51 protein-coding genes and 1 tRNA gene (2 of these 52 cut by a window edge) are annotated in these 56,096 nt (G+C 73.6%); 34 read left to right on the top strand and 18 right to left on the bottom strand.

Translation table 11 applies throughout. The annotated features are described in order from the left end of the window. Positions 1–1,326, bottom strand: the 5' portion of a protein-coding gene (locus tag V6D49_RS16910; protein ID WP_340560725.1) for an IS1182 family transposase. It extends 279 nt beyond the left edge of the window; 1,326 of the gene's 1,605 nt are visible here — the first part of the coding sequence; the start codon lies at positions 1,324–1,326; the stop codon falls past the left edge of the window. Positions 1,327–1,440: 114 nt separating this feature from the next. On the opposite strand from V6D49_RS16910, the gene V6D49_RS16905 reads away from it, so the two are divergent. The 3 genes from V6D49_RS16905 to V6D49_RS16895 all read left to right on the top strand — a co-directional run bounded on the left by V6D49_RS16905 (position 1,441) and on the right by V6D49_RS16895 (position 3,628). After that, positions 1,441–1,923: an RICIN domain-containing protein gene (locus tag V6D49_RS16905; protein ID WP_340560723.1), complete on the top strand. Its 483-nt coding sequence runs from the start codon at positions 1,441–1,443 to the stop codon at positions 1,921–1,923. Between the two features lie 476 nt (positions 1,924–2,399). Next, entirely contained in the window at positions 2,400–2,834 is a 435-nt protein-coding gene (locus V6D49_RS16900) for a cytidine deaminase family protein (protein WP_340560722.1), read from the top strand. Positions 2,835–3,205: 371 nt separating this feature from the next. Next, complete coding sequence (locus tag V6D49_RS16895; RefSeq protein ID WP_340560720.1) at positions 3,206–3,628, top strand: SHOCT domain-containing protein; 423 nt, start codon at positions 3,206–3,208, stop codon at positions 3,626–3,628. 19 nt (positions 3,629–3,647) lie between these two features. Here V6D49_RS16895 and V6D49_RS16890 read toward each other — a convergent pair whose 3' ends face one another. Further along, entirely contained in the window at positions 3,648–4,259 is a 612-nt protein-coding gene (locus tag V6D49_RS16890) for a potassium channel family protein (protein ID WP_340560719.1), read from the bottom strand. A gap of 307 nt (positions 4,260–4,566) precedes the next feature. Between V6D49_RS16890 and V6D49_RS16885 the strand changes: the two genes are divergently transcribed. The 3 genes from V6D49_RS16885 (at position 4,567) to V6D49_RS16875 (ending at position 9,118) form a co-directional block, all read left to right on the top strand. Beyond that, positions 4,567–6,759 (top strand): serine/threonine-protein kinase, encoded by a 2,193-nt coding sequence (locus V6D49_RS16885; RefSeq protein ID WP_340560717.1) that lies wholly within the window; start codon positions 4,567–4,569, stop codon positions 6,757–6,759. 131 nt (positions 6,760–6,890) lie between these two features. Further along, on the top strand, positions 6,891–8,096 hold the full coding sequence (locus V6D49_RS16880; protein WP_340560715.1) for an NAD(P)/FAD-dependent oxidoreductase: 1,206 nt from the start codon (positions 6,891–6,893) through the stop codon (positions 8,094–8,096). Positions 8,097–8,212: 116 nt separating this feature from the next. Beyond that, the gene (locus V6D49_RS16875) at positions 8,213–9,118 is read left to right on the top strand and encodes an RNA polymerase sigma-70 factor (RefSeq protein WP_340560713.1); all 906 of its coding nucleotides are present in this window, start codon (positions 8,213–8,215) and stop codon (positions 9,116–9,118) included. 93 nt (positions 9,119–9,211) lie between these two features. On the opposite strand, the gene V6D49_RS16870 is transcribed toward V6D49_RS16875, so the two are convergent. Then, a complete protein-coding gene (locus V6D49_RS16870; protein ID WP_340560711.1) occupies positions 9,212–9,574 on the bottom strand; it encodes a cupin domain-containing protein in 363 nt (120 codons plus the stop codon). A 166-nt stretch (positions 9,575–9,740) separates the two neighbouring features. On the opposite strand from V6D49_RS16870, the gene recQ reads away from it, so the two are divergent. Continuing rightward, on the top strand, positions 9,741–11,618 hold the full coding sequence (gene recQ, locus V6D49_RS16865) for a DNA helicase RecQ (protein ID WP_340560710.1): 1,878 nt from the start codon (positions 9,741–9,743) through the stop codon (positions 11,616–11,618). A gap of 39 nt (positions 11,619–11,657) precedes the next feature. Here the strand turns inward: recQ and V6D49_RS16860 are convergent, their stop codons facing one another. The 5 genes from V6D49_RS16860 to V6D49_RS16840 all read right to left on the bottom strand — a co-directional run bounded on the left by V6D49_RS16860 (position 11,658) and on the right by V6D49_RS16840 (position 16,598). After that, the gene (locus V6D49_RS16860) at positions 11,658–12,284 is read right to left on the bottom strand and encodes a hypothetical protein (RefSeq protein WP_340560708.1); all 627 of its coding nucleotides are present in this window, start codon (positions 12,282–12,284) and stop codon (positions 11,658–11,660) included. Continuing rightward, the gene (locus V6D49_RS16855) at positions 12,281–13,483 is read right to left on the bottom strand and encodes an MAB_1171c family putative transporter (RefSeq protein ID WP_340560707.1); all 1,203 of its coding nucleotides are present in this window, start codon (positions 13,481–13,483) and stop codon (positions 12,281–12,283) included. Before V6D49_RS16855 ends, V6D49_RS16860 begins: the two co-directional genes overlap by 4 nt. A gap of 7 nt (positions 13,484–13,490) precedes the next feature. Then, a complete protein-coding gene (locus tag V6D49_RS16850; protein ID WP_340560706.1) occupies positions 13,491–14,048 on the bottom strand; it encodes a hypothetical protein in 558 nt (185 codons plus the stop codon). A 196-nt stretch (positions 14,049–14,244) separates the two neighbouring features. Next, a complete protein-coding gene (locus V6D49_RS16845; RefSeq protein WP_340560705.1) occupies positions 14,245–14,736 on the bottom strand; it encodes a helix-turn-helix domain-containing protein in 492 nt (163 codons plus the stop codon). A 296-nt stretch (positions 14,737–15,032) separates the two neighbouring features. Then, positions 15,033–16,598, bottom strand: coding sequence for an MFS transporter (locus V6D49_RS16840; protein WP_340560703.1), 1,566 nt, complete (start codon positions 16,596–16,598; stop codon positions 15,033–15,035). Between the two features lie 277 nt (positions 16,599–16,875). Here V6D49_RS16840 and V6D49_RS16835 point away from each other — a divergent pair. Next, positions 16,876–16,946: transfer RNA gene (locus tag V6D49_RS16835), tRNA-Cys, on the top strand. Positions 16,947–17,009: 63 nt separating this feature from the next. On the opposite strand, the gene V6D49_RS16830 is transcribed toward V6D49_RS16835, so the two are convergent. Beyond that, a complete protein-coding gene (locus tag V6D49_RS16830; RefSeq protein WP_340560701.1) occupies positions 17,010–17,975 on the bottom strand; it encodes a LysR family transcriptional regulator in 966 nt (321 codons plus the stop codon). Beyond that, positions 17,972–18,883 (bottom strand): LysR family transcriptional regulator, encoded by a 912-nt coding sequence (locus tag V6D49_RS16825; RefSeq protein ID WP_340560699.1) that lies wholly within the window; start codon positions 18,881–18,883, stop codon positions 17,972–17,974. Before V6D49_RS16825 ends, V6D49_RS16830 begins: the two co-directional genes overlap by 4 nt. A 263-nt stretch (positions 18,884–19,146) precedes the next feature. Between V6D49_RS16825 and V6D49_RS16820 the strand changes: the two genes are divergently transcribed. From V6D49_RS16820 to V6D49_RS16785, 8 genes are all read left to right on the top strand, one after another. Next, entirely contained in the window at positions 19,147–19,887 is a 741-nt protein-coding gene (locus V6D49_RS16820; RefSeq protein ID WP_340560697.1) for a tRNA-dependent cyclodipeptide synthase, read from the top strand. After that, positions 19,874–21,277 carry a purine-cytosine permease family protein gene (locus V6D49_RS16815; protein WP_340560695.1) on the top strand — a complete coding sequence of 468 codons (1,404 nt, stop codon included), beginning with the start codon at positions 19,874–19,876 and terminating at the stop codon, positions 21,275–21,277. Before V6D49_RS16820 ends, V6D49_RS16815 begins: the two co-directional genes overlap by 14 nt. Further along, positions 21,274–21,648, top strand: coding sequence for a rhodanese-like domain-containing protein (locus tag V6D49_RS16810; RefSeq protein ID WP_340560693.1), 375 nt, complete (start codon positions 21,274–21,276; stop codon positions 21,646–21,648). The genes V6D49_RS16815 and V6D49_RS16810 overlap by 4 nt, the downstream gene beginning before the upstream one ends. Positions 21,649–21,717: 69 nt before the next feature. Then, positions 21,718–22,167, top strand: a complete 450-nt coding sequence (locus tag V6D49_RS16805; RefSeq protein WP_340560692.1) for a thioredoxin family protein — start codon at positions 21,718–21,720, stop codon at positions 22,165–22,167. A 128-nt stretch (positions 22,168–22,295) separates the two neighbouring features. Continuing rightward, positions 22,296–23,594, top strand: coding sequence for a S8 family peptidase (locus V6D49_RS16800; RefSeq protein ID WP_340560691.1), 1,299 nt, complete (start codon positions 22,296–22,298; stop codon positions 23,592–23,594). Next, entirely contained in the window at positions 23,591–24,562 is a 972-nt protein-coding gene (gene trxB / locus V6D49_RS16795; RefSeq protein WP_340560689.1) for a thioredoxin-disulfide reductase, read from the top strand. The genes V6D49_RS16800 and trxB overlap by 4 nt, the downstream gene beginning before the upstream one ends. A gap of 126 nt (positions 24,563–24,688) precedes the next feature. Next, positions 24,689–24,982: an ArsR/SmtB family transcription factor gene (locus tag V6D49_RS16790; protein ID WP_340560687.1), complete on the top strand. Its 294-nt coding sequence runs from the start codon at positions 24,689–24,691 to the stop codon at positions 24,980–24,982. Further along, positions 24,979–25,365, top strand: a complete 387-nt coding sequence (locus tag V6D49_RS16785; protein WP_340560685.1) for a VOC family protein — start codon at positions 24,979–24,981, stop codon at positions 25,363–25,365. The genes V6D49_RS16790 and V6D49_RS16785 overlap by 4 nt, the downstream gene beginning before the upstream one ends. A gap of 166 nt (positions 25,366–25,531) precedes the next feature. Here the strand turns inward: V6D49_RS16785 and V6D49_RS16780 are convergent, their stop codons facing one another. The 3 genes from V6D49_RS16780 to V6D49_RS16770 form a co-directional block, all read right to left on the bottom strand. After that, positions 25,532–25,738, bottom strand: coding sequence for a DUF397 domain-containing protein (locus V6D49_RS16780; protein ID WP_340560683.1), 207 nt, complete (start codon positions 25,736–25,738; stop codon positions 25,532–25,534). A gap of 259 nt (positions 25,739–25,997) precedes the next feature. Further along, on the bottom strand, positions 25,998–26,861 hold the full coding sequence (locus V6D49_RS16775) for a helix-turn-helix domain-containing protein (protein WP_340560682.1): 864 nt from the start codon (positions 26,859–26,861) through the stop codon (positions 25,998–26,000). 206 nt (positions 26,862–27,067) lie between these two features. After that, positions 27,068–27,820 carry a GOLPH3/VPS74 family protein gene (locus V6D49_RS16770; protein ID WP_340560681.1) on the bottom strand — a complete coding sequence of 251 codons (753 nt, stop codon included), beginning with the start codon at positions 27,818–27,820 and terminating at the stop codon, positions 27,068–27,070. Positions 27,821–28,004: 184 nt separating this feature from the next. On the opposite strand from V6D49_RS16770, the gene V6D49_RS16765 reads away from it, so the two are divergent. The 13 genes from V6D49_RS16765 (at position 28,005) to V6D49_RS16705 (ending at position 44,911) form a co-directional block, all read left to right on the top strand. Then, positions 28,005–30,188: a D-alanyl-D-alanine carboxypeptidase gene (locus V6D49_RS16765; RefSeq protein ID WP_340560679.1), complete on the top strand. Its 2,184-nt coding sequence runs from the start codon at positions 28,005–28,007 to the stop codon at positions 30,186–30,188. Between the two features lie 87 nt (positions 30,189–30,275). Next, entirely contained in the window at positions 30,276–32,870 is a 2,595-nt protein-coding gene (locus V6D49_RS16760) for a bifunctional FO biosynthesis protein CofGH (protein WP_340560677.1), read from the top strand. A gap of 113 nt (positions 32,871–32,983) precedes the next feature. Then, the gene (locus tag V6D49_RS16755) at positions 32,984–33,406 is read left to right on the top strand and encodes a hypothetical protein (protein WP_340560675.1); all 423 of its coding nucleotides are present in this window, start codon (positions 32,984–32,986) and stop codon (positions 33,404–33,406) included. Positions 33,407–33,490: 84 nt separating this feature from the next. Next, positions 33,491–34,612, top strand: coding sequence for an ADP-ribosylglycohydrolase family protein (locus V6D49_RS16750; RefSeq protein ID WP_340560672.1), 1,122 nt, complete (start codon positions 33,491–33,493; stop codon positions 34,610–34,612). A 198-nt stretch (positions 34,613–34,810) separates the two neighbouring features. After that, positions 34,811–37,687, top strand: a complete 2,877-nt coding sequence (locus V6D49_RS16745) for a Na+/H+ antiporter subunit A (protein WP_340560671.1) — start codon at positions 34,811–34,813, stop codon at positions 37,685–37,687. Beyond that, a complete protein-coding gene (locus V6D49_RS16740; RefSeq protein WP_340560670.1) occupies positions 37,684–38,121 on the top strand; it encodes a Na(+)/H(+) antiporter subunit C in 438 nt (145 codons plus the stop codon). The genes V6D49_RS16745 and V6D49_RS16740 overlap by 4 nt, the downstream gene beginning before the upstream one ends. Continuing rightward, complete coding sequence (locus V6D49_RS16735) at positions 38,118–39,647, top strand: Na+/H+ antiporter subunit D (RefSeq protein ID WP_340560668.1); 1,530 nt, start codon at positions 38,118–38,120, stop codon at positions 39,645–39,647. The genes V6D49_RS16740 and V6D49_RS16735 overlap by 4 nt, the downstream gene beginning before the upstream one ends. Positions 39,648–39,661: 14 nt before the next feature. Continuing rightward, positions 39,662–40,237: a Na+/H+ antiporter subunit E gene (locus V6D49_RS16730; RefSeq protein ID WP_340560667.1), complete on the top strand. Its 576-nt coding sequence runs from the start codon at positions 39,662–39,664 to the stop codon at positions 40,235–40,237. Continuing rightward, the gene (locus V6D49_RS16725; RefSeq protein WP_340560666.1) at positions 40,234–40,500 is read left to right on the top strand and encodes a monovalent cation/H+ antiporter complex subunit F; all 267 of its coding nucleotides are present in this window, start codon (positions 40,234–40,236) and stop codon (positions 40,498–40,500) included. The genes V6D49_RS16730 and V6D49_RS16725 overlap by 4 nt, the downstream gene beginning before the upstream one ends. Beyond that, complete coding sequence (gene mnhG / locus V6D49_RS16720) at positions 40,497–40,859, top strand: monovalent cation/H(+) antiporter subunit G (protein ID WP_340560665.1); 363 nt, start codon at positions 40,497–40,499, stop codon at positions 40,857–40,859. The genes V6D49_RS16725 and mnhG overlap by 4 nt, the downstream gene beginning before the upstream one ends. A gap of 262 nt (positions 40,860–41,121) precedes the next feature. Then, complete coding sequence (locus V6D49_RS16715) at positions 41,122–44,025, top strand: AfsR/SARP family transcriptional regulator (protein WP_340560664.1); 2,904 nt, start codon at positions 41,122–41,124, stop codon at positions 44,023–44,025. A gap of 200 nt (positions 44,026–44,225) precedes the next feature. Beyond that, positions 44,226–44,381 (top strand): hypothetical protein, encoded by a 156-nt coding sequence (locus V6D49_RS16710; protein WP_340560663.1) that lies wholly within the window; start codon positions 44,226–44,228, stop codon positions 44,379–44,381. Positions 44,382–44,566: 185 nt separating this feature from the next. Beyond that, a complete protein-coding gene (locus V6D49_RS16705) occupies positions 44,567–44,911 on the top strand; it encodes a hypothetical protein (RefSeq protein ID WP_340560662.1) in 345 nt (114 codons plus the stop codon). A 202-nt stretch (positions 44,912–45,113) separates the two neighbouring features. On the opposite strand, the gene V6D49_RS16700 is transcribed toward V6D49_RS16705, so the two are convergent. Together V6D49_RS16700 and V6D49_RS16695 are read right to left on the bottom strand one after the other, a co-directional pair. Further along, positions 45,114–47,558 carry an outer membrane protein assembly factor BamB family protein gene (locus tag V6D49_RS16700; RefSeq protein WP_340560661.1) on the bottom strand — a complete coding sequence of 815 codons (2,445 nt, stop codon included), beginning with the start codon at positions 47,556–47,558 and terminating at the stop codon, positions 45,114–45,116. A gap of 218 nt (positions 47,559–47,776) precedes the next feature. After that, positions 47,777–48,706 (bottom strand): VOC family protein, encoded by a 930-nt coding sequence (locus V6D49_RS16695; protein ID WP_340560660.1) that lies wholly within the window; start codon positions 48,704–48,706, stop codon positions 47,777–47,779. 355 nt (positions 48,707–49,061) lie between these two features. Between V6D49_RS16695 and V6D49_RS16690 the strand changes: the two genes are divergently transcribed. Then, positions 49,062–49,709, top strand: coding sequence for a TetR family transcriptional regulator (locus V6D49_RS16690; RefSeq protein WP_340560659.1), 648 nt, complete (start codon positions 49,062–49,064; stop codon positions 49,707–49,709). 116 nt (positions 49,710–49,825) lie between these two features. Here the strand turns inward: V6D49_RS16690 and V6D49_RS16685 are convergent, their stop codons facing one another. Next, complete coding sequence (locus V6D49_RS16685; protein ID WP_340560658.1) at positions 49,826–51,016, bottom strand: S8 family peptidase; 1,191 nt, start codon at positions 51,014–51,016, stop codon at positions 49,826–49,828. Between the two features lie 226 nt (positions 51,017–51,242). On the opposite strand from V6D49_RS16685, the gene V6D49_RS16680 reads away from it, so the two are divergent. Beyond that, positions 51,243–52,391, top strand: a complete 1,149-nt coding sequence (locus tag V6D49_RS16680; protein WP_445330537.1) for a flavin-containing monooxygenase — start codon at positions 51,243–51,245, stop codon at positions 52,389–52,391. A gap of 224 nt (positions 52,392–52,615) precedes the next feature. Here the strand turns inward: V6D49_RS16680 and V6D49_RS16675 are convergent, their stop codons facing one another. After that, positions 52,616–53,161, bottom strand: a complete 546-nt coding sequence (locus V6D49_RS16675; RefSeq protein ID WP_340560656.1) for an ATP-binding protein — start codon at positions 53,159–53,161, stop codon at positions 52,616–52,618. Between the two features lie 366 nt (positions 53,162–53,527). Between V6D49_RS16675 and V6D49_RS16670 the strand changes: the two genes are divergently transcribed. Next, complete coding sequence (locus V6D49_RS16670; protein ID WP_340560655.1) at positions 53,528–53,995, top strand: hypothetical protein; 468 nt, start codon at positions 53,528–53,530, stop codon at positions 53,993–53,995. Positions 53,996–54,037: 42 nt separating this feature from the next. Here V6D49_RS16670 and V6D49_RS16665 read toward each other — a convergent pair whose 3' ends face one another. After that, positions 54,038–54,397: an STAS domain-containing protein gene (locus V6D49_RS16665; protein ID WP_340560654.1), complete on the bottom strand. Its 360-nt coding sequence runs from the start codon at positions 54,395–54,397 to the stop codon at positions 54,038–54,040. Positions 54,398–54,756: 359 nt separating this feature from the next. On the opposite strand from V6D49_RS16665, the gene V6D49_RS16660 reads away from it, so the two are divergent. Both V6D49_RS16660 and V6D49_RS16655 read left to right on the top strand, forming a co-directional pair. Then, entirely contained in the window at positions 54,757–55,335 is a 579-nt protein-coding gene (locus V6D49_RS16660) for an RNA polymerase sigma factor (RefSeq protein WP_340560652.1), read from the top strand. Further along, positions 55,332–56,096, top strand: the 5' portion of a protein-coding gene (locus tag V6D49_RS16655; RefSeq protein ID WP_340560651.1) for a zf-HC2 domain-containing protein. 531 nt of this gene lie beyond the right edge of the window; 765 of the gene's 1,296 nt are visible here — the first part of the coding sequence; its start codon is at positions 55,332–55,334; its stop codon lies off the right edge, out of view. Before V6D49_RS16660 ends, V6D49_RS16655 begins: the two co-directional genes overlap by 4 nt.

Raw genomic sequence — 56,096 nt, 5'->3', positions numbered from 1 at the left:
GTCTGTGCGGTTTCGAGCCTGGAGCTCGTGGAGGGGTCGGGGGAGGAAGTTCACGGTGCGGGCGGCGGTGCCACGGGTGCAGGCAGACCGGTCGGGGCACGGGTCGCACTGGTGTGGGCGGAACCGGGCCACGGTGTAGGGCGCCATGGCCGGTGGTTCGATCCAGATGTGGCTGGTTTTGCCGTTGGGGCAGGTGACCTGGCGCTGGTCGAAGTCGATAGAGAACTCGTCCCGGGTGAAGCCGGTCTGTTCCTTGCTCTGCCATGCTCCGCTGGCTTTGACGGGTCCGACGAGTTCGACCTCGTGGTCGCGGAGGGAGCGGTGCAGCAGCGAAACGGAGAGGTAGCCGCCGTCGAGAAGGTGCTGCCGGGGCAGCAGTCGGCGGTCACGGAGGCGGGTGTGGATGCCGGGGAGGGCCTCGGTGTCCCGGGTCGGCCTGGTGGTGGCGATGTCCGTGATCAGGTTGGTCCGGGCGCCGGTCTCGCAGGTCTCGGTGATGTGGACCAGATAGCCGCTCCAGCGGGTATTGCCCCGGATGGCCCGGCGGGCTTCGCAGTCGTAGGGCGAGACGATCCGCACAGCTCCTTTGGGCTGTCCGTCCTTCTGGGTGCGAGGACGTAACCCGCCACGGGCGTCGAGGAGGAAGTTCTGCACGATGATCCTCCGTAGCGCTTCCGCGCGAGGACCGCGCTGGTGGGGCGTCAAGCGTTCCAGGAGTTGGCGGGCGTCCGCTCCCGCCTGCTTGAGCCGGGTGACAGGGTGACTCGGCTGACTGGGAAGGCGCACCGGACGCCCGTAGCGGGTGGCCCAATCGCTGTCCACCAGCCCGTCCAGGACCTCAGGTGCCCGCTGAGCGGCTTCCTCCAAGGCCGCGCGTACCGCTTCGAGGACCAGCTCTAGGCGGGTGAGGTCCCGCGCGGCAGCGAGGACCTGAGTGGAGTCGCTGCGCTGCCTCCCGCGCTCGGTGACCATGCCGGCCTCCCGCATCCGCTCCAGCGACAACGAGAGCAGCTGGTCCGCGCGATCGTCCTCGCACAGACGATCACGGAAGTCGGTCAGCACGCTGTGGTGGAATCCCGGGTCGTCCAGCTCCAGGGCCAGGGCGTACTTGAAGTCGATCCGGCACCGGACCGCCTCGGCCGCCTGCCGGTCGGAGAGGTTGAGCAGGAACTGCAGCACACAGACCGTGGCGAGTTGGGCCGGCGAGAGCCCGGGGCGGCCGTCGCGCGGGTACCAGGAGGCGAAGTCCCTGTCGCTCCAGAGTCCGTCGAGGTGATCACGTGCCCACATCGCCGTGGTGCCGCGGGGGTTGCTGGCCCGCGCCATCTGGGCCGTGAGCTTGGGAACTACTGCACCGGACCGGGGACGAACGGACACTGATCACCTCAGGAGGACGGAACTGCGCAGGACTGTCCGAAGCGTTCCAAGCACCGACAGCCCTTGTCCCGAGAACTCCAAGATCCCCGACAGAGTCGCTCCCTGAGTCACATCGGCTGGAGCGTCGAGACGCCCCTCGTCGTCAAGAGCACGCACATGGCGCTCGATATCGAGAACGCCTCGAAGAAGAACGGGGCGTTGGCCGTCCAGTCGGCATGGACCGGGCAGGACAACCAGTTCTGGCGCCTGGAAGCAGTGGGAGAAGGAACCCTCCGCGTGGTGTCCCTGCTCAGTGGAAAGGTGCTCGACGTCAGGGCTGCCTCCAAGGACGAGGGAGCGGCGGTCGTCCAATGGGACTGGAACGGCGCGGACTACCAGCGCTGGTCCCTCGACATCCTGGAGAACGGAGCGCTGCGCCTGACGGCGAAGCACAGCGGGCAGGCGCTCTCCGTTCGCGACGGTTCTCCGCTGCGGGGAGCCCCCGTGGTCCAACAGAGCTGGAAAGACCAGAGCTATCAACTCTGGAACTGGCAGTACCTCCAGTGACGCAGGTCGGAGATCGGGTGGCGGGCCTTCTCACTCGGTCCGGCACCACACCCGGTCGCCCACCAAGGCGCACCGCCTCCAGGAAGACGCGCAGGTCAGATGTGTTGTCAGGATTGAGCGGACCCAACTTGGCCGACGCGGGGGGGATCGGGGAAGACGAGACGGTGGACACGGGAACCCTCTTGTTCGCTTGGCTCAGACACCTGAATGATCACGGATCCCGTGTCCGCTCTGTCATCCACCCCAACCTCCGGCATCTCAGGTCAGTGGGCGATCCCGGGGACTTGCGCAGGCCCTGACTGCGGAATCGGCCACTGTCCGTATCCGGGGCGCACACAGGACGAACCAGGTGATCGCCGTGGCGCACGACATGGTGAGGACAGCCGGTCTGCGGCGTCGCGTATGCCGGAGAGCGAGTGCTGCGTCTGTGGTGGGGTGGGCGGCCTTGCACGGTCTGGCAGAGGGAGGCGGAGCGGATGAGCACGCGGCAGCAGGTCGACCACGAGTTGGTTCGGGCGGCGGCGGAGGTCGCGGCCACGCGCTGCCGGGGTGACCGGCACACCATGGCGGCAGCGGCCCGCGCGCGGGACGGGCGGATCGTCACGTCCGTGAACGCCTATCACTTCACCGGTGGCCCGTGCGCGGAGCTGGTGCTGATCGGCAGCGCTGCCGCCCAGGGCGTCTACGACCTGGAGACGGTCGTCGCCGTGGGGGATCGCGGCCGAGGTGTCGTGCCCCCGTGTGGGCGCTGCCGCCAGGTCCTCCTTGACTACTTCCCCGCGCTCAAGGTCATCGTCGGGGCGCGCGACGACCTCCGGACGGTGACCGTCGCGGACCTGCTTCCCGACAGCTACGTCTGGGCGGACCACCAGCTCGACGCTGAGAAGAGCGCACCGCTCGGGCCGAGCTGAATGCGCGGATGTCCGCAGGGGGCGAGGCGCCTTCGGCTCGACCGGGGAGCAGTCGGCGGACGGGACGACCTGCCGGTGGGCATGCGGGCGCCTCGTGCCGTGGCTATCGTTGAACGTAGGTGACTTGCCGATGCGAATGCCTCTGATGAGGTGCCGCACGGCAGCCGCTGAGGTGCCGATCCGGGCCCGGCTCCGCCGAACGGAGCCGGTCTCTCGGAAGGTCGGCCTGGAACCTCGTCGTGCCCTCTTCTCGGCACTCCTCCGGCGCTTTCGCCTGTCCCGCCTTGGCCGCCGGGCGATGCGGCCTGCTCCTCCCTTCCGAAAGGCTGGAGGAGGAGAGGTCGGCGGGGACGGTGGTGAAAGGAGTCAGCATGAGTGGCGACGTAGTGAGTCTGGCCTATGACTATCCGGTCCTGGGGGCCTTCTGGACGATCATGTGGATCTTCCTCTGGGTCATGTGGATCTTCCTCATCTTCCGCGTCATCGTCGATCTCTTCCGCGACGACGATCTGAGCGGCTGGGCCAAGACCGGTTGGCTGATCTTCGTACTCGTCCTTCCGTTCCTCGGCGTGTTCGTCTACCTCATCGCCCGGGGTCGGGGGATGGGCAAGCGGGAGCAGGAGCATGCGCGGGCCCAGTTGGAGAGCACGAACCGCTACATCCGCGAGACCGTGGGCGCCACCGGCCCCGTCAGCGAGGCGGAACAGCTCGCGCGTCTCTCGGAGGTACGGGCCCGGGGCGACCTCACCGACGAGGAGTTCCGCCGGGCAAAGGAGAAGATCCTGCACGCCTGAGCCACTCGGGGCCCGGGCCTCACGGCGCGGGGTCGGGGCGCGGGGCGTCGGAGGGTGCCCGGGTCTGTCGGCGCAGGCCGGTCTCGACCGCGTTCGCCAGCACCCGGGCGGCGACGCCCACCAGCAGCAGTCCCACCACCATCTGCAACATCGTCACCACCCGCGCGGTCTCCGAGCTCGCGGTGATGTCGCCGAAGCCGACGGTGCTGAACGTGGCCAGGGTGAAGTAGAGGGCGTCCGTCCTGGTCATCTCCTCGGTGAACGAACCGGGGGTGTTGCTGTCCAGCAGGTAGTAGGTGCCGGCGAAGAGGACCAGGAACAGGACCACCGTCGCGGACAGGGCCTCGACGGCCCGCATGCGCGGGTGAGGTGAGCGCGCGATGGCGCGCACCTCCCACAGGAACACGAGCAGGGTGACGAGGAGTCCGCCGACGAGCAGCACCGACGCGGCCGTGTCGCGCTCGTCGAGCGGCAGCACGTAGTACGCGGTGACGAGTGCGACGGTGATGAGGGCGGCCCGGGCGGCGGTCACGACGGCGGGCCAGGAGAGGGTGGGGAACCGGGGGTTTCGCCCGCGAGTGTCCGGGTCCTGGCCGGTGCCGCCCGTCCGCGCGGCGCTGGGGTCGCTCATGTCGTCCCTCTTCGTCTGTCGTGGTCCGGGGTCAGCGGTGCGACGGAAGGGCCCGCCGACCGTCACGACGATGCTCGACGGATCGACTGCCGGAAGGTGCTCCGACACGCGACGACCGCCGTACCCGGCGCGCGTCCGGGCATCGGCTCCCGCTCGTCGGGGTTCTCAGCGAACCGGACGGGCCGCCCCACGGGATCTCGCGGTACGGGGCCGCGAGCGGGCTTATCTTGGGAGGGTTCGCTGGGCGGGCGGGCCTGCGGGGGCGGGGGCGGCGGGGATGGGGGACGCGCGTGGGGAGTGACGCCGTATGGCCGGGATGACGTTGTACGCGCTGGATTCCGCCGATCCGCGGCGGCTCGGGCCGTACCGGTTGCTGCGCAGGATCGCCACGGGCGGCATGGGCCGCGTCTATCTGGCCCGGCGGGAGAGCCCGGGGAGGGGGGCGGGGGCCGCCGGGCCGACGGGGACGGTGGTGGCTCCCGGGCTCGTGGCGGTCAAGACGCTCCTCGCCGAGGGGATCGTGAGCCGGCCGGACCGGGAACGGTTCGCCCGCGAGGTGGAGCTGGCGGGGCGCGTCGACAGCGAGTACACCGCCAGGGTGCTCGACGCCGACGCGCGGGCGGAGCGTCCGTGGCTGGCCATCGAGTTCCTGCCCGCGCCCAATCTGGCCGAACTCGTCGGGAACGCCGGGACGTTACCCGTTTCGGGGGTGCGTCGGCTGGCGGCCGGGGTGGCGCGGGCGCTGGTCGAACTGCACGGCGTGGGCGTCGTCCACCGCGACGTCAAGCCGCTGAACGTCCTGCTGCCGCACGACGGCCCCCGGCTGATCGACTTCGGCATCTCCCACGCCCACGACCACACCAGTTCGACGACGACGCTCGGCACGTTCGCGTTCACCTCGCCGGAACAGGCCTGCGGGAGGAGGTCGACGGCGGCGTCGGACGTCTACGCGCTCGGCGCCACCCTCTTCTTCCTCGCGGTCGGCCGCCCGCCCTACGAGCAGACCGACCACTCCTTCGGGCTCCTCGCCCTCGTCCAGCGCGGCGAGATCGACACGACCGGGCTGCCGCCGGAACTGGAGCCGCTGATCCTTCCGTTGCTGCGGCCCGACCCCCGGAGCCGCCCCACCCCCGCCGACGTGCTGCGCGACGCGCTCGCCGGGCTCGGTGCGGGGGCGGCGGCCTCGCGGGCGGGCCGGTCGCTGCCGCCGGCGTGGACGACGCTGATCGAGGAGTACGCGGAGCAGGGGCGTCGGCTGCGCGACGAGGCGCTGCGACTCGACGCGGCCGAGGCACCGACCCGGGTGACGCCCGGCGGAACGTTCGGCGCTGCGGGCCGGACCTTCGGGGCGATGCGCGAGCAGTTGGACGCGCTGCGTCGGCAGCGGGAGGCCCGGGCACGGGAGCGGGCCGACGAGCAGGCGGAGGAGGAAGCGCGGGTACGGGCCCACCGGGAGGCGGCGGAGCGCAAGCGCCGCGAACGGGAGCGGCGGGAGGAGGCGGAGCGCGGGGAGCGGGAACGCCGGGCCCGGGAGCGCCGCGAACGGGAGGCGCGGGAGCGGCACCGGAAGGCGCGGGAGCGCCGAGAACAAGAGGCGCGGCAGCGCCGGGAACTAGAGGAGCGGCAGCGGCGGGAACAGGAGGAGCGGCAGCGCCGGGAGCGGGCGGCGCGTGGGGCGGGCGCGGGAGGCGGGTCCACCGGCGGGAAGAAGCCCTCCGACGGATGGGGTGGCCTGCTCGTCGTCCTGCTCGCCGTCGGGCTGTTCATCTGGCAGCCCTGGAACCGGTGGGACGACACCGCGCAGGGCGGTCCGACGCCCGGCGTGACGTCCGACGGCGGGGGCGGCGACGGTCTCTCGGTCGGCGGCGTCGACGACACGGGTGCCGGTACGGACGTGGACCCCGGCTCCGGCGGCCCGGCCGGTTCGGCGAGCGGCGGCTTCGACGAACCGGAGCCCGAGCCCGAGCCCGAACCGGAACCGGAACCGGAGCCCGATCCCACCGAGGACGCCTTCAGGGCCGTCTCGCCCGGTGACTGCCTGGACGTCGTCGACACCGGGTACGGCGGCCTCACCCGGTACGACTGGAGCGCCGAGGAGCCGCGCACGACGTCCTGCGGTGGGGGGACGCGCGTGCGGGTGACGGGCACGGCCGGGGGCTGCCCGTCCGGCACGGGCAAGGCCACCTGGTCGTACCACTCCTCCGGCAGCGGTGAGCGGACGGAGCTGTGCCTCACCGGGCAGTACCGCCAGGGCGACTGTCTGCTGGCCCGCCGCGACGGTGACTACGTCGAGAGCGTCGCGATGCTGTCCTCCCCGACCTGCACGGACCGCAGGGTCCCGGCCGCGTACAACGAGATCCTGGTCGTCACCGCCCTCTACCGGGCGACGCCGGGTTCCGGCACCGAGTCCTGCCGGTACGGCGGCTACGACCGGAACACGTACTGGTCGGTCACCGTGGACGACGGCGCCACCCTGGTGTGCCTGCGGGCCTTCGACTGAGCCCGAGCACGCGCCGAGCCCGAGCCCGCCGCGACGCCCCGCGGGCCGGGTGTGAGGTGGGCCACGGGGTGTCACAGGGGGCGGGGGCGCGGTGTCTGGTGGGCGTATCCCTGATGCGGAGGAGAGACACCATGGCTGGGAAGACCGACGTAGTGGTGATCGGCGGCGGGTACGCCGGCGTCATGGCGGCCAACCGCCTGACGCGGCGCGACGACGTCGCCGTGACCCTGATCAACCCGCGCGCCTCGTTCGTCCACCGCGTCCGCCTGCACCAGTTGGCCGGCGGGACCGACGAGGCGGTCGTGGAGTACGGGGACGTGCTGCACGCGGGCGTCCGCCTGGTGGTCGACGGCGTGACGCGGATCGACGTGCCCGCTCGCGGCCTGACGCTGGCCTCCGGCGGCACGGTCGACTACGACTACCTGGTGTACGCGGTGGGCAGCGGCAGCGCCGATCCGCGGGTGCCGGGAGCGGCGGAGTACGCCTACCCGCTCGCCTCCCTGGAGGAGGCGCGGCGGCTGCGTCCGGTGCTCGACGCGGCGTCGGCGACGGCCGCCGTGACGGTCGTCGGAGCGGGCCCTTCCGGTATCGAGACGGCGGCCGAACTCGCGGAGGGGGGCCGGGCCGTGACCCTGGTGTGCGGCGGGGTGCTCGGCCCGTACCTGCACCCCCGGGGCCGGCGTGCGGTGGCCCGGCGGCTGGCCCGGCTCGGTGTGACGGTGTGCGAGGGGCCGGACGCCGAGGTGACGGAGGTGACGCGGGAGGCCGTGCGCCTGCGCGACGGACGGGAGCTGCCGAGCGCGGTGACGGTCTGGACGGCCGGGTTCGGCGTTCCGGACCTGGCCCGCCGCAGCGGACTGTCCACCGACGCCCTGGGCCGGCTGCTCACGGACGAGACGCTCACGAGTGTGGACGACGAACGGGTGGTGGCGGCCGGGGACGCGGCGGCGCCGTCCGGGCTGCCGCTGCGGATGAGCTGCCAGGCCGCGATGCCGCTCGGGGCGCGGGCCGCCGACACGGTGCTCAGCCGCCTCGCGGGTGAGCGTCCCGAGACGCTGAACCAGGTGTTCGGGGGCCAGTGCCTGAGCCTGGGGCGCCGGGCGGGGATGTTCCAGTTCGCACGGCGGCGGGACGTCGCGGTGGGGTTCCACATCGGCGGCCGGGCGGGCGCCGGGGTGAAGGAGTTGGTGTGCGCGGCGATCGTCAGGCACCTCGCCGCAGAGGCGCGTCGGCCCGGCTCGTACGGTCTGCACCGGGTCTCCGGGGGTGCCGCGCGGGAGCGGGCGCTCCGGGCCCGGCGCGCCGCGTCCCCGGCGGCCGCCGAGCGCGCGGCATAGTCCGAGCCCAGCGCAACGCTTCGAACCCAGCGGATTCGCGCACGCCGGGCGGTGTCGCCCCCCTGAGAGGGGCAGGGGGCCGCGCGGCGTGCGTGCACATGGAGAGGGACCGAGAGATGAGCCGGTACGCGGCCGACCCGGCGACCGAGACGTTCGTCGCCCACCGCAACCTGCTGTTCACCGTCGCCTACGAGATGCTCGGTTCGGCGGCCGACGCCGAGGACGTGCTGCAGGAGACGTGGCTGCGGTGGGCCGACGTCGACCTGGCCCGGGTGCGGGACCGGCGCGCCTACCTGGTCCGGATCACGACCCGGCAGGCGCTGAACCGGCTGCGCACGCTGTCGCGCCGCAAGGAGGCGTACGTCGGCCCCTGGCTGCCGGAGCCGGTGCTCACCGCGCCGGACGTCGCCGAGGACGTCGAACTCGCGGAGAGCGTGTCGATGGCGCTGATGCTGGTCCTGGAGACGCTGACGCCCACCGAGCGCGCGGTGTTCGTGCTGCGTGAGGTGTTCGACGTCGGGTACGACGAGATCGCCGCCGCCGTGGAGAAGTCGCCCGCGGCCGTGCGGCAGATCGCGCACCGCGCCCGTCGGCACGTCGACGCCCGTCGCTCCCGCGCGGTGGTCTCGCCGGGTGAGATGCGGGCGGCGCTGGAGTCGTTCCTGCGGGCGCTGGAGACCGGGGACCTCCAGGGCCTGCTCGACGTGCTCGCCCCCGACGTCGTCCTCACGAGCGACGGCGGCGGGGTCAGGCAGGCCGCCCTGCGACCGATCAACGGCGCCGACAAGGTGGCGCGCATGCTCGTCGGCGCCCTGAGCAGGGTCAAGGGGCTGCTGACCGCCGCGCCGACCGTCGTCAACGGGAACCCGGCGCTGCTCGTGCGGCTGGACGGTGCCGTCGACGGCGTGATCGCGGCGCACGTGCGGGAGGGGCGGATCACGGGCCTCTACTACGTCCGCAACCCGGAGAAGCTGACCCGGATCGCCTCGGAGACCCGGCTCACCCGCGCGGCGGGAGCCTAGACCGCCTGCGGTTTAGGTGTGCGGCCGCCGTGCTGCTGGGCCTCGACACCCCGAACACCGGCCGCGCCGCACCGGGATGAGACGGGGCGGGGCTCAGCGCTTGGCGTAGGTGGGGCTGGTCATCCAGTCGATGATCACGCACGGCTCGTCGCCGACGACCCAGGCGTCGTGTCCCGGCTGGACGATCAGCAGGTCGCCCTGGCCGAACTCGACCTCCTCGCCGTCGTCCATGCGCACCCGGAGGCGTCCGGCGGTGACGTAGCCGAGGTGCGGGCTCTGGCAGCTGTCCGTGCCGACGATGGGCTTGACGTGCCGGGACCAGTGCCAGCCCGGCTCGAAGACGCCGCGCACCACCGGTCCGCTCTCCAGGTTCACGAGGTCGAGGTGCCCGGTCCCCTGCTCGAAGGGGCGGACCTCCTCGGGTGAGTCGAAATTCTTGCGGCTGACGCCCGACATGGTGGGCCTCCTGTGCGCGTCGAGTTCGTCTCCACTGTCGAGCCTATGCCCGCGCGCGGACGCCCGCCGCTCCGCGCGCGGCTGCGGCGCCGGCGGTGGTCGCCGGGGGCCGGTCGGCGTCCGGAAGTGGTCCCCGGGTGTCGCCCCGCGCTCTTAGCATGGGCGGATGGCTGAGCAGCGCACCCCTCTCGACGTCCTGAACCGCGTCTTCGGCTACGACGCGTTCCGCGGGCCGCAGCAGGAGATCATCGAGCACGTCGTCGGCGGCGGGGACGCGCTGGTCCTGATGCCGACCGGGGGCGGGAAGTCGCTGTGCTACCAGATCCCGGCCCTGGTGCGGGAGGGCGTCGGGGTGGTGATCTCGCCGCTGATCGCCCTCATGCAGGACCAGGTGGACGCGCTGCGGGCGCTGGGCGTGCGGGCCGGCTTCCTCAACTCCACGCAGGACCTGGAGGAGCGGCGGCTCGTGGAGGCCGAGTTCCTGGCCGGGGAGATCGACCTGTTGTACCTCGCCCCGGAGCGGCTGCGGGTGGAGTCGACGCTCCGGCTGCTCGACCGGGGCACGGTGTCGCTGTTCGCCATCGACGAGGCGCACTGCGTGGCCCAGTGGGGGCACGACTTCCGGCCGGACTACCTGATGCTGTCCGAGCTGCACGAGCGGTGGCCGCACGTGCCGCGGATCGCGCTGACGGCGACGGCGACGGAGGCCACCCACGCGGAGATCGCCTCACGGCTGAAGCTCCAGGACGCCCGGCACTTCGTGGCCAGCTTCGACCGGCCGAACATCCAGTACCGGATCGTGCCCAAGGAGGAGCCGAAGAAGCAGCTGCTGAAGCTGCTGCGCACCGAGCATGAGGGGGACGCCGGGATCGTCTACTGCCTCTCCCGCGCCTCGGTGGAGAAGACGGCGGAGTGGCTTGTGCAGCAGGGTGTTCCGGCGGTGCCCTACCACGCGAAGCTCGATCCGGCGGTGCGCGCGGAGAACCAGGCCCGGTTCCTGCGCGAGGACGGCCTGGTCGTCGTGGCGACCATCGCGTTCGGCATGGGCATCGACAAGCCCGACGTGCGGTTCGTGGCCCACCTGGACCTCCCGAAGTCGATCGAGGGCTACTACCAGGAGACGGGTCGCGCCGGCCGGGACGGGCTGCCGTCGACGGCGTGGCTTGCCTACGGGCTGCAGGACGTCGTGCAGCAGCGCAAGCTGATCGACACCGGGCTCGGGGACGACGCGCACCGGCGGCGGCTCACCGCGCACCTGGACGCGATGCTCGCCCTGTGCGAGACGGTGGAGTGCCGCCGGGTGCGGCTGCTGGCGTACTTCGGCGAGGAGAGCGGCCCCTGCGGGAACTGCGACACCTGCCTGACGCCGCCGGAGCGGTGGGACGGGACGGTGGCCGCGCAGAAGGTGCTGTCCACCGTGGTCCGGCTGAAGCGGGAGCGCGGTCAGAAGTTCGGCGCGGGCCAGATCATCGACATTCTGCTGGGCCGGAAGTCGGCGAAGGTCATCCAGTTCGACCACGACGCCCTGAAGGTCTTCGGGATCGGCACGGAGCTGGGCGAGGCGCAGTGGCGTTCCGTGGTGCGGCAGTTGGTGGCCCTCGGCCTGCTGGCCGTGGAGGGCGAGTACGGGACGCTGGTGCTGACGGAGGCGAGCGCGGACGTGCTGGGCGGTCGGCGCGAGGTGCCGCTGCGCCGCGACCCGCGCCCCGCGGCCCCGGCGAGGAGCGTGGCGAAGGCGGCCGGGTCCGGGCGGGGCGGGAAGGCGGCGGCCGTGGAGCTGCCCCCGGAGGCGGAGCCCGTCTTCGAGGCGCTGCGCGCGTGGCGGGCGGCCACGGCGAAGGAGCAGGGCGTGCCCGCGTACATCATCTTCCACGACGCGACGCTGCGGGAGATCGCCGCCCGGGCGCCGCGCTCGACGGCCGAACTGGGGACGGTCAGCGGCGTCGGCGAGGGCAAGCTGGCGAAGTTCGGGGACGCGGTGCTGGCCGTACTGGCCGGGGACGAACCTCCGACCGGGGATGAGCCTCCGGCCGAGGCGGAGTGACGCCGGGCGCGGCGGCGGGGTGCGGCGCCGGGGCGGTCGTCAGCGCAGCAGGGCGAACGTCCCGGCGGCGACGAGTGCCCCGAGCGCGGCGCCGGCCAGCACCTGGCCGGTCGTGTGGTCCCGCAGCCTGACCCGGGACCATCCGACCAGCGCCACGAGCGGGTAGGCGGTCAGCGCCCACGGCCCGTACGCCAGCGCCAGGATGGCGACGCTCCCGGAGGACACGGCGGCGTGGACGGACACCTTCCACACCACGGTGATCGCCAGCAGGACGACGAGCGTGGCGACCATCGCGGCGACGAGCGCGATCATCGGCATGGGTGCCCCCAGGGCACCCATGAGCAGGGTGCCGGTGGCCACGGAACCGATGATGAACACCATCACGACGAGCCGCTGCTGCCGGACGCCGACGTGCCGGTCGGCCCAGCTGCCGCGCCGGACGCCGAACGTGATGAACAGGACGGGGACGACGGCGGCGAAGAACGCCCCGAACAGGCCCCACCCCACGCCCGCGAGGCCGTCCACCCGCCAGCCGACGAGCAGGGTGAGCACGATGATCCAGTTCTTCGGCTCGAACCCGTCGGTGACGAGGCGTGCGGCCGGGCGGGGTCGCTCGGCCGGGCGGGGTTGCTCGGCCCGCGCGGGCCGGTCGGCGGAGGTGGTCACGGCCGGGCTGCCTCCTGGGTGCTGTCGGTCGGGTGCCGGGCGGTGAGCTCCTGGACGGCGGGGTGGCGCCGGGCGATCTCCAGCTGCCGCAGCAGGGCCGCTTCGGCGTCCAGGTCGCCCAGCTCCCCCGGGTCGTCCAGGCGGGTCCCGGCGTCCTCGGGGTCGGCGCGCAGGGCGGGTTCGAGCGGCGGGACACCGGACAGCTTGGTCCGGCGGGCCGCCTCGATCCGGCACGCGCCCGCGAGCGCCCGCCGCTCCGCCCCCGTCAGGCCGCTGTCCGCGGCCACGGCCTCGGCCCGGCGCCGGTCCTCCGCCGAGCTGTAGGGCTCCAGGGCGAGCATCGCGTCGCGGATCTCCACGACGGTCCGGTGCAGCCGTATCCGCAGCTCGCCCCGGCCCAGCTCCTCGTGGAGGACGACCTCCGGCACCGCGTCCGTGAGGTCCTTCCACAGCGGGCCGAGCTCCCGGAGCCTGCGCCAGTGCCGGACGGCGCGCGACGTGACGCCGACGGCGGGCAGCAGGCTGCCGACGAGGATGAAGACGATGGCGATGTGCTTGGCCACGTCCGTCCAGTGCGTGAAGGCTGCGTCCATGCCGTCGTCCGTCCGGCCGCACAGCGCCAGGACGAGGTAGAGGGCACGCACGAGCGCGTAGGCGACGCTGGCCGCCGACCCGGCGCCCAGCAGGAACAGTCCGGCCCGCAGCCAGCCCGCCGCGTGCCGCCGGGCGCCGAGGAAGAGCAGCGCGGCGAGGAGCAACGCGCCGCCCAGGTAGGCGTACCAGACCAGGAGGTAGGCGGTGGCGGCGCCGCCCTCGCCGGCCTTGCTCTCGAAGTAGTCCGGCGCCTCGACCGTGCGCGGGGTGAGGAAGAAGAGGACGCCGAGGACGAGCAGCGTCACCCCCGCGAGGGCCTGCCGCAGGCGGCGTCCCCAGGCCGCGCTCCCTTTGGTGATGCCGTAGACGAACTCCAGCAGCGCGGCGGCCGAGATGATGCCGAGGATGTGCTTGAGCAGGGTGGCGAGGTTGTTGACGCCGGTCCCCTCGTCGATGGCGAGCATGACGTCCGGCAGCCGGAGCGTCATGGCGACGGTGAGGGTGGCGAACGTCACCCACAGGCTGCGCTGGATCGGCGACCGGAAGGCGGCCGGGGCCCGCCAGAGCACCGTGGCCCACAGGAGGATCAGTACGGCGAGTTCCATGCGCTCCTCACCAGCGTCTGGGGAGCCCGAAGGCGTCGTTGAGCCGGTCGAGCACCTCGGCGGCCTCGTGCGAGGTGGCCGGGGCGGGTGTGCTGACGGCGCGGTCGCTGAGGATCGTCGCGAGGAGTTCGGCGTCGCGCTCCTCGTCGTCGGTGTAGCTGGTGCGGCCGAGGATGTGCAGGAGTTGGTCCATGTCCAGGTCCTCCTCGGCGTCCTCGACCGGGGCGGTGTCGCTCTCCGCCATGAGCCGGGCCACGTAGGCGGGGCGCTCCGCGTCCGACGAACCGTGCCCGAGCAGCATGTGGGAGAGTTCGTGCAGGACGATCTGGAGCTTGTGGAAGGCGCTGGTCGCCGGCTCGTAGAAGATCAGGTCCGCGGTGCCGGTGGCGACCCACACCCCGCAGGGCGTGCTGCCGTCGGGCACACCCTCCAGGGCGATCAGGCGCAGGGGGCGTCCACGCCGCTCGGCGATGCGCTCGCAGAGGGCGTCGAGGTCGAACGGACGGGGCAGCTCGAGAGCGTCGGCGACGGCCTCGCAGCGGGCACGGCGGCTCGTCTTGGGCATGCGGACTCCTTAGGGCCTCCGAGTTTAGGCTCTGCCGGAGTCCGGCGACCAAATTCCGCCAACTGATCACATGTCAAGAGCGGGTGTCCGGACATGAATCGTTTTCATGTTCAACCAGATAGCGGAAAGGTTACTTCAGCGTATTCGGCAGGTTCCCCCCGAATACGGAAGGGCGTAACCTCCGGACGCGACGGGGTCAGGCGTCGCGGCCGGGCGTCTCGGGCAACCCCTCCAGGCGGCGCGCCTGGTCGATCACGCCCCGGATCGCCCGCAGGCTGTCCGCCGAGAGCCCGTTCATGCGGACGGCGACGTCCCGCACGTCGCCGTCGCCGAGCATGTCGGCCAGTTCGCGCTGGGCCCGCGTCAACTCCACCCGTTCCTTGACCTTCGCGATCTTCGCGTCGACCCGGTCGGCCACGGCGTCGTCGAAGAAGTACGTGACGGGCACGCCGAAGAACCCGGCGATGACGGTGAGCGTCGACACCTTCGGGTCCGTGATCTCGCCCTTGCGGATCTTCTGGATGGTCGCGTGCGAGACGGTCGGCCCATCGGGTCCGGCCTTGCGCTTGATCGCCTCGGCGATCTCCATGTAGCTGAGCGGTCCCCGCTCCGGCGGGTGGATGGTCCCGATGAGATGGTCCAGCCGTTCCGCGATGGTGCGCCCGTTGCCGGGTGACCCCCTGTCCACCCCATCACCCCTTGTGGTCGGCGACTGCGGCTGGTCCGAACCGCAGCCGTTCTCTCATGAAGTTTACGCACTCGGAGAGCTCCGGCCCTATCGTAAAGTCAGCTTGACAAGGGGGGTGACCCAGGTCGTACTCTCTCCACGTCGCGTAAAACGAAATAGACGAGCGGCGTACGGCAACGGGGGTCCGTACGCCGCGGGTTGCCCCCTCATCGGGGCACCGGGGTCGGGAGACCGGTCGGCTTGGGAAACTCAGGCCGCGCGTCTCCCGACCCCCTTTCGTGCGCCCGGCGGCGGGGTCAGCGGGACGTGGCCGACGTGCGCTCCGTGCCGCGCGGCACGCTCCGCGCGGGCGGGGCCGGGCGGAGCCCGAGGGCGATGACGGCCAGGGTGACCACGGCGACGACGAGCAGCAGCTCCATCGCGGCGCGGCTGCCACCGGTGAACACGGCGGCGAAGACGTCGTGCGCCTGCTCGGCCGTGAGGCCGGTGTACTGCTGGAGCAGGGCCGGGCCGTCCTGCGGACTCTCCACGACCTGAGCCGTCCAGGGGCCGGAGGGCAGGCCCTGTTCGGCCAGCCGGTCGGCCAGCGCGTGGTGCGCCGCGATCCGGTGGACCTCCATGCCGACGGCCAGGCCCAGGGCGCCCCCGAGGTTGTGGCAGGTCCACGAGGCGCCCACGGCCGTCCCGGCCAGGTGGCCGGGCACGGCGGAGAGCGCGGCGACCGTGGCGGGGCCCAGGACGAGGGCCCAGCCGACCCCCATCAGGACGAACGCGGCGATCAGGGAACCGAGGTGCGTGGTCGGCGTCAGCCGCGTCTGGAGCAGCGCGCACAGGGCGAAGGTCAGGAAGCCCAGGCAGAGCATGGGGCGCGTCCCGAAGCGGTCGACGAGCCGCCCGACGAGCGGGGACAGGACCGCGACGGCCGCCGTGCACGGCAGGAGCAGCAGGCCGGTGGTGTGCCCGTCGAAGCCGCGCACGGCGTGCAGGTAGAGCGGCATCAGGAACAGGGCGACGCAGTAGAAGAACGCCAGCGAGAAGTCCGCCGTGACCGCGCCCAGGAAGTTCCGCCCCGCGAACAGGCGCAGGCGGATGAGCGGATTCCGTACCCGGAGCTCCACACGGCCGAAGGCGACGAGGGCGGCGCAGCCGTAGAGGAGGAGAGCGACGATGGCCGGTGACGTCCAGCCCTCGGTGTGACCGAGCGTCAGTCCCAGGACGAGGGCGGGCACGGAGGTGAACAACAGCGCGACGCCGGCGCGGTCCATGCCGCCGGTGAGCCTCTCACCGAACGACTCGGGCACCGTCCGCAGACAGACGGCCAGCGCGACCAGGACGAGGGGCACGTTCAGCCAGAAGATCCAGGACCAGGACGCCGAGGTGACGAGGACGCCGCCCAGCACGGGCCCGGCCGCGAGACCGAGTCCGTTGACCCCGTAGAGCCAGCCGATCGCCCTGCCCCGCTGGTGCGGCGGAAAGATCGCGGAGACCAACGCCCCGGTGGCGGTGTAGAGCACGGCGCAGGCCATGCCCTGGAGGAAACGGAAGACGATCAGCCAGGGCGCGGAGGCCGCGAAGCCCGCGAGGAGCGAGGCGATCCCGAACAGGACGGCCCCGACGAGCAGCACCCTGCGACGGCCGTGGCTGTCGGCGAGTCGGCCCGCCGTCACCATGCCGGTGGCCAGGGCCACGATGAAGACGTTGACGACCAGCTGGAGTTCGGTCACCGTCGCGCCGAGTTCGTCCTGAATGACGGGCGCGGCGGTGCTGACGATGGTCAGGTCGATGCAGCCGAGAAAACTCAGCGTTCCCAGCCCTGCGAAAGCCCACCATTTTTTTGACTCTTCGGACCCGTGCTCGGCCACGCTGCCACCGGTTTCGTCGGATTCTCCCCGTCCGGGCCAGTGAAGCTTTTCCCGGCGACTTCTGTCGACCGACCTGACAAGAAGGCATACCCCTGTGCCGGAAAGGCATGACGGAATCGCCCCGGGCGACCGCCCGGTGGGGCTACGCAGAAAATGCGCGCACATTCGGTATTCCCCGAAAGGGCGTCAGGTGCTAGCTTTCCGGTACCGGCACGGCGCCGCATGCGAACGGAATGCGGCCGCTTTCGCGCAGGTGCCCGGCGGTTCTTCCGTCCGCGGTGGAGTGGCCGAGAGGCGAGGCGACGGCCCGCAGAGCCGTTCACACAGGTTCGAATCCTGTCTCCACCTCCGCCCGTCGGCGCGCGTCGCCCCCGAGGGACGCGCGCCGACGACCGCCGTACGGTCCGCGCGTCAGCCCGCCCACCCGGGATACGCCGCGCCGGGATACGCCGCGCGCACCGTGTCCGCCAACCGGGGCGCCCAGGCGGCTGCGGGGCCGTCCGACGGCCAGACCAGCAGCAGCTCGTGCCGGGTGACGGCGTCGGACAGCGGAACGTAGACGACGCCGGCGGCCGGGGCGGGGAAGGGGTAGGCGGGCAGCACGCCCCGGACCGCGCAGGCGATGGCCGCCGCCTCGGCCTCGTCGGGCGCCCAGTGCAGCCCGACGCCCACGTCGGCCCGGCGCACGGCGGCCGTGAAGTGACGGCGCAGCACCGCGTGCCGACGGCCCCCGGCGAGCAGGCACCGCTCCCCCTCCAGGTCGGCGAGCGCGACGGAGGGGCGTCGCGCCAGCCGGTGCCCCTCGCCGGTGCCGACGAGCAGGTTCTCCTCGGCGAGCACGGCGGAGTCGAGGAGGTCCGGGAGGGGGCCGCCCAGGACGGCGGAGTGCCGGACCACCGCGAGGTCGAGCCGCTGCAGGCGGAAGAGGCTCAGCAGGGCGGCGCCGCTGTCGTCCGGCCCGCTGTCGCCGACCGGCTCGCGGTAGGCACCGGTGACGGTGCGGAGCTCGATGACGGCCGACGGGAACAGGGCCTGGGCGCGGGCGGTGACGAGCGGGAGCGCGGAGCTGGGCACCGCGCCGATGCGCAGGCGTTCCGCCGCCGGGCCGGGCGTGCCGCCGGGGCTGCCGGCGGCCAGCAGCCGGTCGATGCGCGGGAGCAGTTCGTCGGCGCACCGCAGCAGCAGCCGTCCCGCGCCGGTGAGGTAGGCGCCCCGGTGGTCGCGGTGCAGGACGACGAGCCCGGTCACGCGTTCCAGGTGCTGGACGCGGCGGGTGACGGCGGCCTGGTGGACGCCGAGGGCGCGCGCGGCGCCGGCCAGGCTGCCGCTGTCGGCCACGGCCCGCAGCACGCGCAGGTCCTGGACCTCCACCTTCATGAGGGGGTGACCGGCGCCCGCTCCCGCAGGGCGGCGGAGAGCAGCGACACCAGCTTCGGCATCAGGTCGGCGGTCCAGCCGCGGAAGCCCACCAGGTGGACGACCGTCATGTCCAGGTCCGTCACGGTCCGGTACACGACGCCGGGCTCCGGGGGCCGGTGGGCCTGGGTCAGGGCCACGCAGCCCTGGTGCCGGATCACCTGGCCGCGGGGGCCGGACATCGGGATGTCGTGCGTGATGCGGGGGACGAAGCCGTAGGCGGCGCAGAGCCGGCGGAGCTTCTCGTCGCAGGCGTCGGGCCCGGTGCAGGAGATCCACTCCTCGCCCGCCAGGTCCGCCATCGTGAGCCGTTCGGCGGTCGCCGGCGGTCGGTCGGCCGCCACCGCGAGCAGGACGGCGGACTCGCCCCAGGGGACGTAGGTGATCGCCCCGTCGCCGGAGGGGACGGGGCCGTTGGTCGTGGCGTGGTCCCGCAGGGCGATGTCCACCTCACCGGCGCGCAGGAGGGTCAGGAGCTCGCGCGTGGAGTTGGGGGCGACGATCTGGAGGCGCTCGGCGGACGCCAGCCGCCGTAGGGAGCTCAGCAGGGGCTCGTAGAGGACGCTGTGCGCCCAGCCGATGCGGAGCGTCCGGCTCCGGAGGGTGCGGTAGTCGCGCAGCTGCTCCCCGAAGTCGTCGAGGGAGCGGAGGATGCTCGCCGCGTGCTCCAGGACGGCGCTGCCCAGCGGGGTCGGACGCGTGCCGAACTGGTCGCGCTCGAACAGCGCGCCGCCGAACAGCTGCTCCAGTCTCCGGATCTGACGGCTGAGGGCCGGCTGCGGCAGGCCGAGGATCGTCGCGGCCTTGTTCAGGCTCCCGGTTTCGGAGATGACGCACAGCTGGCGTAAGTGACGGAATTGCAGGTCCATAACTTGAGTTAAGCCGCTTCTCAGGCCGTTCACCAGGGCTTGACCGGAACGCGGTCGAATTTCCGTGAAGCACCCGTGCGGGCCGGTCACCAACCGTTTACCCACGGGCACGCTCCGCTGCCCGTTCGGGAGGTGCGGGAGTGGCATAGCCGCACGGCAGTATTCAGCTCCACCGGCGCCCGCCACCATTCCACTCATCGCTTCCCGAGCCGACGGCCCGGCGGCGCGAGGGGGGTCTGTCCACACACTGCCCGAGGGGAAACATGTTTGAATTTGAACCACTTACCGAACGATGTAGCAGCCTCTTACCCTCGGCCACGCACGTGTGCATCGGAGTAAGTCCATTCAACAGCTACTTCAGCACTCCGCGGTTGCGCCGGCTGGCGCAGTGGGCGCTGGCGCGCTTCGGGGCCGCGCACTTCTTCGTGCCGGACGCGGCGGCGGCGTACACCCTGGAGACGCTGGGGTACGCACCCGACCGCGCCCGCCACAAGGCCCAGCGCCAGGGGCAGTACGTGCACAACAAGATCGCCACGGCACTGCGCTCCCTGGGGGTGACGAACCCGTCGGCCCTCATCCTCGGAATGGAACGGCTCCACCACCTGCCCCGGTACGTCGGGCTGTTGGACGAGGCGTATAGGCGCTTCGACCAGGACGAGGGCCTCCGCGCCGCGTGTCTGGACGCCTCGCACTGGGTACTGGACCGGAGGATGCCGCCGGGGACGAGCCCGACGGACGCGCAACTGCACAGCGCCGTACGGTACTTCCTCTCCGAGCTGCCGATGTTCGTCGACGCCGGGGGCATCGCGGGCCACCGCCCCTCGCTGTTCGTCTACCACGAACGGGTCCCCTTCCTGGAGCGCTTCTACCGCCGCGAGCTGAGCTGGCAGCCGGTCGAGGACCAGGGCTTCCTGGTGGTGCGCGAGCCGACGGGGGACACGTCCGGAGCGCGGCGGCCGGCCCGCGACCTCGTGGAGCGGGAGGCGTCCCATGACCTCGGCTGAGACCGGGCGAAGACAGGACGGACCGGCCCGGACGGCCGCCGGGCGCGGCGCGGACGAGGCACAGCACGCGGCGCAGAACGCGGTGCAGGACGACTACGCGCTGACCCCGGTGCCGGACGAGGCGCGCTACTCGTGGTTCTCCGTCGCGGTGCAGCGCTTCGGGCAGGTCTCCTCCTTCCAGCAGTTCATGGTGGGTGCCGTCCTCGGCTACGGGATGACGTTCACCGACGCGGTGATCGCCATCACCGTCGGGTCGGTGCTGCTGGAGGTCATCACGATCCTCATGGGCGTCGCCGGGGTGAAGGAGGGCATGTCCACCTCGGTGCTGGCCCGCTGGTCGGGTTTCGGCCGCAAGGGCTCGGCCGCCGTCGGAATGCTGGTGGCGCTCAGCCTCGCGGGCTGGTTCGGCGTCCAGAACGGCGTCTTCGCCCAGGGCATGCACGACTTCGCCGGGTGGGCGCCGGAATGGGCCTGGGCGGTGGTGGGCGGCGTCGTGGTCACCGTCATCTCCGTGCACGGCTTCTCCGTCATGGCGTGGACGGCGTACCTGACCGTGCCGGCGTTCCTGCTGCTGGCCGGATGGTCGGTGGTGGACGTCCTGGTCGGCCACTCGCTGGACGACCTGCTGACGGGAGCACCTCCGGGGCCGGCGCTGTCACTGGCGGAGGGCACGACGCTGGTGGCGGGCGCCTTCATCCTCGGCGCCCTGATGAGCCCCGACATGACGCGCTTCAACCGCCGCCCCTCCGACGTCGTCAAGCAGACGCTGCTGGGCGTGACGCTCGGTCAGTACCTGATCGGGCTCACCGCGGTGCTGCTCGGCCACGCCGCCCGCACCGCCGACATCGTCGGCATCATCACCGGCTCGTCGGGGCTGCTGGGCACGCTGATCCTCGTCACGGCGATCGTGAAGATCAACGACTGGAACCTCTACTCCTCCGCGCTCGCCACGGTCAACAGCATCGACGTCCTCTTCGGCCGTCGCGTCGGACGCCGCACGGTGACGCTGGTCATCGGCGCGGCGGGCACCGTCCTGTCGGCCGTCGGCATGGCGGACCACTTCACCGGCTTCCTGGAGACCATCGGCGTACTCGCGCCACCGGTGGCCGGAGTCATCATCGCCGAGTACTACGTCGTGCGGCGGTACCGCGCCGGGCTGGAGCGCGCCCGCCGGGGCACCCGGCCTCCCGAACGCCTCCCCGACTGGCTGCCGCTGTCCCTGGTCTGCTGGGCGACCGGTGCGCTCGTCGGGGAGTACCTGGACGCGGGGATCCCCGCCATCAACGCCGTCGTGGCCGCCTTCGCGCTGTACGCGGCGGTCGGGCTGACGTTCCGCCACCGGCGGAACCCAACGGCCCGGCAAGGCCCCCTTCCCGACCGAACGGCATGAGAGAGCCGGAGGACACCGTGCTGCCCCTAGTGACCAGGGACGAACTGAGGACCGAGATGGAGGCCGGGAAGGTCGTCGTGGTCGACACGATGCCCGTGGCCTACTTCCTGCGTCAGCACCTGCCCGGTGCGGTCAACATCCCCGGCTTCCCGTACGAGAGGGCGGCGCGCTTCACCGACGAACTCGCGCCCACCGTACTGCCGGACCGCACCTCCCCCATCGTCGTGTACTGCGCGAACGTGCCGTGCCGCAACAGTGAGCTCGTCGGCGCGCGGCTGGTGTCGCTCGGCTACACGCACGTGCGCAAGTACCGCGAGGGGATCGAGGACTGGGTCGCCCACGGCCTGCCCACGCAGGCCGCCCTGGGCTGAACAGGACCCGGAGCCGTTCCCCACACCTTGCGCGTTCCCTCCCGTTTCACCGACGAAAGGAAACCGACCGTGTACCGCAGACTGGCAGTCGCCACCGCGACCGTCGCCGTGCTGCTCGGCGGGGCCGTCGCCCCGGCCGTCGCCGCCACTCCGGCGCCGGCTCCCGTGCCCGCGACGTCCGCCCCCGCCGAGATCCCCCACGTCGTCGACGTGACCGCGGCCAACTACGCGCAGGTCATGCAGTGGTCGCACACCAAACCCGTCGTGCTCGACTTCACCGCGAGCTGGTGCTACTGGTGCCAGAAGCAGAAGCCGTACCTCCAGCGCTACAACACCGAGGACGACGGCGCCTGGGTGTGGGCGAGGGTCGACGTCGACCGGAACCGGGACCTGTACCGCCAGTACGGCGTACGCGGCATCCCGGCCCTGCTCAACATCCAGGACGGCCGGGAGGCCGGTAGCCGCATGGTGGGCTTCGACGGACCGTACTCCCTGCGCACCTGGCTGAACCGGCTGTGACAGCACGGTGCCGCCGTCGCCCCCGCGACGGCGGCACCCGCACGCCCGGCCCCGCCCGGGCCGACCCCACCCCCCACCGCCGCCGCACCGTGGTCCCGCGTGCGGCGCAGGCGAAAGGCTCGACCCCCATGAAGAAGCACGTACCCAGGGCCGCGACGGCGGTCGCCGTCGCCCTCGGCGTGGCCCTCCCCGCCCTGACGGCCGCCCCCGCCGCGTCCGCCGGCCCGGCCGGCCCGCCCCCGTCCGCCGACCCGGCGGCCACCGTCCACATCATCGAGGTCAACGGCACCGAGGCCACCGAGGAGGCCGTCACCCGGCGGGCCGAGGAGCTGACCGACCGGCACGGCGGCACGCTGCGCCGCGTGTACCACGCCGCCTCCCAGGCGTTCTCCGTCTCCCTGACCGAGGAGCAGCTGGACGGCTACTACGGGGACACCCGGGTCGACTCGATCACCAGCGACCGCGTCTACCGCGTCGCGGGCCGGGTCGGCGGAGCCGGGCAGGCGCCCACACCGACGGCCGCCGAGGCCACGGGCCCCGGCGGCATCCAACTCTCGCCGCCCTCCTGGGGGCTGGACCGCATCGACCAGCGCGACCTGCCGCTCGACCACGTCTACACCTTCCCCCGCAGCGGCGCCGGGGTGGACGTCTACGTCGTCGACACCGGCGTCCGGACGGGGCACCAGGAGTTCCGGGGCGGCCGGGCCCACGGCGCCTACGACGCGGTCCGGCAGCGGCCCGGCGGCGCCGGGGACTGCAACGGCCACGGCACCGCGTCCGCCGCCACCGCCGCCGGGCTGTGGAGCGGGGTCGCCAAGGGCGCCACCGTGCGGTCGGTCCGGGCCTTCGGCTGCGACGGCACGGGGACGCTGGAGCACATCATGTCCGCCGTCGACTGGATCACCGCCCACGCCGACGGCCCCTCCGTCGTCAACCTGGGCTTCTCCGGCCCGCCCGGCTCGGTGCTCGACCTCCAGCTCTACGCGATGACCACCCAGGGCATCGCCTACACGGCGGCGGCGGGCAACGGGGACGACTCGGGCCGGGGGGTGGAGTCCTGCGAGACGACCCCGGCGCGGCAGACGACCGCCATCACGGTGGCCGCCACCGACCGCACCGACCGACGGCCCCCCTGGTCGAACTACGGCTACTGCACGCACCTGTTCGCCCCCGGCACCGACATCACCACGGCGGGCGCGCACCACGACCGCTCCTACGTCAGGATCACCGGCACCTCCGCCGCGACGGCCGAGGTCACCGGTGCGGCCGCGCTGTACCTCGCCCGGCACCCCGGTACGACACCGGTCGAACTCGACGCGGCGCTCACGGCCGCCGCCACCGAGGGCCGGGTGCGGGACGCGGGCCCCGACTCCCGGAACCTGCTGCTGTACACCGGGCCGACCGACGTCACGGAGGACGCGCGGTGAGCGGCGCCGTGCGGGACGTCGCCGTCATCGGGTCGGGGCCGGCCGGTTACACCGCCGCCCTGTACGCCGCACGGGCCGACCTGCGTCCGCTGGTGCTGCGCGGCAGCGCCTTCGTGGGCGGAGCGTTGGCCGCCACCACCGAGGTGGAGAACTACCCCGGTTTCCCCCGGGGCGTTCTGGGGCCCGAGCTGATGGACGCCATGGCGGCGCAGGCCGCGCGGTTCGGCGCCGAGCTGGTCGACGACGAGGTCGTCGCCGTCGACCTGGCCGGGGAGGTGAAGACGGTCACCGACCGGTCGGGGCGCGCCCACCGCGCCCGGGCGCTCATCGTGGCGACGGGGGCCGGCCACCGCCGCCTCGGGTTGGCGAAGGAGGACGAGCTGCTGGGGCACGGCGTGTCCTACTGCGCCACCTGCGACGGGTTCTTCTTCCGCGACCACGACCTCGTCGTGGTCGGCGGCGGGGACACGGCGCTGGAGGAGGCGACGTTCCTGAGCCGGTACGCCCGCTCGGTCACCGTGGTCCACCGGCGGGACGAGCTGCGGGCCTCCCGGGCGATGCAACGGCGGTCGTTCACCGACCCCAAGGTGGCCTTCGCCTTCGAGCGCGAGGTCGTGGCCCTGCACGGCGACGCGACGAGCGGGCTGACCGGCCTCACACTCCGCCACACCCGCACCGGGGTGACGGAGGAACGGGCGGCGACGGGGCTGTTCGTCGCGATCGGGCACCTCCCGCGCAGCGAGCTGTTCGCGGACGTGCTCGCGCGCGACGCGGACGGGTACCTGCGCGTGGACGCGCCGTCCAGCCGCACGAACGTGCCGGGGGTGTTCGCGGCGGGGGACGTGGTCGACCGCGTCTACCGCCAGGCCGTGACGGCCGCCGGGACCGGCTGCGTGGCCGCCCTCGACGCCGAGCGCTACCTGGCGCGCCTCCGCGACCACCGGCTTCCCGAACCGGCCTTCTCCTAGCCCCCGGCCCCCGCCGCCCCCACCGACAGGCCGGGGAGGGGCGGCGGGCGGCCTCGGCGGGCGGCGCTGATCCGGCACGGGGCGCCGACTTGATAGGCAAGCGAAAACTTGCCTATGATGGTGGCCATGACGGAGGACGTCTTCAAGGCACTGGCCGACCCGACCCGCCGTCGCATCCTGGACGGACTGGTGGAACGGGACGGGCAGACGCTGTTCGAGATCTGCACACGGCTGACGAGCGAACACGGCCTGGGGCTGTCCCGCCAGGCGGTCAGCCAGCACCTGTCCGTCCTCGAGGCGGCGGGGCTGGTGGTTCCACGACGCCAGGGCCGCTACAAGTTCCACGACCTCAACACCGAGCCCCTGAGGCGCGTCACGGCCCGGTGGCTCACCCCCGAAGCTCCGGAGAGCGGACCATGAGAATTCACCTGACCAGCGTCTTCGTCGACGACCAGGCCAAGGCGCTGCGCTTCTACACCGACGTGCTCGGCTTCACGAAGAAGGCCGACGTCCCCCTGGGCGAGGACCGGTGGCTGACCGTGGCGTCGCCGGAGGACCCGGAAGGAACCGAACTACTGCTGGAGCCCGCCGGTCACCCGGCGGTGAAGCCGTTCACCACGGCGCTCATGGAGGACGGCATTCCGGCCGCCGCCTTCGCCGTGGACGACGTCCGGGCGGAGTTCGACCGGCTACGGGGGCGTGGAGTGCGCTTCACCCAGGAGCCGCTGACCATGGGGCCGGTGACCACCGCGGTGCTCGACGACACCTGCGGCAACCTGATCCAGCTCGTCCACAGCGCGTAGCCCCGAAGAGGGCCGCACACGGCGGCGCGCACCACTCCCGGAGGACCGGTGCGCGCCGCATGAGGGAGCGGGGCTGCCGGGGTCGGGCGGTGTCGCTCCTCGGCCAGGACGGCGGTCCGGCCGGGAGGGCGACGGGGCGCGGAGCACGCGGCGGCCACTCCACTGCTCAGGCCCGGCCCAGCGCTCCACCGTCGACGGCGCCCACGAAGGACGTCCAGGAGGCCGGGGCGAAGGCGATGGAGGGACCCTTCGGGTCCTTGGAGTCCCGCACGGCGATGCTCGCCCGGACCGGGGACCTCACCTCCACACAGGCGTTGGCTCCCGAGTAGCTGGACTTCACCCAGCCCGTGGTCCTGCCCTGCCGGATTGCCATGTCTGCTCCCGTCTTCCCCTATATCCCCCCATGTCGCGAGGGAAGGGATTCAGTGTGAGAAGCCAGTCTTCTTACTGGCACATGATCGACCGTACTCGGCCCTCAGCGATGCGGAAGGGAGCGTTCACTCGACCGTGTGGCATATACCGGGAGCGCCTGCGCAGGTAAGTCGCAGGGGTGTACTGTTCGGCCCCGCATCCACCGGTGAGCGCATACCGGCCAGCGCGCCGGGGCCCGGGCCGGAGGCACGAGGCCGGCCTCACACCGTCTCGCGGGCGTACTCCTTGGTGACGTCCTGGATGAACCCCCGGCTGTCGTCGGCGCTGAGGGCCTGGGCGCGCAGGTGCTCGTACATGACGCTGTAGCTCTGCACGTCCTGGGCCTTCTCCAGGTACAGGTCGCTCGTGACGCCCTCCAGGTAGACCACCGTGGAGTCGGCCGTGTCGGGGAACTCCAGAATCGCGTACTGACCGTTCACACCCGGGTGCGCGCCCATGGAGAACGGCATGACCTGCACCGTGACGTGCGGCAGCCGGGACAGCTCGCACAGGTGCTCCAACTGCTCGATCATCGTCTGCCGGCCCCCGACCCGGCGCCGCAGCGCCGACTCGTCGAGGACGGCCCACAACCGCAGCGGGCTGGGTGCCGAGACGCGCTGCTGGCGGCGCATGCGGACCTGTACCCGCTTCTCCACCTCGGAGGCCGACGCCTCGGGCAGGGCCCCGGCGATGACGGCCTCCGCGTACGTCTGCGTCTGGAGCAGGCCGGGGACGATCTGCGGCTCGTAGATGCGCAGGGACGCCGCTTCCGTCTCCAGGCCGATGTAGACGCTGTACGGGATGTCGCCGAAGGCGTGCCACCAGCCCTGCTGCCGCGACTCCTTGGCCATCTGCATGAGGGACTCGACTATGCGCCGGTCCTCCACCGCGTAGACGTTGCACAGGTCGCGCACGTCCCGCTGGCTGATGCTGCGGCGGCCGTTCTCCAACCGGCTGATCTTCGACTGCGAGACGAGCAGCCGGTCGGCGACCTCCTCGGCCGTCATGCCCCTCTCCTCGCGGAGCCTGCGCAGCTCCTGCCCGAGTCGCCGCCTTCTCACTGTGGGGTTGACGTTGGACGCCACGGCCGTGCACCTCCGCTGTTCGCCGAATGCTGGCTCACAGCAGAGTGCCAGTAACTGAGCGTTCGCACCCCGGCTTTGCCGGAACTCGACCACCGCCCGTAGGGGGACGCGCGCACGGGGTCGTACCCGTGTGCGGACGGTCGCGGGCAGCCCGGAGCCGGCACCCGGTGGCTGCGGGTGCCGGCTGGGCGGTCAGGTTGCGGTGCTCAGCGGACGCCGACGACGCGGACCATGCCCGCCCGCCGGGGCTGCGCGGGCACGCCTCCGGCGGACGCCACCGGGGCTCCCCGGGGGGCGGCGCCACCGCCACCGGCGGCCGCCGCGCGCCGGGAACCCGCCGCGCCGCTCTGCACGTCCATCACCGCGTGTGCGACCAGCCCGCCCATGGGGTCGTGCCGGATCAGGTCACGCAGCCGGGAACGGCACGAGCGTCCCTCGTTGCCCGGGTAGAGGTGCTTGCCCAGCCCGACGGCGTGCGCCAGCGCGGCGAGCGCGGCCGTCCGTGGGTCCGGCGGTACGCCGGTGCGGATCGCCGCGTCCAGCCGGGCCCTGATCTCACGGCTGATCGCCGTCTCGGTGGCCTGGTAGCGCGTCGTCGGCAGCACCCCGCACATCTGGCCGTTGACGGCATGGACCATGCCGCACCGCTCCAGGTGTGTGAGATACGTCTGGCGCAGCCCCAGCCGGGGCCCGCCGATCCAGTGGACGGCGCGCACGGGACTGCCGCGCCTGCGCAGCAGTTCGAGCGCGGAGTCCAGTGTCGGATCTCCGGTCGGCCGTGGCAGCACCACGGCGATACGGTCCCCATCTGGGGCTATTCGCCCGGCCAGAGCCAGCTCGACGAGCTGTGCTCCGGCGAGGCCGAGGTCTAGCGACTGCGGCTGTGCAGTGGTACCCGTGGCCGGGTCCAGAGCCAGCAGCAGCAGCTCCTCCGGAATGGTTCTGCGGCTCCTGCCCATCCATGCCTCCCCGCGTGGATGAATGACAGGGTGACCCCTCTCACAATGTTCTGTCGAGGGTGCCTGACCGCTATGTGAGGGAACCGATAGGTATGTCGTACTCGTCTAGCGGCTCGGGAGCCGGGTTGACCGCGCTGCCCGCGAGACACTGGTTCGGGTACGGAAGCGGAATTCAGGAGGCACGGTGGCGGGCGAGTCCCCCGAGAGGTCGGAGCAGCGGATGTCGTCGGGGGAGACGACGGAGGGCGGCCCGGTGGTTCCCTCGGGACGCCGCGCGGGGACCGCCGTCGATCCCCGCGGCACCTTCGGCAGGTCCGAGACGGAGCCGTCCGGCGAGGACGGCACCCGGGCCGACGCCGGGGCGCGGGCGGACGGCCCGGAACCGGACGCGGCCCCGGCGGCGGGCGGCACGGCGGCGGCGGAACCCCCCGGCCCGCAGCCCGAGGACCCCACCGGGCCCACAGCGCCCACAGAGCCCGCAGCGACCCCGGACGGCCCGGAGGCGGCCGATCCGGAGCCGCAGGCGGCCGACGGGGCCCGGGACGCCGCGGACACCGACACGCCGCCCCCGGTGGACCGTCCCACGGCGGTGATCCGCACCCCGGCGGCCTCCGAGGGCGAGGCGGACCCCGCCGACGTGGAGGCGGCCCCCGCCGACGCCGGGCCCGACGCCGCACGGTCGGACGACGGGGACACCGAGGAGGACGGCGCCCGCCCCGAGGTCGAACCGGCCGCCCCGGCCGCCGATCCCCCCACGACGGCGTTCCGCGCGGTCGCCCCGGAGCCGGCGCCGGACCCGAAGCCCGACCCGAAGCCCGACCCGGAGGCGAAGCCGGGCAGGGACGCGAAGCCGGACGCGAACGCGAAGCCGGACCCCGAGCCCGAGGCGAAACCGGACGCGGACACGAAGCCGGCCACCGAGCCCGAGGCGAAACCGGACGCGAAACCGGACCCGACCCCGGAATCCGGTGCCGGGGCGGACGGCGCGGCGAGCCGGTACGTCCCCCTGCGGCACGACGCGCGGGACGCGGCGACCGCCGAGGCGCCCGAACCGGAGCGGACGCGGCAGCAGCCGCTGCCACCGGTGCCGGGCCAGCGGGCCGTCGACCTGCTGGCGGAGCTGACGAACAGGCCCGCTCCCCCGCCGACGCCGCTGCGCACCTTCGTGCGCCGGGTGAAGATCTGGACGCCGCTGGTCGTGCTGCTGGCGATCGTCCTCGTGACGGCCCAGCTCCTGCGTCCGCTGCCCGAGCCGGGGCTGGAACTGACCGCGACGGACACGTACACCTTCGAGGGGGAGCGTCCCGAGATCGCGTGGCCCACGGAGGGCCAGGCGGCGCTCGACGTCGAGGGGCTGGGCTCCTTCGGCACGCACGGTGAGCAGAAGCCGGTTCCGATAGCGAGCGTCGCGAAGACGATGACGGCGTACGTGCTGCTCACCGAGCACCCGATGGAGGCGGGCGAGCCCGGGGCCTCGATCCCGGTCGACGCCACGGCCGAGAAGGAGGCGGGCTACAGCGAGCAGGGCGAGTCCACCGTGGGTGTCGAGGAGGGCGAAACGATCACTCAGGAGGAGGCCCTCAACGCCCTGATGATCGCTTCCGCGAACAACGTGGCCCGTCTGGTGGCCCGTTGGGACGCGGGCTCGGAGAAGGCGTTCGTCGAGAAGATGAACGCCGCCGCGCAGGACCTCGGCATGAAGAACACCACGTACACCGACCCGAGCGGGCTGCTCAAGGAGACCGTCAGCACGGCCGAGGACCAGGTGAAGCTGGGCCGCGCCGTCATGGAGATGGAGGTCTTCCGGGACGTCGTGGCCAAGCCGGCGTACACGGACCGCAACGGCAAGGAGCACGCCAACTGGAACCGGCTGGTGCCGCTGTACGGCACGGTCGGCATCAAGACGGGCACGACCACGGCCGCGGGCGGCAACCTGCTGTTCGCCGCGTACGCGGACATCGGCGGCACGCGGCAGCTCATCATCGGGGCCGTGCTGGGGCAGCATCAGCCGCCGATCATCGACAGCGTCCTGGCGGCGGGCAAGGAGCTCATCCTCTCCGCCCAGAAGGCGCTGACGGCCGAGACGGTCGTGCGCGAGGGCGACGTCGTCGGCGTCGTGGACGACGGTCTGGGCGGCCGGACGCGGCTGGTGGCGACCGAGGACGTGGAGGCCGTCGGCTGGCCGGGCCTGACGGTGCGGCTGGAGCTGGCCGAGGGCGCCGACGGCGTGCCGGGCGAGGCCGACGCCGGGACGGAGGTCGGCGTGCTGACCGTCGGCGAGGGCCCCGGCCAGGTGAAGGTGCCGGTCGCGCTCGCCGAGCCGCTGAGCGAACCGGGCGCCGGAGCGAAGCTGACGCGCGTCCTCTAGGCACCGCGCGGATGGGCCGGGGCGCGACGCCCCGGCCTGCGGGAACGGGTCCGGCCGGGGGCGGGGGCGGCGTCGTACGCTCGGGGCATGACGTCGGACCCCAGCCCCTCGCCCGCCGCCCCTCCCACCGCCAACGCGATGCGCAGGGCCCTCAGACGGGCCCGGGACGGCGTCGCGCTGGACGTCACCGAAGCGGCCGTGCTGCTGCAGGCGCGCGGGGACGACCTGGAGGACCTCGCCGCCTCGGCCGCCCGGGTACGGGACGCGGGGCTGGCGGCGGCCGGGCGACCGGGCGTCATCACGTACTCCAAGAGCGTCTTCCTCCCGCTGACGCGGCTGTGCCGGGACCGCTGCCACTACTGCACGTTCGCGACCGTGCCCGGCAGACTGCGGCGTGACGGGCACGGGATGTACATGTCGCCGGACGAGGTGCTGGACGTCGCCCGGCGGGGGGCGGAACTGGGCTGCAAGGAAGCCCTGATCACCCTCGGGGACAAGCCGGAGGACCGCTGGCCCGAGGCGCGCGCCTGGCTGGACGCGGAGGGTTACGACGACACCGTCGCGTACGTGCGGGCGATGGCGATCCTCGTCCTGGAGGAGACGGGGCTGCTCCCGCACCTCAACCCCGGCGTCCTGACGTGGACGGACTTCCAGCGGCTCAAGCCCGTCGCCCCGTCGATGGGGATGATGCTGGAGACGACGGCCACGCGGCTGTGGAGCGAGCCGGGCGGCCCGCACCACGGCTCGCCGGACAAGGAGCCGGCGGTGCGGCTGCGGGTGCTGGAGGACGCGGGCCGCTCCAGCGTCCCGTTCACCTCCGGGCTGCTCATCGGCATCGGGGAGACGCCCGAGGAACGCGCCGAGTCGCTGTTCGCGCTGCGCCGCGTGCAGCGGTCGTACCACGGGCTCCAGGAGCTGATCATCCAGAACTTCCGGGCCAAGCCGGACACGGCGATGCGGGCCACGCCCGACGCCGAACTGGACGACCTCGTCGCGACGGTGGCCGTGGCCCGGCACGTCATGGGCCCCGCCGGCTGCCTCCAGGCCCCGCCCAACCTCGTCGACGACGCCTACGCGCGACTCATCGGCGCGGGCATCGACGACTGGGGCGGCGTCTCACCGCTCACGCCCGACCACGTCAACCCCGAACGCCCCTGGCCGCAGCTCGACCTGCTGGCCGAGCGGTCGGCGTCCGCCGGGTTCGCGCTGCGGGAACGGCTGTGCGTCTACCCGGAGTTCGTCCGGCGCGGGGAGCCGTGGCTGGACCCGCGGCTGCTCCCCCACGTCACGGCGCTCGCCGACCCGGAGACGGGGCTGGCCCGGCCGGACGCGGCCGTGGTGGGACGTCCGTGGCAGGAGCCCGACGAGGTGTTCACGGCGGTCGGCCGCACCGACCTGCACCGGACCGTCGACACCACCGGCCGCACCGGGGACCGGCGCGAGGACTTCGACGAGGTGTACGGCGACTGGGCGGCGCTGCGCGAGGCCGCCGCCCCGGGCATGGTGCCGCAGCGGCTGGACACCGATGTGCGGGCCGCACTCGCGCAGGCGGCCGACGACCCCACGCGGCTCAGCGACGAGCAGGCGCTCGCCCTCCTGCACGCCGACGGGCCCGCCCTGGACGCGCTGTGCCGCGTCGCCGACGCGCTGCGCCGCGACGTCGTCGGGGAGGAGGTGAGCTACGTCGTCACGCGGAACATCAACTTCACCAACGTCTGCTACACCGGCTGCCGGTTCTGCGCCTTCGCGCAGCGCCGCACGGACGCCGACGCCTTCACGCTCTCGCTCTCCCAGGTCGCGGACCGGGCGGAGCAGGCCTGGGACGTGGGGGCGGTGGAGGTCTGCATGCAGGGCGGCATCCACCCCGACCTGCCCGGGACCGCGTACTTCGACCTCGCCCGCGCCGTGAAGGAGCGGGTGCCGGGGCTGCACCTGCACGCCTTCTCCCCGATGGAGATCGTCAACGGCGCCTCGCGCACCGGCCTGTCGGTGCGCGAGTGGCTGAGCGCGGCCCGGGAGGCGGGCCTGGACTCGATCCCGGGCACGGCCGCCGAGATCCTCGACGACGAGGTGCGCTGGGTGCTGACGAAGGGCAAGCTGCCGGCGGCCACCTGGATCGACGTCGTGACGACGGCCCACGGGCTCGGCCTGCGCTCGTCCGCCACGATGATGTACGGGCACGTCGACCAGCCCCGGCACTGGCTGGGCCACCTGCGCACGCTCTCCCGCGTCCAGCAGGAGACCGGCGGCTTCACCGAGTTCGTCACGCTGCCGTTCATCCACACGAACGCGCCCGTGTACCTGGCCGGTGTCGCCCGACCCGGTCCGACGCTGCGGGACAACCGGGCGGTGACGGCGATGGCGCGCCTCCTGCTGCACCCGCACATCACCAACATCCAGACGAGCTGGGTGAAGCTGGGCGCGGACGGCGCCGCCGAGATGCTGCGGTCCGGCGCGAACGACCTGGGCGGCACGCTCATGGAGGAGACCATCTCCCGCATGGCGGGCTCCTCCTGGGGTTCCTACCGCTCGGTGCGGGACCTCATGGCCATCGCGGAGGCGGCGGGCCGCCCGGCCCGGCCGCGCACGACGACGTACGGGGAGGTCCCCGCCGAACGGGTCGCCGCCGCGGCCGCCTCCGACGGCCACCTCCCGGCGCTCCTGCCCGTCCTGGAGGAGTGAAAAGCGCTGGCGGGGATCTGCGGCCCACGGGCACAGTGGCGGGATGAGCCGTCCCGCGCCGCCTGCCCCGCCGCACGCCCCGCAGCCCGCCCCACAGCACGTCCCGCAGGCCCATGGGGCGTAGGCCGCCCGCCCGGGTGCGGAGCGGGCTGCGCCGACGGCCGCGCCCGGGGGAGAGCCGGGCCGTCGTGCCGGGGCTCTCCGCGCGGGCCGTGGCCGACGTCGCGCGGGTGGAGGAGCGGCACCTGGCGCCGGGGGCGACGTACGCCGCCTGGCGCGGCTGGCGGGCGCTGGTGCACGGAGCCCGGGGGCGCGTGATCTACCCGAACTGGGAGGTGCTCGGCTGCCCCTGCTGCTCCAGCCGCGAGGAGCGGGCCACGTTGGAGCGGGTGACGCGGGCGCTGCCGCCCCGCTCGGCGCGTGAGCTGCGGGTGGTCCTCGCCCCGCTGGACGCGGCGTACCTGGGGGTCACCGTGCCGGACCCGTACGCCGCGCCCGGTGCGCCGTGGTGGGAGCGGCGGATCGGGCACGCCTGAGGCCCCGCCGGACTCCGCCACCCGTTCGGACGGGTCGATTACAGTGCCGCGTGCAGGGGGAAGGCGACCGGCGGGGAGGGCTTGGTGGACGGTACCGGTGGGGCCGTGTGGGGGCGGGCCGAGCAGCAGGCGTTCCGGAGTCGGGTGCGGGGGTGCCTGCTCGGCGGGGCGATCGGTGACGCGCTGGGCGCGGGCATCGAGTTCGACTCGCTGGCCGCCGTCCGGGACCGGCACGGGGCGCAGGGCGTCACGGACTACGTGCCCGCCTACGGCCGGCGCGGCGCGGTGACGGACGACACGCAGATGACCCTGTTCACCGTGGACGGGCTGATCCGGGCGCACGTGCGGCGGGACACGGGGGCCTGGCACCCCCCGACGGACGTGCACGCCGCCTACCGCCGGTGGGCGGCGACGCAACGCGACTGGGGGCCGGACGAGCGCAAGCACGAGGACGGCTGGCTGGCCCGCGAGGAGTGGCTGTACTCCCGGCGGGCGCCGGGCAACGCCTGCCTGTCCGGGCTCGCCGACGACCGGATGGGCACGCTGGAGCGGCCGAAGAACCCGGAGTCGAAGGGGTGCGGGACGGTCATGCGGTCGGCGCCCTTCGGGCTGCTGGTCGGCTGGGAGCCGCAGCTGGTGTTCCAGCTCGCGGTGGAGTGCGCGGCTCAGACCCACGGGCACCCCACGGGGTACCTGTCGGCCGGTGCGTTCGCGGTGATCGTGCACGCGGTCACGCGCGGCGACTCGCTGGACGGCGCGGTGCAGCAGGCGCTGGCCCAGCTCGCCGCCCATCCCGGGCACGACGAGACGACTGACGCGCTCCGGCGGGCGCTGGGCGCGGTGCGCCAGGGGATGCCGAGCGCCGAGCGGGTGGAGTCCCTCGGCGAGGGCTGGGTCGCGGAGGAGGCGCTGGCGATGGGCGTGTACTGCGCCCTGGTCGCCGAGGACGTGCGGCACGGGCTGCTGCTGGCCGTCAACCACGGGGGCGACTCGGACTCGACCGGTTCCGTCTGCGGCAACCTGCTGGGCGCGCTGCACGGGGAGACGGCGCTGCCGCCGCACTGGGTCGTGGAGCTGGAGGGCCGGGCGACGATCCTCCAGCTGGCGGACGACTTCGCGATGGAGATGACGCAGGGCTCCGCGCTGCACACGCCCGCGACCCCGGCCGCCACACCCGGCTGGCTCCAGCGCTACCCACGCGCCTGACGCGCGCCGCCCGACGCGCGCCGCCCGGCGGGCCCGCGCGCGTGTGGGCGAAACGGAGTAGTGCCGTCCGCCCCGAGTGGGCGGTTCCCGTGAACTCCTGACGATCCGTGCGTTACCTCCGGACGGTTGTGGGAACACCGTGGCGAGCGCCCGTGTGCCGACCCGGGCGTCCGGCCGGCCGGAGGGAGTGGACGCTGCGTGCTGGGGCTGGTGGTGCTGCACCTCGGCTGTGCGGCCGCACTGCCCGCCCTGACCCGGTGGCTGGGCCGGGCGGTGTGGGCCGTGGCGGCCGTGGTGCCGCTGGCCGCGCTGGTCTGGGCCTTCGCGCAGGCCGGTCCCGTGCTGGACGGCGACGCGGTGACGGAGCGTCTGGCCTGGGCACCGGCCCTCGGTCTGGAGCTGGCGTTCCGGCTGGACGGGCTCGGGCTGCTGATGGTCTCGGTGGTCGGCGGCGTCGGCGTGGCGGTGCTGGCGTACAGCGCGTACTACTTCCGGCGGGACACCGGCCGTGAGGCGGGGCTGCTGCTGGCGTTCGCGGGCGTCATGTTCGGCCTCGTGGTGGCGGACAACCTGTTCCTGCTCTACCTGTTCTGGGAGCTGACGAGCGTCGCCTCGTTCCTGCTCATCGCCGGGCGGGGGCGCGGGCCGGAGCACCGCAGGGCGGCGGAGCAGGCCCTGCTGGTGACGGTCGCGGGCGGCCTGGTGATGCTCCTGGGCTTCGTGATGCTCGGTCAGGCGGCCGGGACGTACACGCTCTCGGAGATCCTGGCCGACCCGCCGCGCGGCGGAGTCGTTCCGGCGGCCCTGGTCCTCGTCCTGGTCGGCGCGTTCGCCAAGTCGGCCCAGTACCCGCTGCACAACTGGCTGCCGGCGGCGATGGTGGCGCCGACCCCGGTGAGCGCCTACCTGCACGCGGCGGCGATGGTCAAGGCCGGCGTCTACCTGGTGGCGCGACTGGCGCCCGGGTTCGCGGAGGTGGCTCCGTGGCGGGAGCTGGTCCTGCTCGTCGGACTGTTCACGATGGTGGCCGGGGCCTGGCAGGCGCTGAAGGAGACGGATCTCAAGCGCCTGCTGGCCTACGGGACGATCAGCGAGCTGGGCCTGCTGGTCGCGCTGCTGGGCGTCGGGACGCGGACGGCCGCGCTCGCCGGAGTGCTGACGCTGCTCGCGCACGCCCTGTTCAAGTCGGCGCTGTTCATGGTCGTGGGCATCCTGGACCACCAGTGCGGCACGCGGGACCTGCGGGAGCTCTCCCGCGTCGGGGCGGCCCTGCCCGGGCTGCTGGTCGTCGCGCTGCTGGCGGCGGCGTCGATGGCGAAGCTGCCCCCGTTCGTCGGGTTCCTCGGCGAGGACGCGGGCTTCGAGGCGTTCCTGCACGACGCGTTCGCCGGGCACGGCTGGGCGCTGGCCGCGCTCACGGTCGGTTCGCTGCTCACGGTGGCCTACACGGCCCGCGCGGTGTGGGGGGCGTTCGCGGGCAAGCCCGGGGTGGCGGCGAGCGGGCCGCAGCGTCCGGCCGCCGGCTTCGTGGCGCCCGCAGCCGCGCTGGCCGGGCTCGGCCTGGCGACCGGGCTCGCCTACCCCGCCACGGCCGCCCTCACCACGGCGTACGCCGACCTCTACCCGCACTCCGGTAGCGGCACGCCGTACGAGCCGGCGCTGTGGCACGGCTTCACCCCGGCGCTGGGCCTGTCCGCGCTGACGCTGCTCGGCCTGGCCGTGCACGCCGCCCGGGACCGGCTGGCGGCCGTGACGGCCCGGCTGCCGCGGCTGCCCGACGGGGAGCGGGCCTACCGGAGCGCGCTGGTCGGGCTGTTCGAGGGCGCGGTGTGGGTGACGCGCCGCACCCAGGTCGGTTCGCTGCCGCTGTACCTGACGGTCATCCTCGTCACCGTCGTGGCGCTGCCGGGCGTCGCGCTGCTGCTGACGGCGCCGCCGCTGGACGGGGTGCCGATGTGGTGGACGCCCCTGGAGGTGCCGCTGGCGGTCGTCGTGCTGACGGCGGCCGTGGCCGCGACGCTCATGCGGAGCCGACTGACGGCCGTGCTGGTGACGGGCGCCGTCGGGTACGCCGTCGCCGCGCTGTTCGTCCTGCACGGTGCGCCGGACCTGGCACTGACGCAGTTCCTCGTCGAGTCGCTGACGCTGGTGATCGTCGTCCTGGTGCTGCGGCGGATGCCGACCCGCTTCACCCCGGCCGAGCAGGCGCCGAGGGCGCGCCGGCTGCGGGCGGCGGTGGCCCTGGCGGTGGGCGGCTTCGTCGCCGCGTTCGCCGTCGTCGCCTCGCAGGCCCGGCGGGGTGAGGCGGTGTCGGTGGAGTACCTGCGGCGGGTGGGCGAGACGGGCGGGGAGAACGTCGTCAACGCGATCATCGTCGACTTCCGCGCCCTGGACACGCTCGGGGAGATCTCCGTGCTGCTGGTGACGTCCATCGGGGTCGCGAGCCTGGTGCGGGTGTGGCGCGGCGCCGCCGCCGAACCGGCCTCGGCCGGCGGCGCCGGTCCCTCGCGCCCCGCCCCGGGTCCGGACGCCGCCCCGGAAGGTGGCGAGGAGCCCCGGGCCGTCTCCTGGGACGCCCCGCACGAGCGGTGGCTGCCCGGGGCCGGGGACCGCGCCGGCGCGGAACGCTCGGTGCTGATGGAGGTCGTCACCCGGCTGCTGTTCCCGTCCGTCGTCGTGCTCTCCCTCTTCCTCCTCTTCTCCGGCCACTACCGGCCCGGCGGCGGCTTCGCGGGCGGGCTGGTGGTCGCGCTCGCCTTCGTGCTGCGCTTCGTGGTGGGCGGACGGGCCGACCTCGCAAGGGCGGCGCCCGTGGACCCGGCCGTCGTCGCCGGGGCCGGGCTCACCCTGGCGACGGTCACCGGCACGCTGCCGCTCGCCTTCGGCTCACCGGCGCTGACCAGCACCCCCTGGGAGCTGCACCTGCCGCTGGTGGGCGCGGTGCACTCGACCACCAGCCTGTTCTTCGACATCGGGGTCTACCTGCTGGTGGTGGGCGTGGTGCTGAAGCTCCTCGCCGCGTCCGGCAGCGCCCAGGGCCCCGCCCGTCCGGCGTCCGGGAGGGGTGGCCGGTGAAGACGCTCGACCTGACGATGGCCCTCGTCGTGGGCGGCCTGTTCAGCACCGGGGTGTACCTGCTGCTGCAACGCTCCCTGATGCGCGCGCTGCTGGGGTTCATCCTGCTGGGGCACGGTGCGAACCTGCTGCTGCTCGTCGTGGGCGGCCCGCCCGCCGCGCCGCCGATCGTGGCCGAGGGCGAGTCGCCCGACCCGCAGGTGTACGCCGATCCGCTGCCGCAGGCCATGGCGCTCACGGCCATCGTCATCACCTTCGGCGTGACCACCTTCCTGCTCGCCCTGGCCTACCGCTCCTGGCTGCTGTCCGGGCACGACGAGACGCAGGACGACGTGGAGGACCGCCGCATCGGCACGGCCGCGGAACGGGCCGACGTGGAACCGGCCCCGGCGGCCCGGCCGGACACCCCCGAGCGTGAGGAGGACGGCGGATGACGACGCTCGTCGCCCTGCCGGTCCTGCTGCCCGTCCTGGCGGCGGGCCTCGTGCTGGCGCTGACCGGACGCACCACGGCGCAGCGGGCGCTGACCGTCGCGGTGCTGACGGCCGTCCTCGCCGACGCCGTCGTGCTGCTGGTCCGGGTGGAGCGGGACGGGCCGGTGGTGATGGAGGTGGGCGGCTGGCCTCCCCCGCTGGGCATCGTCCTCGTCGCCGACCTGCTGGCGGCGCTGCTCCTGGTGGTGGCGGTGCTGGTGGCGCTGGCGGTGCTGCTGTTCGCCGTCGGCCAGGGCAGGGCCGACCCCGAGAGCACCCTGGCCATGCCCTTCCACCCCTCCTACCTGCTGCTGGTGGCGGGGCTGGGGCTGGCGTTCCTCGCCGGTGACCTGTTCAACCTGTTCGTCGCCTTCGAGTTGATGCTGGCCGCCTCCTACGTGCTCATCACCCTGAACGCGGGACGGCCGCGCGTGCGGGCGGGGATGACGTACGTGATGACGAGCCTCACCTCGTCGCTGCTCTTCCTGACCGCCGTGGCCCTGGTGTACGCGGCCACCGGCACGGTGAACCTGGCGGACCTGGCCGCGCGGACGGAGGGGCTGCCCGAGGGCGTGCGGGCGGCCCTGAGCCTGCTGCTGTTCGTCGTCTTCGGCATCAAGGCGGCCGTCGTGCCCCTGCACTTCTGGCTCCCGGACAGCTACCCGACCGCGCCCGCGCCCATCACCGCCGTGTTCGCGGCGCTGCTGACGAAGGTCGGCGTGTACGCGATGGTGCGGGTGCAGACGCTGCTGTTCCCGCGTGAGGACCTGTGGTGGACGGCGGCCGTCGTCGCCGTGGCGACGATGCTCGTCGGGCTCCTCGGAGCCGTCGCCCAGGACGACGTCAACCGGCTGCTGTCCTTCACCCTGGTCGGCCATGTGGGGTACATGCTCTTCGGACTCGCGCTGTTCGACGTCGCCGGGCTCGCCGGAACGATCCTCTACGTCGTCCACCACATCATCGTGCAGGCGTCCCTCTTCCTCGTCGCGGGCCTGGTGGTGGTGGCGACGGGCACCGCGTCGCTGTCCCGCATGGAGAAGGGCGACAAGGACCACGTCGTGCCGCCGGGGGTGGGCCTGCTGTTCGCCGTCGCCGCCCTCAGCCTCGCGGGCATCCCGCCGCTGTCCGGCTTCGTGGCGAAGTTCGCGCTGCTGCGGGCCGCCGTGGCGCACGGCGGTGCCGGGGCGTACGCGCTCGCCGCCGCCGCGCTGCTGACGAGCCTGCTCACCCTCTACGCCATGGTCCGGGTGTGGCGTGCGGCGTTCACCGGCCCGGCGCGACAGGCCCCGGAGGAGAGGGGCGGCGGGCCCGGGCCCGCCGGGCGGTCGAGCTCGGTCCTGACGGTCGCGGCGACGGTCTGCACGGTGCTGGCCGGTCTGACGGTGACGGTCGGCGCGGGTCCGCTGGCCGACCTCAGCGAACGCGCGGCGGACGCGCTGGTGCACGGCGACGTCTACCGCGAGGCCGTGCTCGGACGGTCGCGGTGAGCGGGGGCGGGCCGGTGTCCGGCCGGTGGCGGGCGCTGCGACCCCTGCGCAACACGGTGGGCGTCCTGTGGCTGTGGGCGCTGTGGGTGCTGCTGTGGGGCACGTCGAGCGCCGTCATGATCGTCGGCGGCCTCCTGGTGGCCCTCGGCGTGACGTTCGCCTTCCGGCTGCCTCCGGTCGCGCACCGGGCGGCTCTGCGCCCGGTGCGGCTGGCCGCGCTCGTCGTGCGGCTGCTGGCCGACCTCGTGGTCTCCGCCGTGGACGTCGCCCTGGCCGCCGTCCGGCTGGGACCACGCGCCCGGGCCGCCGTCGTCGAGGTGCCGCTCGCAGTCGACAGCGACCTGATGATCACCGGGACGGCCCTGCTCACCACGATGACGCCGGGGAACCTCGTGCTGGAGATCGACCGCGACCGGCGCCTGCTGTACGTGCACCTGCTGCCGGTCTCCGGGCCGGCCGCGGCCCGCCGACGGCGGGAGGAACTGCGCGCGACCGAACGGGAGGTCGTGCACGCCCTCGGCCCGGCGGACGCGCAGCGCGCGCGCCGTGCGGACGGCGCGCCACCCGACAACGAGAAGGAGACGCCGTGACCCCGGTGTTCGCCATCGCCCTCGCCCTGCTCTCGGTGGCGGGGCTGCTGACCCTCGTGCGCCTGGTGCACGGGCCGGGCGTCCTGAACCGCATCATCGCTCTCGACGTGACGGTGACCCTGCTGCTCGCCGGGGTCGCCGTGGACGCCGCCCGGCGCGGGGAGGGTTCGGGGGTGCCGCTCCTGCTGGTGCTGGCCGTCCTCGGGTTCGTCGGTTCGGTGACCGCCGCCCACCTCGTCGAGGAACGGGAGGGCGTGCGGTGAGCGGCTTCCTCGACGCCGTCTCGGCCGTCCTGCTGCTGGGCGGGTCCGTGTTCTGCGTGCTGGCCGCCGTGGGGCTGCTGCGCTTCCCCGACCCCGTGTGCCGGCTGCACGCCGCCGCGAAGGCCCAGACGCTGGGCGTCCTGCTCGTCCTCGTGGGTGCGGCCTTCCACCTGCCGGGGCCGTACTCCGTGCCTCTGGTGCTGGTGGCGCTCTTCCAGATGCTGACGGTCCCGGTGACGAGTCAGATCGTGGGCCGCACCGCCTTCCGCACGGGCCGGGTGCACCGCGCGGGGCTCGTGCTGGACGACCTCGGCAACCGGCTGCGCCGGGAGGGGCGGACGCGGCGGGAGGGCCGCTGACGGCGGGCGGGGCCGGCCGGACGGGCCGTCACCGCAAGGGGGCCGCCGTACGGATCCGGCCACCTGGGGGCCAGGGGCGGTGCAGCGCGCCGAGCGAACTTCTTGTAGCTTCAATCAGTTGGGACGCCGCGTGTCCACGTCAACCCGCCGGGTAAGGGGTCGGAACCCAGCCAAAGCGGCCGGTACGGAGCTGCCGATTCCGGGCGGGAGGAGGCACACTGTGGTCCACGCGGCACCGAAGGACGGAACTGAGGGGGCACGCATGGCAGCCGACCCGGGCACGGGGCTGCGCTTCGCGGTGCTTGGGCCCATTCGCGCCTGGCGCGACGGAGAGGCGCTGGCCACCGGCTCACCACAGCAGAAGGCCCTGCTCGCCGCTCTGCTGCTGCGCGGCGGGCACACCGCCACCGCGTCGGAGCTGGTGGACGCCATCTGGGGCGAGGAACCACCGCAGCAGGCGCTGGCCGCCCTGCGGACCTACGCCTCCAGACTCCGCAAGGTCCTCGGTGCGCAGACGCTGGTCAGCGAGTCCGGCGGCTACGCCATCCGGACCGGACCCGCCGCCCGCGTCGACGTGGACGAGGCCGGGCGGCTCAGCGCCGACGCCGAGAAGACCGCCCACTCCGGCGACCGCGGGCGGGCCCGCGCCCTCTACGGCGAGGCCCTGGGCCTGTGGGACGGGGAGACGCTGGCCCACGTGCCGGGCCCCTACGCCGCCACCCAGCGCACCCGGCTGGAGGAGTGGCGGCTCTCCCTCCTCGAACACCGGCTGGACCTGGACCTGGAGACGGGCTGCCACGCCGAGGCCGTCTCCGAACTGACCGCGCTCACCGCCGCGCACCCCCTGCGGGAGCGGCTGCGGGAGCTGCTGATGCTCGCGCTCTACCGCAGCGGACGGCAGGCGGAGGCGCTGGCCGTCTACACCGACACCCGGCGGCTGCTCTCCGAGGAGCTCGGCGTCGAGCCGCGTGCCGAGCTGGCCGAGCTCCAGCAGCGCATCCTGCGCGCCGACGAGTCCCTGACGGCCCCGGCGGAGGAGCCGACCGTTCCCACCTTCGTGCGACCCCACCAACTGCCGGCGACCGTACCCGACTTCACCGGGCGGGCGGCGTTCGTCCGGGAGCTGGGCGAGCGGCTGTCGACGTCGGAGGGCCGGGTCATGGCCGTCTCCGCCGTGGCCGGCATCGGCGGCGTCGGCAAGACGACGCTGGCCATCCACGTCGCCCACGCCGGCCGGGACCACTTCCCCGACGGGCAGCTGTACGTCGACCTCCAGGGCGCCAGCCCCACCCCGGCCGACCCGGAGGCCGTCCTCGGCGCCTTCCTGCGCGCCCTGGGCACGCCCGACACCTCGATACCGGACGGCGTGGAGGAACGCGCCGCGCTCTACCGCTCGCTGCTCTCCGGACGCCGCATCCTCGCCCTGCTGGACAACGCCCGGGACGCCGCGCAGGTCCGGCCCCTGCTGCCGGGGACCGGGGGCAGCGCCGCCCTCATCACCTCCCGCACCCGCATGATCGACCTGGCCGGCGCACACCTGGTGGACCTGGACGTCATGAGCCCCGAGGAGGCCATGACCCTGTTCACCCGCATCGTCGGCGCCGAACGCGTCGGCGCGGAACGGGAGGCCGCGCTGGACGTCGTGGCCGCCTGCGGGTTCCTGCCGCTGGCCATCCGCATCGCCGCCGCCCGGCTGGCCGCACGGCGCACCTGGACGGTCGAGGTACTGGCCCGCAAGCTCGGCGACGAGCGCCGCCGGCTGGACGAGCTCCAGGCCGGGGACCTCGCGGTGAAGGCCACCTTCGAGCTGGGCTACGGGCAGCTGGAGGCCGAACAGGCCCGTGCCTTCCGGCTGCTGGGCCTCGCCGACGGCCCGGACATCTCGCTGGCGGCGGCCGCCGCCGTGCTGGACCGGGACGCCGACACCTCGGAGGAGTTGCTGGAGTCCCTGGTGGACACGAGCCTCCTGGAGTCCGCCGCCCCCGGCCGCTACCGCTACCACGACCTGCTGCGCCTCTACGCGCGTGACTGCCTCCAGCGGGAGGGCCTCACGGAGGACGGCCGACAGGCCCTCTCCCGGCTGCTCGACTTCTACCTCGCCACCGCGACGACCGCGCACGCCCTGGAGCGACCCGGCGAACGCCTCGTCGACTTCCTGGAGCGGACCAGCGTCCCCGGCACGGCCTTCGGCGACCGGAACACGGCCATCTCCTGGCTCTTCGCCGAGGCGCCCGGGATCCTGGCCTGTGCCCGGCAGGCCGCGGCCGAGGAGGCGGCGCTGCGCCGCGCCACGGACCTGCTGCTGGCCACCCGCGACCTGGCCGAGTCGGGCAGCCACGTCCGGCAGTACGAGCAGGCCGCCCGCACCCTGCTGGACGCCGTCCAACGGACCGGCGACGTCTACGCGGAGGCGCGCTGCCGCCTGGTGCTCACCCTGCTGCACCTGGAGGCGGGACGGTTCCCGGCGGCGGAGACGGAGGCCCGCCGGGCCCTGGAGTGCGGCCGGGGCAGCGAGGACGTCCTCGCCACCTCCTACGCCTACAACCTGCTCGGCATCATCGCCAACTACCAGGACCAGTACGAGGCGGCGGACGCCTGGCTCGGCGAGGCCCTCGCCGCCTTCCGCCGCTACGACAACGAGCCGTCCATCGCCAGCGCGCTGTGCAACCTGGCCCGCGCCAAGCTCGGCACCCGCAGGACGGACGAGGCGGTGCGGCTCGCACGGTCGGCCGTGGGCATCTACCGGCAGAACGAGGGCGCCATGCGGCTGGCCAACGGCCTCTACACCCTCGGCATCGCCCTCAGCGCGAAGGGCGACGTCCAGGACGCGCAGGCGCGGTTCAGTGAGGCGCTGGGCATCTTCCGCGACTGCCGCCAGCGGCTCTGGGAAGGCATGACCCACTTCCGCATCGCCTCGCTGAGCCTCTCGGACGGTCAGGCCGCGGTGGCCGCGGGCCAGGCCGAGCAGGCGCTGGCCGTGCTCTGCGGTGTCGGGGGCCCCTGGCGGCGGGCCAACGTGCTGACGCTGCTGGGCCGCGCGCTGGCACGGATCGGCCAGTTCGGGCGTGCCGAGGCGTGCTGGCGGGAGGCGCTGACGACCTACGAGGAGCACGACAGCTCCGAGGCCGGCGCCGTGCGCGAGTTGCTGGCGTCGGTGCCGGCCTGAGGCCCTGCGGACGCTCGTTCATCGTTCGTTTATCGCGGCCCGCCATGCTGGTCGTGTTGGTTCGCCCCACCGGGGGGAGGCGGGGCGGACCACGGGGGGCGGTCGTGAACGGCGTTGCTCCGCATCGCCGTTCGCCAGGCGGCCGGCGGGGGAGCCGCCTGGCAACGGCCGTATCGCACCACCAACGGGAGGAAGAGAACATGGTCACCAGCGAACGCAAGAAGGTTCGGGACGGCGCCAAGCCCCGGGACCATCACCAGACGGGGGAGCCGATCGCCGTCGCCGACGACGACGAGCAGTCGGGCGAGACGGTGGCCATGGGCGATCACCACCAGACGAGCGAGCCTGCGAGCTGATCGCCACCTCGGGGGGAGCAACCGGTCACGACGACATGGAGGGGAGTCGTCGTGACCGGTTCTCGTCGTGTGCGCCCACCGGTCGCCGCGTCGATAATCAGCCAATTCCTTTTCTCCGTCCCGCAGGAACGGAGAGCACCCATAGCCTGTACGAACAAGCGATCACGAAAGCGAAAGGAAATGGCATGACCCGAAAGAGGACTGTGCTTGCGGCCTTCGCCATGGCAACAGGAGCGCTCGTGGCCGCTGCCGGTTCGGCCGTCGCCGGGGAGCAGCGGGCCACCGGTGCGGGCGACTTCCACCAGACCGCTCCGCCGCCGGACTTCCACCAGACGGTGATCCCGGCCGATTTCCACCAGACGGCGGACACGGCGGACTTCCACCAGACGGCGGATTTCCATCAGACGGACTTCCACCAGACCGCTCCGCCGCCGGACTTCCACCAGACGGTGATCCCGGCGGACTTCCACCAGACCGACTTCCACCAGACGGCGGAAACGGCCGATGCGCCCACCACGGCCCGCGTCTGACGCGGACCGCACACGACGGCCGGACCGTCCGCACGACCCGCCCCACCGCGCCATGGACAGGCACGCGGTGGGGTTCGTGCGTGAGGGCGTCAGAACGCGCCGAGGTCCGAGGAGAGCCACCGCCGCGGCGTCATCCGGCTCCTCGGTGCGCGGTCCGTCGGCGGTCGCGGCCAGCCTAGGACGCGCCGCCGACAACAGCCCGTCAGCCGGGGGGCTGGCGGGTGCCGCGCTCGGCGTCCAGCGCGTAGACGCAGCGGTCCTTGCTGCACGCGTACACCACACCGCCCGCGACCAGCGGTGAACCCGTGATCTCGCCACCCGTCTCCAGCTTCCAGCGGAGCTGGCCGCCGACCGCGTCGAGCGTGTAGAGCGACTGGTCGGTGGAGCCGAAATGGACCCGGCCGTCAGCGGCCACGGGCGCGCCGACGAGGTCGCCCCGGGCCTCGAACCGCCAACGGCCGGTGCCGGGGACGGCGTCGATGGTGTAGAGCGCGTCGCCGCTGGCCACGTGGACCAGCCCGTCGGCCACCACGACCGGTTCGGCCGAGCCCCGGGCCTTGGTGGGAATGCGCCAACGGTCGTGGCCGGTGGCGGCGTCGATGGCGTACACGACGCCGCGGTAGTCGGCGACGTACAGCCCGCCGCCGGCGACGGCCGGACCGGGCGCGAACGCCGGAGGGCTCAGGAAGGCGTCCGGGGCGTGGAAGCGCCAGCGCTCCGCGCCGCTCGCCGCGTCGAGGGCCAGGACGCGGGCCCCCGCGCAGACGTAGAGCGCGCCGTCGGGCGCCGGGAGCAGCCGGATCGGAACCCCACCCGTGGCGGAGGCGTCGCCGACGGCGTACGTCCACCGTTCGGCGCCGGTACGGGCGTCGAGCGCGTACAGCCGGCCGTCGGCCCACAGGTGGACGGTGCCCCGGTGCAGCACGGGGGCCGCGTCGGCGGTCTCGAAGTCCGTCTGTGCGCCGGTCAGTTCCCAGAGGCGCTCGCCGTTGGCCGCGGACCAGGACTGGACGGCGCCTCCCCGGGTGGCGGTGACGACGACGCCGTCCCCCGCGCTCAGCGCGTACACCCAGGCGTCCACGGACGTCTTCCAGTGCTCCGTCCCGGTGCGGGCGTCCAGGGCGTAGAGGCTGGGGCCGTCGGAGGCGTGCACCCGGCCGTCGGCCACCGCCATGGACCAGGCGACGTCGCGGGTCTTGAAGCGACGCCGTCCGGTCGTCGTGTCCAGGGCGTGCACCTCGAAGGAGGTGACGTAGAGCAGCCCCTCGGCCACGACGGGCGTGCCCCAGACGTCGTTGGACATGCGGAACCGCCACGGCCGCCACCGTCTGCCCGCACCGTCGGGTGCGGGGACGGGCGGCGCGGGCGCCGGGGCGGCGCCGCCGGACAGGCCGGACGCGGGCGGGGCGGGCGGCGGGGTGCCCGGGGCGGCGGTACCGGCGGGCGGACTGACCCAGTGGGTGCCCGGCACCGGGGCGGGCCCGCGCAGCTCCCCGAGCCGGGGCCCCGGCCCGATGGGCGCGGGCGCACCGGCGAGGCGCACGGGCGTGCCGTCCACCGGAGCGGCTCCCGCGTGGGCGGGCACCGGGGCGGGCGTGAGGGGGCTCGGCCCCATGGGCGCGGGCCGCACCGGGGGCGGCGCGAAGTGCTCCGGGGCGGGCCGGTGCCCCCCGGCGGGCCCGGGGCCGGAGCCGTGGCCGTCGTGCGGGGCGGACGGCTGCGGCTCCGGGGGGCGGCGCACGGGCCGGTTCCGTCCGCCGCGCTTGCGTTCGATGAGCTCGACGGCGCCCCCGGGCAGCCACGCCGACGCGGTGCCGCTGTCGTCACTTCCGGAGGAGAAGAGGTGCGGGGCGAGCTGGGACTGGAGCTGGGCCGGGGTGGGGCGCCGCTCGGCCTCGGGGTTCATGCAGGACTCGATGAGCGGCCGCAGGTCGGCGGGCAGCCCCTCCAGGTCCGGCCCCTCCCGCAGCAGCATGAACACCGTCTCCACCGGGTTCGCCCCGTGGTAGGGGGCGTGGCCGGTGGCGGCGTAGACGAGGGTGGAGCCGAGCGAGAAGACGTCGCTGGCCCCCGTCACGCTACGGGAGTCCTTGGCCTGCTCGGGCGACATGTAGGCGGGGGTGCCGACGGCGACGTTGGTCATGGTCAGCCGGGTGTTGGACACGCCGGACGCGATGCCGAAGTCGATGACCCGGGGGCCGTCCTCCACCACGAGCACGTTGGACGGCTTCAGGTCGCGGTGGACGAGTCCGGCGCTGTGGATGGACTGGAGGGCCTCGGCGATACCGGCCGCGAGCCAGCGCACCGCCTGGGTGGGCAGCGGCCCGCACTCGGTGATGATCTCCTCCAGGGAGGGCGCCGGGACGTAGGCGGTGGCCAGCCACGGGATGGCCGCGCGCGGGTCGGCGTCGACCACGGCGGCGGTGTAGAAACCGCTCACGGCGCGGGCGGCCTCGACCTCGCGGGTGAAGCGGACGCGGAAGAGGTGGTCCTCGGCCAGCTCCGTGCGCACCGTCTTGATCGCGACCCGGCGCCCGGAGGCCGACCGGGCCAGGTAGACCAAGCCCATTCCGCCCGCGCCGAGCCGCCCGAGGACCTCGAACGGACCGATCCGGCGGGGATCGTGCTGCGTCAGCTGATCCACCATGTCCCTGCCACCTCCCCGTAGGGGCTCGCCGTCGTCGCCCGCCCCCGTGCTGCTGCTCACCGCTGCCGCACCGGCAGCGGTCCCCGGACCGATTGTTCCTGTCGGAGCCCCACAAGGCGAACCCGGGGCCCGTTCGGCCGTGTCCGCGCCCGGGACGACGGCCGGGCCCGGGGCGTCGGCCGCGTGCGGGGCGTCGGCCGCGTGCGGGCGGGACGACGCTACTGGCCGGGCCCCTCCGGCGGGGCCAGAACGGCGAAGGTGGCGCCCTGGTTGTCGCGGCACACCGCCCAGCGGCCGTACGGGCCGCTCTCCGGCTCCCGGCGCACCCGGCCGCCGAGGCGCTCCACCGTCCCGGCGGCCGCGTCGCAGTCCTCGACCGCGAAGTAGGTGAGGAAGTGGGCCGGAAGCTCGGGCGGTGTGCCCTCCTCCAGCAGGCAGCGGGCCGTCACGGCGGCGGACTCGTCGGCCGGACCGCTGCGGGGCACCCAGACGACCATCTCGGGCTCCTCCCCCTGCCCGCCCGCGTCCCGGACGTCGGCGGGGTCGAGCGGCCGGTAGCCGAAGACGTCCGGGTAGAAGGCGTCCACGCCGACCGGGTCGCGGGTGTGCACCTCGGCCCAGACGTAGGCGCCCGGCTCCTCACGCACCTCGAAGCCCGAGCGCTCGGCGGGCTGCCACAGGCCGAACACGGCGCCGCCGGGATCCGCCGCGACGGCCATGATCCCCGACGGGCCCGTCCCGACGGGGCGCGGTTCGTTGATCACCTGGCCGCCCGCCGCCCTGATCCGCTCGGCGGTCGCCCCGGCGTCCGGGGTGGCGAGGTACACGGTCCAGACGGTGGGCATGCGCCCGTCGGTCTTGCGCATCAGCCCGGCGGCACGGCGGCGTCCGAGACGGGCGACGGTGTAGGAGCCCTGCGTGGCGGGCCCCGCCTCGTCGAACGTCCAGGCGAACAGCTCGCCGTAGAAGCGCTTCGCGGCTGCCAGGTCCGGCACCATGGCGTCGGCCCAGCAGGGCACGCCCGGGACCACGGCCCCGCTCGCCGTTTCGGTCGCCGTTTCGGTCGCCGCGTCGGCCGGCTCCTCGGCGGGCCCTGCGGCCCGGGCGCCGTCCGGCCCCTCGCTCGGTGCCGCTTTCGCTTCGGCCATCGGTCCGGCCCCTTCCTCGCGGGTTCGTGGGGTGCGCCGTGGGCGGTTCGCCGCCGGGGAGGCGCCGCGCCGATCCCGCGCCGACGCCGCGCGAGCCGGGGGCTGTGGCACCTCCGCGCGAGCGGATGCGCACCGCTTTCGCACCCGTTTGCCCGGTCCACCGCATTCTGGCACCCCAGCCCGGTTTCGCGCCTTTTCACCGGGCCCGCCCGGGGGACGAGCAGCCAGGAAACAAGACACCTCAAACCACACAAAGGCACCGCGACATCACCTGACGAAAGCAGACGAAGCGGCACCCGGTACCCGTTTGCCTTTGGCCGGATGCGGGCCGAACGTCCGTCGATAAGCTGACGACATGACAGGACAAGTTCGAACTGTTGACGGCCGGGTGGCCGGACGGCGCGGACAGGCGACCCGTCTGAAGCTGCTCGACTGCCTCAGCGACATGCTCAGCTCGTCGCCCTACCGCGATGTGAAGGTCATCGACGTCGCCCGCAAGGCGGGCACCTCGCCCGCGACCTTCTACCAGTACTTCCCCGACGTCGAGGGCGCCGTGCTGGAGCTCGCCGACACCACCGCGAAGGAGGGCGGCGGCGAACTCGACGCACTCGTCGCCGGCCGCTCCTGGACCGGCAAGGCGGGCGCGCGGACCGCCGAGGACCTCGTCGACGGCTTCCTGGCCTTCTGGCGCCGCCACGACGCGATCCTGCGGGTGATCGACCTCGCCGCCGCCGAGGGGGACAAACGTTTCACCAGGCTCCGGACGAAGCTGCTCACCTCCGTCGTCAGCTCGCTCACCGAGTCCATCAAGGAGCAGCAGGCGAAGGGCCGGGTGGACAAGAACGTGAGCGCCGCCGCACTGGCGGGGACGCTGGTGACCACCCTGACCGGGGTGGCGGGCCACCAGAAGGGCTTCTCCTCCTGGGGCGCCAAGCAGGCGGACATCAAGCCCGCCCTCGTGCTCCTCATGCATCTCGGCGTCACCGGCCGCAAGCCCGCCTGACGGCTCCGGCCCGACGGGGCCCGGCCGGACCTGTCACCGGCCGACGCGCCGCGACCGGCCCGCGCGGTGGCGGACGCATCCCCGCTCGCGGGTACGTCCGCCACCGCGCGGCGTCGTCAGTCGAGGCTGTAGACCAGCTTGTTGGGCGAACCCTCGACGTCGCTGAGCACACCGTTCGTCGACGCGTCCAGAAGGGCGTCGGCCACCTCCGCCGGCTCGGCCGAGGTGTGGGTGGACAGGTACAGCGCCGCCGCGCCCGTGACGTGCGGCGCCGCCATGGACGTGCCGCTCCGCGTCGTCCACGCGGTGTCCGAGGTGTGGCCCAAGGAGACGATCGAGGCACCCGGGGCGAAGAGGTCCACGCAGGAACCGTAATTGGACCAGCTCGCGCGGGCGTCGGACGAGGTGCTGGCCGCCACGGTGATGACGGCCGGTTCCCGGGCCGGGGACTGGGTGCAGGCGTCCTTGTCGCTGTTGCCCGCCGAGACGGCCACGGTGATGCCCGCGTCCACCATCTCCCGGATCGCGGCGTCCTTGGCGTCGCTCGCGCTGCCGCCGATGCTGACGTTCGCCACCGCCGGTTTGACGGCGTTCCTGGCCACCCAGTCGTAGCCGGCGAGGACGTTGGCGGTGGTGCCGAGGTTGTCGCAGTTCAGCACCTTGACGGCGACGATCCGCACCCGCTTGGCCACGCCGTAGGTGTTGCTTCCGAGCGTGCCCGCGACGTGGGTGCCGTGGCCGTGGCAGTCGGCCGCCGTCGTGTTGTCGTCCACGAAGTTGTAGCCGTAGCGCGCGCGTCCGCTGAACTCCGAGTGCTGGACGCGCACCCCGGAGTCGACGACGTAGGCGGTGACGTTCGACGCGGTGGAGGCGTAGTCGTAGGTGGAGTTCAGCGGGAGAGCACGCTGATCGACGCGGTCGAGGCCCCAGACCGGGTCGACCTGTGTGCCGTCGCCGCGCTCGACGCGGTTGGGCTCGACGTAGGCGACGGCCGGGTCGGCGGCCAGTTTGCGGGCCTCCTTCTCGGACGCCTTGACCGAGAAGCCCTCCAGTGCGCTGGTGTACGTGCGGTCCAGATCGCCGCCGTGCTTCCGCGCCAGGTCCTTCGCCCGGTTCCGCACCTTCGCGGCCGGTTCCTTCCCACGGTCCTTCATGACGACGATGTACTCGTCCTGCACGACCGGGCCGCCTCCGGCGGCGTTGCGGATCGTGCCCAGCGGATCGGGTTCGACCGCGCCCGCGTTGCCGGGAGCCAACGCGAAGACCGCCAGCACTGCGGCGCTCGCGGCACCCGCCCCCCACACCATCCGTATTCGCACTTCCGTGCCCTTCCCTCCGAACTGAACCACTGTGCACGTGTGTCACAGAACGCACACACGACGTGCGAACTGTAGTGGCAGGAACGCACAGGTGACCCAGGCCGAACCGAACGGAATCCCGGGAAGGCCGGTTCGGGGGCGAACTGACGGCAAGTCCGCCCCCGTCTGCGGACCTGGCGCCACCGCCCGGCGGCACGGGACTAAGCTCATGAACATGCCCATGCCCGCTCAGGACACGACTTTCCCGGTGTACGTCGTCGGTGCCGGACCCGGCGGACTCGCCACCGCGGCGGCACTCACGGCGCGTGGCGTCCGTACCGTCGTCCTGGAGAGGTCCGACCGCGTCGGGGCCTCGTGGCGACGCCGGCACCGCGCCCTGCGCCTGCACACCACCCGCCGACGCTCCGCCCTGCCCGGGCTGGCCGTGCCGCGCTCCGCCGGGCGCTGGGTGCCCGGGGACGCCTACGCGGACTACCTGGAGCGGTACGCCGAGCACCACCGGCTGGAGATCGCCACCGGCGTCGCGGTCGGCCGCGTCGAACGCCCGGAGGGCGGGGAGGGGTGGCTGCTGCGGGCCAACGGCGGTCGCGAACTGCGCGCCTCAGCCGTCGTCGTGGCGACGGGTCACCACCACACGCCCCATCTGCCGTCCTGGCCCGGCGCCGAGGACTTCCCCGGCCCGTTCGCACACGCCTCGCGCTACCGCGACGCGGAACCCTACGCGGACCTGGACGTGCTGGTCGTGGGCGCCGGGAACACCGGCACGGAGATCGCCGCCGACCTGGCCGCCCACGGCGCCGCGCGGGTCCGGCTCGCCGTACGCGGGCGCCCGTACCTCGTCCGCAGGGCGACGCTGGGCTGGCCGGTCCAGGCCCGCCACGTCCTCCTGCGCCGACTGCCGGACGCGGTCACGGACCGGGTGGCGGCGGTGCTGCGCCGGATCACCGGGCCCGACCTCTCGTCCCAGGGGCTCCCGCGACCGGAACGGGGCCTGTACTCCGGCGCCCGGCGCGGGACGCCGCCGGTCGTGGACACCGGCTTCGTCCGGGCCGTGCGCAGGGGCCGGGTGGAGCCCGTCGCGGCGGTGGAGTCGTTCGAGGGCGAGAAGGTGCACCTGGCCGACGGCTCGACGATCGCCCCGCAGGCGGTCGTCGCCGCGACCGGCTACCGGCCCGGGCTGGAGGAACTCGTCGGCCACCTCGACGTGCTGGACGGGCGCGGCGTGCCGAGATCTCCCGCACACCGGGCCGCCGCCCCGGGGCTGTACTTCACCGGATTCACCGACCCCGTCAGCGGCGCCCTGCGCGAACTGGGGCGCGAGGCGGACCGGATCGCGAAGGCGGTGGCCCGCTCCCGGCGCTGACCGCCATGCCGGGATGGCGGTGTGACTCCGCGCAGCGGACACGGCACCGCCACCCGGCTCACCGACGACGACCCGCACTCGCCGAGGAGGACGGAGCGCAGTGCTGCGCGCGGCCCCTCGACGTCCCCTCACGACGAATCGCTCCCGTCCAGGGTGATCAGCCGCCTACCAAAGGTCAACACCTGGTCTGGACTTGACATCGCAGAATGTCCTGGTTGGTGGCGCTATACCCCGGGGACGGAGTGGGCATATGCCATCACCGGGAGCCCGTGCGCCGCCTGACGCGCCGGGGTGCCGCCGTCGCCCTCGGCCAGGCCGACGACCCGGGGGCAGCCGTCGAGTTCGCACCAGATGCGCTTGCCACCGCCCTCCGGCTGCCAGCCCCAGCGGTCCGCGAGCCCTTCCACGAGCTCCAGTCCACGGCCACCGGTGTCCGCGTCCGCCGCGCGTCGGGGCCGGGGCGCCACCGCGCTCGTGTCGGCCACCTCCACGCGGACGGCGCCGGACCCGCCCCGACCGGCGGGCGTCGAAGCGTCGGACGCGGCCGGACCGACCGGAGCGCCGGGCAGCCGTATCCGCAGGACGGCCGGTGCGCCGGTGTGCACGACGGCGTTCGTCACCAGCTCGGAGATCAGCAGGATGAGCGTTTCGCCCAGCGGACCGTCGGCGCTGATCCCGCAGCCCGCGAGCCGCGCCCTGGCCCACCGCCGGGCGCGGCCGACCTCCGTCGGGTCCGCACCGATCTCCAGTTGCGCCTGAAGCACCTGCACCGTTCACACCACCAGTACCGACGAAGTCACAACGCGTGACACCGGCTAGAAGCCTGCTGGACACACCCCGGCGCGGACAAGCCGATGAGGCGTATTCCGGCGCAAAGGAGTACCCGCGCCGCAGACTGTGCGACAGCCGTCACGATGAGTCGAACGGGAGGAGGCCCCGTCGGCGCCGCATCTCACGGAGGGTACCGGAGGTCCGGGCACGTCGAACCCGCCCGTTCGTCACGGACCCGTATCGACCGGCGCCGATGCTCGACGCGGGCTCCCGGCACCGCGCACGCGGCCGTCACGACGGCTGCGGAGCGTGTCCACCCGGCACCCCGCCCCTATGACGGTCCGTCACCATGATGGACTGGTTCCATGCAGGCACTCACCGCGGTCATCGCGGTCCTGGGCACGCTGCTCGGCTCCTCCGTGACCTACGTCTTCCAGCGCCGCATAGCCGAACGCACCCGGCAACTGGACGACCAGGCGCGCGGGCGGCAGGAGCGGCTGGACGCGTTCGCCTCCTACGCCGGCGCCCTGCACAACTACCGCCGCATGACGGTGCACCGCTGGCTCGTGGCGAACGAGCGGCCGGACACCGAGGACGTCAACGCCATCACCCGGGAGATCTACGAAGTGCGCGCGGACGCCGTCGAGGCGGGATTCCGCGTGCAGTTGCTCACCGACGAGCCGGGCGTGCGGGAGCGCGCCACCGCTGCGCTGCGGTCGATCACGGACCTGCACGACATGTGCCAGACCCGGGACGAGTTGGACGTGCACCGGGCCGCCTCCCGGACGGCCATCCAGGACTTCATCACCGCCGCCGCACCCCTCAGCCGCTGAGCGCCCGGCTCAGCGGCTGAGCACCGAGCCGGGACCACACACCTAGGCGCTCAGCGGGCGGGCGGCGACGTCCGTGGCCGCGTCCAGGTCGGGGTAGCAGGCGAACAGCCGCCGCACCCCGAGGGCGGCGAGCACACGGTTCACGTGGGAGCCGTCGACCGCGCCGTTGGCGGGCAGGATCAGCCGCAGGCTCCCGGTGCAGGCGTGCATGAGGCGACGGGACGCGATGAGCACGCCGACGCCGCTGGAGTCACAGAACTGGACGTGCGACAGGTCGAGCACCACGTTCAGCCGGCCGTCGGCGACGGCGTCGTGCACGTGCTGGCGGACCGCAGGAGAGGTCACCAGATCGAGTTCGCCCGAAACCCGAAAGACGGTCCACTCCCCCCGCTCTTCCTCCATCACCTTCAACGACACGTAACCGAAGCCTTTCCCTCGCCCTGCCGGAATCGATCCTTCCACGGCTCGGCTGCCCTCAGCGGCAACCCGCGAAACGAACTGGTCCCTCCCGACCCTAAGCCCAAGGCCCGCTCCCCCTCACGCGCGTTCCCCTCCCCTGTGCGCAACCCGACAGTGACATAGGGGCCCTCAACCGTGCACACCGGACAGAAAATCGGCCGCACCTCCTTGCGGCACCTGCACACAGTGACGCGCCGGGCACCCCGTGGAGTTGCCTGAGCGCTGCACATTGCCGCAAAGGCGCCCGCGTTGTCACCCCCTTCCCCTACATTCGACGTACGCGAAGGGCTGGGGGCCGGGAGATGGCGCAGGACGCACCACCGCGTTGGGACCGCAAGATGCAGCAACGACTCATGCGCGGCGAGGCCGCGGCGCTGGGCGAGCTCTACGACCGGTTCGCCTCCCTCGTCTACGGCCTGGCCCACCGGGTCCTCCAGGACGAGGAGGCGGCCGCCGGGGTGACCCGGGAGGTCTTCGCCCACGTCTGGGAGCACCCCGACACCTACCGCCCGAAGGAGGGCCCGCTGCGGTCGTGGATGGCCGCCCTCGCCCAGCGGCACGCCGTCCAGCAGCTCCGGCTGCGCCACCGGGAGGACGGCAGACCGCCCGACCAGCTGGAGCAGCAGGTGCGCGCCGCCTCGGCCGCCGCCCGCGCCGACTACATCGTCACGGCCATGCCGGTCACCCTGCGCAGCGCGCTGGAGCTGGCCCACCGCGAGCGGCGCTCCTACCGCGAGGCCGCCCGGGACCTCGGCGTCACCGAGGACGAGGCGAGGCGGCGGCTGCGGCTCGGCCTCCAGCTGCTCTCCACGGCCACGCCCGCCGCACCGCGCTCGCCCGGGGCTTCGGACGGCCCGGGCCGTCCGGGCGGTGAACGGTGAGCGGGCCGCGTCTGCCCGGCCCCGACGGCCTCTCCGGGGACGGCCGGGAGGAGCCGCCGCGCATACCGCCGCCCCGCGCGGCCGCCGACGACCACGGGCCGGGCCCGGCGGTACCCGCGCCCCGGGACGGCACGACGCGGGCGACGCCCTCCGCCGCGCCGGAGCCCACCTGCCCGCCCGCGCCGGAGGAGGCCGCGGCGGGGTACGACCACAGCACCCTCAAGTCGCTCCTCGGTGCCTGGGCGCTCTCGGCGTGCCCGCAGCACGAGACGGCCGCGGTGGAGGCCCACCTGACCGACTGCGCGGCCTGCGCCGAGGAGGCGCTGCGCCTGCGGGACGCCGTCGGCCTGCTCCACCACGAGGAGAACCTGGACCTCGACCCCCTCCTGCGCACCCACGTCCTCGCGGGCTGCCTCGACCGCCGTCCGGCCCGGATCCCCGTCCCGGTGTGGGCCGCGCCCTACGACGCGGAGACGGCCCGGCTGGACGCGCTGCTGCGCGACATGGGCGCGGGTGAGTGGGGCGCCGAGGTGCCGCTCCGCTGGTTCGACGGCGAACGACGGCGATCCCGGACGGCGACCGTGGGCCAGGTCATCGGGCACCTGACCGCCGTCGACGGCCTGCTCGCCACGGCCCTCGGCCTGCCCGACCCGGTACCCGGCGCGGAAGCGGACTCCGCCACGGTCCGCACCGAGGCGTACTGGCACACGCTCGCGGCCGGGCCGCAGCGCGCCGCCCACCGGCCCTGGCGGGCGCAGACC

Origin of the sequence: Streptomyces sp. GSL17-111, assembly GCF_037911585.1 — a bacterium.
GTDB lineage: Bacteria > Actinomycetota > Actinomycetes > Streptomycetales > Streptomycetaceae > Streptomyces.
The sequence above is the reverse complement of the archived record's forward strand: the minus strand, read 5'-3'. Positions and strand labels throughout refer to the sequence as shown.

Bases quoted from the DNA above. Each gene is read 5' to 3' on its own strand.
- V6D49_RS16900 (WP_340560722.1), top strand. From the start codon at position 2,400: ATGAGCACGCGGCAGCAGGTCGACCACGAGTTGGTTCGGGCGGCGGCG.
- V6D49_RS16895 (WP_340560720.1), top strand. From the start codon at position 3,206: ATGAGTGGCGACGTAGTGAGTCTGGCCTATGACTATCCGGTCCTGGGG.
- V6D49_RS16890 (WP_340560719.1), bottom strand. From the start codon at position 4,259: ATGAGCGACCCCAGCGCCGCGCGGACGGGCGGCACCGGCCAGGACCCG.
- V6D49_RS16885 (WP_340560717.1), top strand. From the start codon at position 4,567: ATGGCCGGGATGACGTTGTACGCGCTGGATTCCGCCGATCCGCGGCGG.
- V6D49_RS16880 (WP_340560715.1), top strand. From the start codon at position 6,891: ATGGCTGGGAAGACCGACGTAGTGGTGATCGGCGGCGGGTACGCCGGC.
- V6D49_RS16875 (WP_340560713.1), top strand. From the start codon at position 8,213: ATGAGCCGGTACGCGGCCGACCCGGCGACCGAGACGTTCGTCGCCCAC.
- V6D49_RS16870 (WP_340560711.1), bottom strand. From the start codon at position 9,574: ATGTCGGGCGTCAGCCGCAAGAATTTCGACTCACCCGAGGAGGTCCGC.
- recQ (WP_340560710.1), top strand. From the start codon at position 9,741: ATGGCTGAGCAGCGCACCCCTCTCGACGTCCTGAACCGCGTCTTCGGC.
- V6D49_RS16855 (WP_340560707.1), bottom strand. From the start codon at position 13,483: ATGGAACTCGCCGTACTGATCCTCCTGTGGGCCACGGTGCTCTGGCGG.
- V6D49_RS16850 (WP_340560706.1), bottom strand. From the start codon at position 14,048: ATGCCCAAGACGAGCCGCCGTGCCCGCTGCGAGGCCGTCGCCGACGCT.
- V6D49_RS16830 (WP_340560701.1), bottom strand. From the start codon at position 17,975: ATGAAGGTGGAGGTCCAGGACCTGCGCGTGCTGCGGGCCGTGGCCGAC.
- V6D49_RS16825 (WP_340560699.1), bottom strand. From the start codon at position 18,883: ATGGACCTGCAATTCCGTCACTTACGCCAGCTGTGCGTCATCTCCGAA.
- V6D49_RS16820 (WP_340560697.1), top strand. From the start codon at position 19,147: ATGTTTGAATTTGAACCACTTACCGAACGATGTAGCAGCCTCTTACCC.
- V6D49_RS16815 (WP_340560695.1), top strand. From the start codon at position 19,874: ATGACCTCGGCTGAGACCGGGCGAAGACAGGACGGACCGGCCCGGACG.
- V6D49_RS16810 (WP_340560693.1), top strand. From the start codon at position 21,274: ATGAGAGAGCCGGAGGACACCGTGCTGCCCCTAGTGACCAGGGACGAA.
- V6D49_RS16800 (WP_340560691.1), top strand. From the start codon at position 22,296: ATGAAGAAGCACGTACCCAGGGCCGCGACGGCGGTCGCCGTCGCCCTC.
- V6D49_RS16790 (WP_340560687.1), top strand. From the start codon at position 24,689: ATGACGGAGGACGTCTTCAAGGCACTGGCCGACCCGACCCGCCGTCGC.
- V6D49_RS16785 (WP_340560685.1), top strand. From the start codon at position 24,979: ATGAGAATTCACCTGACCAGCGTCTTCGTCGACGACCAGGCCAAGGCG.
- V6D49_RS16780 (WP_340560683.1), bottom strand. From the start codon at position 25,738: ATGGCAATCCGGCAGGGCAGGACCACGGGCTGGGTGAAGTCCAGCTAC.
- V6D49_RS16770 (WP_340560681.1), bottom strand. From the start codon at position 27,820: ATGGGCAGGAGCCGCAGAACCATTCCGGAGGAGCTGCTGCTGCTGGCT.
- V6D49_RS16760 (WP_340560677.1), top strand. From the start codon at position 30,276: ATGACGTCGGACCCCAGCCCCTCGCCCGCCGCCCCTCCCACCGCCAAC.
- V6D49_RS16755 (WP_340560675.1), top strand. From the start codon at position 32,984: ATGGGGCGTAGGCCGCCCGCCCGGGTGCGGAGCGGGCTGCGCCGACGG.
- V6D49_RS16735 (WP_340560668.1), top strand. From the start codon at position 38,118: ATGACGACGCTCGTCGCCCTGCCGGTCCTGCTGCCCGTCCTGGCGGCG.
- V6D49_RS16715 (WP_340560664.1), top strand. From the start codon at position 41,122: ATGGCAGCCGACCCGGGCACGGGGCTGCGCTTCGCGGTGCTTGGGCCC.
- V6D49_RS16710 (WP_340560663.1), top strand. From the start codon at position 44,226: ATGGTCACCAGCGAACGCAAGAAGGTTCGGGACGGCGCCAAGCCCCGG.
- V6D49_RS16705 (WP_340560662.1), top strand. From the start codon at position 44,567: ATGACCCGAAAGAGGACTGTGCTTGCGGCCTTCGCCATGGCAACAGGA.
- V6D49_RS16700 (WP_340560661.1), bottom strand. From the start codon at position 47,558: ATGGTGGATCAGCTGACGCAGCACGATCCCCGCCGGATCGGTCCGTTC.
- V6D49_RS16695 (WP_340560660.1), bottom strand. From the start codon at position 48,706: ATGGCCGAAGCGAAAGCGGCACCGAGCGAGGGGCCGGACGGCGCCCGG.
- V6D49_RS16690 (WP_340560659.1), top strand. From the start codon at position 49,062: ATGACAGGACAAGTTCGAACTGTTGACGGCCGGGTGGCCGGACGGCGC.
- V6D49_RS16685 (WP_340560658.1), bottom strand. From the start codon at position 51,016: ATGGTGTGGGGGGCGGGTGCCGCGAGCGCCGCAGTGCTGGCGGTCTTC.
- V6D49_RS16680 (WP_445330537.1), top strand. From the start codon at position 51,243: ATGCCCATGCCCGCTCAGGACACGACTTTCCCGGTGTACGTCGTCGGT.
- V6D49_RS16670 (WP_340560655.1), top strand. From the start codon at position 53,528: ATGCAGGCACTCACCGCGGTCATCGCGGTCCTGGGCACGCTGCTCGGC.
- V6D49_RS16665 (WP_340560654.1), bottom strand. From the start codon at position 54,397: ATGGAGGAAGAGCGGGGGGAGTGGACCGTCTTTCGGGTTTCGGGCGAA.
- V6D49_RS16660 (WP_340560652.1), top strand. From the start codon at position 54,757: ATGGCGCAGGACGCACCACCGCGTTGGGACCGCAAGATGCAGCAACGA.